Genomic DNA, 57,155 nt, shown 5'->3' on the forward strand with positions numbered 1-57,155 from the left:
AGAGAGGGCTAACACAGCTATGCATGCACCAGCTTTTTTCACCGGAAGCTAACAGCAACCCCGTCCACCTACAAGAACAATATGTGGGGAAGGGTCAGGGTCTGACCCCGGTTTTGGGAAATAGACATAAAAAAAAGCAGCCCGCAGGCTGCCTGGATGTGCGGCGGGGCGCTTATTTCGCTGCCGGCTCGGCCGGAGCGGCTGCGTCCGCTGCTGCGGCCTTCTTGGCCTTCTTGTGGTGTTTCTTCATTTTCTTTGCGGGAGCGGCGGGCTGCTCGGCCGTGGTCGATGCAGCCGGAGCGGCAGCTGCCGGTGCCGCGGCCTGGGTGGCGGCGAAAGCGGAAACGGCGAACAGGGAAGCAACCAGGCCAGCGATCAGTTTGGACATTTCGAGTTCCTTTAAAGAAGAAGGTGATCCACAACGGTGAATCTGTCCCCTTAACGGTGCCTCGGAATTGCCGGTTGACAGTTTTCTGCCCGTTCTACATTAACGTTTGGAAAGGTTGATCTGCCTCAAGCGTGTCAGCTTTTTGCCGCCCACGGCAGCGGCCGGCACTTCCATCCACTCGCCGGGCATCAGCGGATGCGTCGCCAGCGAAAACGGCCCAATGCTCGAGCGCACGAGGCGCAATGTGGGCAGGCCGACGGCGGCCGTCATCCGGCGCACCTGGCGATTTTTCCCCTCTTCGAGCGTGATTGCGATCCAGCTGGTCGGCTTGTCCTGGCGCACGCGGATGGGCGGGTTGCGCGGCCACAGCCATTCCGGCGCCGCGATCAGCGTGGCGCGGCACGGTTTCGTGACGAAGTCGCCCAGGTCGATCGGGGCCTGCAGGCGGTCGAGGGTGGCGCGGTCGGCGACTCCCTCCAGTTGCACTAGATAAGTCTTCGCTTCCTTGTGGTCCGGATGAGCGATCTGGTGCTGCAGGCGGCCGTCGTCCGTCAGCAGCATCAGGCCTTCGCTGTCGGCGTCGAGCCGGCCGGCGGGGTAGATGTTCGGGATGTCGAGGTAGTCGGCAAGGGTTGCGCGCTCGTCCTCGCGCGAGAACTGACACAGCACCTGGAAGGGTTTATTGAACAGGATGAGGGACATGAAGGATGGATTTTGGAGCAAAATAGCGAGCCTCTGGCCCGTCGCGATCAATACTGGTGCATAATGTTGTGTCAGTGTTGCGTCTTAGACAAGACGACGGCCAGCCCACTATTCTAATGGAGATCGCAGTCCTGGCGGTCCGCCGCCGCCGCGTGCCCACTTCGGAGAACATGATGTATCAACATATCAAAGTACCTACCGATGGTCAAAAGATTACCGTCAACGCGGACTTCTCGCTGAGCGTCCCCGATCAGCCGGTCATCCCCTATATCGAAGGCGATGGCACCGGCGTCGACATCACCCCGGTGATGCTGAAGGTCGTCGACGCGGCCGTCGCAAAGGCATACGGCGGCCAGCGCAAGATCGCGTGGATGGAAGTGTTTGCCGGCGAGAAGTCGACGCAGGTGTATGGCCCGGACGTCTGGCTGCCGACCGAAACGCTGGACTGCGTGCGCGAGTATGTCGTGTCGATCAAGGGCCCGCTGACGACGCCGGTCGGCGGTGGCATCCGCTCGCTGAACGTGGCGCTGCGCCAGGAACTCGACCTGTACGTCTGCCTGCGTCCCGTGCGCTACTTCAATGGCGTGCCGTCGCCGCTGCGCGAGCCGCACAAGACGGACATGGTGATCTTCCGCGAGAACTCGGAAGACATCTATGCGGGCATCGAATGGGCCGCCGAGTCGGCCGAGGCGAAGAAGGTCATCGAATTCCTGACCCGCGAGATGGGCGTGCGCAAGATCCGCTTCCCGGAAACCTCCGCGATCGGCATCAAGCCGGTGTCGCGCGAAGGTACGGAACGCCTCGTGCGCAAGGCGCTCCAGTACGCGATCGACAACGACAAGCCGTCCGTTACCATTGTCCACAAGGGCAATATCATGAAGTACACGGAAGGCGGCTTCCGCGACTGGGGCTATGCGCTGGCGCAACGCGAATTCGGGGCCGAGCTGGTCGACGGCGGCCCGTGGTGCAAGTTCAAGAACTCGCGCACGGGCAAGGACATCGTCGTCAAGGATTCGATCGCGGACGCCTTCCTGCAGCAGATCCTGCTGCGTCCGGCCGAGTACAGCGTCATCGCCACCCTGAACCTGAACGGCGACTACGTCTCGGACGCGCTGGCGGCCCAGGTCGGCGGCATCGGCATCGCGCCGGGCGCGAACATGTCCGATTCCGTCGCGATGTTCGAAGCAACGCACGGCACGGCGCCCAAGTACGCGGGCAAGGATTACGTGAACCCGGGTTCGCTGATCCTGTCGGCCGAGATGATGCTGCGCCACATGGGCTGGACGGAAGCGGCCGACCTCATCATTAGCTCGATGGAAAAGGCGATCGCGTCCAAGCGCGTCACCTACGACTTCGCGCGCCTGATGGAAGGGGCGACGCAGGTGTCGTGCTCGGGCTTCGGCGACGTAATGATCGAGAATATGTAAGCGCAGTCTTATTGACGCAGATCAAGCCCCGTATGCGTACGGGGCTTTTTTGTTTGCAGGAGAGGGATGATGCGTGGCGGCGGGCCAAAAAAAACCCCGCCGAAGCGGGGTTCTTTGCTTCCGGAGGGTGCTTACGCGCCGACGATGTTAGAAGCTTGCTTGCCTTTCGGGCCTTGCGTGACTTCGAATTGGACTTTTTGACCTTCTTTGAGGGTCTTAAAACCGTTCATATTGATCGCGGAGAAGTGCGCGAACAAATCTTCGCCGCCGTCATCAGGGGTGATGAAGCCAAAACCTTTGGAATCATTGAACCACTTAACAGTACCTGTTGCCATAAAATAACCTTCGATTAAAAACAAATCACACGAGCCATAAAAGCAAGAAGCTTCTTGCCCCCTCCTCAGCCTGCTCACTTCTTATCAACAAGTACATAAGTACATGTCAATAACTGCATTGTTGGCGCAAGAATCTCGTAAGTCAAGCGGTTTTGAACACGCGTTGTAAAAAATGACATAGTGGCTGAAAATCAAGCTCTTGATTTTCGCAATGGAACCGCCATCTGCGCTCCAACTGGAAAACGCGTAAGATGGAAAGCAAATGGGATTACCTTGAGCGTTAGTTTCCGCACACACGAAGATCGAAAGCAATTTAGAATACCCCTATGGCAACCAAGCACGATACCGAACAGCTGCTGGAGCGGCAGACAGTCAAGCCACCTCCCTTGTATCAGGTGGCGTTGCTCAATGACGACTACACGCCGATGGAGTTCGTGGTCGCCATCATCCAGGAGTACTTCAACAAGGATCGCGAGACGGCGACGCAGATCATGCTTTCTGTACACCGCCATGGTAAAGGGGTGTGCGGCGTGTTTTCCAAAGATATAGCGTGTACCAAAGTGGAGTTTGTATTAACGCATGCGCGCAAGGCAGGCCATCCCCTGCAGTGCGTGATGGAGGAAGTATGATTGCGCAGGAATTGGAAGTATCTCTACACATGGCCTTTGTCGAAGCGCGGCAGGCTCGGCACGAGTTCATCACGGTCGAACACCTGCTGCTGGCGTTGCTCGACAACCCGTCGGCCGCTGAAGTCCTGCGTGCGTGCGCGGTCAATATCGAAGACCTGCGTAAGACCTTGACGAATTTCATCGGCGATAACACTCCGACCGTGCCGGGTACCGGCGAAGTCGACACCCAACCGACGCTGGGCTTCCAGCGCGTGATCCAGCGCGCGATCATGCACGTCCAGTCGGCGTCGAACGGCAAGAAGGAAGTCACCGGCGCGAACGTGCTCGTGGCGATCTTCGGCGAGAAGGACTCGCATGCCGTTTACTACCTGCACCAGCAGGGCGTGACCCGTCTCGACGTGGTCAATTTCATCTCGCACGGCGTGCGCAAGGACCAGCAGATCGACAGCCAGAAGGCGTCGGAGGGCGTGGAAGAAGCGCAGGTCGAAGGCCAGGCCAAGGAAAGCCCGCTGGATCAGTTCACCACGAACCTGAACAAGGCTGCCGCCGACGGCCGCATCGATCCGCTGATCGGGCGCGAAGAAGAAGTGGATCGCGTGATCCAGATCCTGTGCCGCCGCCGCAAGAACAATCCGCTGCTCGTGGGCGAGGCCGGCGTCGGCAAGACCGCGATCGCCGAAGGCCTGGCATGGCGCATCGTCCAGGAAGACGTGCCCGAGATCCTGCAGAATGCCGTCGTGTATTCGCTGGACATGGGCGCGCTGCTGGCCGGCACCAAGTACCGCGGCGACTTCGAGCAACGCCTGAAGGCGGTGTTGAAGCAGCTCAAGGACACGCCGAACGGCATCCTGTTCATCGACGAGATCCACACGATCATCGGCGCCGGCTCGGCATCGGGCGGCACGCTCGACGCGTCGAACCTGCTCAAGCCGGCCCTCGCGAACGGCCAGCTGAAGTGCATCGGCGCGACCACGTTCACGGAATTCCGCGGCGTGTTCGAGAAGGATCACGCATTGAGCCGCCGCTTCCAGAAAGTGGACGTGAACGAGCCGTCGGTCGAGCAGACCGTGCAGATCCTGCGCGGCCTCAAGTCGCGCTTCGAAGAGCACCATGGCGTGAAGTATTCGGCGTCGGCGCTGTCGACCGCGGCCGAGCTCGCTGCTCGCTTCATCAATGACCGTCATCTGCCGGACAAGGCGATCGACGTGATCGACGAAGCGGGTGCGGCCCAGCGCGTGCTGCCGAAGTCGAAGCAGAAGAAGACCATCGGCAAGACCGAGATCGAGGACATCATCGCGAAGATCGCGCGGATTCCTCCGCAGACCGTCAACCAGGACGACCGCAGCAAGCTGCAGACCATCGACCGCGACCTGCGCAATGTCGTGTTCGGGCAAGACCCGGCCATCGAAGCGTTGTCGGCCGCGATCAAGATGGCCCGCGCCGGCCTCGGCAAGCAGGACAAGCCGATCGGTTCGTTCCTGTTCTCCGGTCCGACCGGCGTCGGCAAGACGGAAGTCGCGAAGCAGCTGGCGTTCATCCTCGGCATCGAGCTGGTGCGTTTCGACATGTCCGAGTACATGGAGCGCCACGCCGTGTCGCGCCTGATCGGTGCGCCGCCGGGCTACGTCGGTTTCGACCAGGGCGGCCTGCTGACCGAGGCCATCACCAAGAAGCCGCATGCGGTGCTGCTGCTGGACGAGATCGAGAAGGCCCATCCGGACATCTTCAACATCCTGCTGCAGGTGATGGACCATGGCACCTTGACCGACAACAACGGCCGCAAGGCGGACTTCCGCAACGTGATCATCATCATGACGACGAATGCAGGTGCGGAAAGCCTGACCAAGCGTTCGGTGGGCTTCGTGGATTCGAAGGCGCAGGGCGACGAGATGGCCGACATCAAGCGCATGTTCACGCCTGAGTTCCGCAACCGCCTGGATGCGATCATCAGCTTCCGCGCGCTGGACGAGGACATCATCCTGCGCGTCGTGGACAAGTTCCTGATGCAGCTGGAAGAGCAGCTGCACGAGAAGAAGGTGGAAGCCGTCTTCACCGAGAAACTGCGCAAGTTCCTCGCGAAGAAAGGTTTTGACCCGCTGATGGGTGCCCGTCCGATGTCGCGCCTGATCCAGGACATGATCCGCAAGGCGCTGGCCGACGAACTGCTGTTCGGCCGTCTCGTGAACGGTGGCCGTGTCACGGTCGACCTGAACGAGAAGGACGACGTGTTCCTCGAGTTCCCGGAAGGCGACGTCCCGCCGCCGCCGGAGCCCGTCGAGACCGTCGAGATCGAATAAGCGATCGCCATTATGAAAAGCCCGCCTCGCGCGGGCTTTTTTTCGTCATGCCCATGTCACAAAAGAATGCATGGGTGTCACACATAGTCATTTTGTTGTCATACGGCATTTGTATCATCGGTCGCATCCCTCCCTTCCGGACATAGCCCATGCGACTCGCACAGCTCTCCACCGGCACCAAGATCATCGGCGCCTTTGCCGTGGTGTCCCTTGCCATCGTCATCATTTCCCTCGTCGCGCTGTGGCGCATGCATGCCGCCGACGCGATCACAAACGATCTCGTCAATAACAAGCTTGCCCGCCAACAGCTGACGGCCGAGCTGCTGGGCGTCACGCGCCTGAACGGCGTGCGCGCCGTGGCCATCGCCCGCAGCGACAGCCTGGAGGCGGGCGACTACTTCCAGTCCATGCTCCAGCAGGGCGAAAAGAACGCGGCCACGCTCGAGGCGAAGCTGGGCGCGCTGCCGGCCGTGCCGGACGAGCGCGCCCTGATCGACGCCGTCGCACAGCGCAAGGCGGCCTACGTGTACGTCCGCAAGCAGGTGTTCCAGGCGAAGGACTTCGGCAAGACGCAGGAGGTCGAGCAACTGGCGTCCGGCGAGCTGGCCACGACCTTCGACGCTTACACGCAAGCCCTCGACGCGCTGCTCGCATGGCAGACCCGCGAGGCGCACGCGCTGGCGGCCACGTCCGCACAGGCGTTCGCCCTCAGCCGCGTCCTGCTGCCCGCGTTCGGCCTGGCCGCGCTGCTGGTCGGCTGCGCCGCCGGCTGGCTGCTCACGCGCAGCATCGTGACGCCGCTGCAGGATGCCGTCGTGCTGGCAGAGCGCGTCGCGACGGGCGACCTGTCCGCCACCATCGAGCATGCGCGCGGCGACGAGATCGGGCGCCTGTTCGATGCACTGAACCACATGACGGACGGCGTGTCGGCCACGGTCGTGAAAGTGCTGGACAGCGCCCGCATGATCGACGGCGCGTCGGCCGAGATCGCGGCCGGTAATAGCGACCTCTCGCACCGCACGGAAGCGCAGGCGCGCAGCCTGCATGCGACCGTGCAGGCGATGGCCGACCTGACCGAGGCCGTCGAACAGAACCACGTCAACGCCCACGACGCGAACGGGCTCGCGCTGGCCGCATCGGGTGTCGCCAAGGACGGTGCCGGCGCCGTCGGGCAGATGGTCGAGCGCATGGAAACGATCCGCCAGTCGGCTGCCCGCATCGGCGACATCACGGCGATGATCGACGGGATCGCGTTCCAGACGAACATCCTCGCGCTGAACGCGGCCGTCGAAGCGGCGCGCGCGGGCGAGCAGGGCCGCGGTTTTGCGGTCGTCGCGGGCGAAGTCCGTAACCTGGCCCAGCATTCCGCATCGGCGGCGAAAGAAATCAAGAACCTGATCGGCGAGTCGACGCTCGCCATCGCGTCCGGCGCCGGCATCGCCAGCGCGGCGGGCGACACGATGCGCGAGATCCTCGACCGCGTGCAGCAGGTGGCCGATCTGCTGCACGCGATCGACGGCGCCAGCTCCGAGCAGGCGGCCGGCATCGCCCGCGTGCGCGGCGTCATCGCCGAGATGGACGAGGCGACGCAGCAGAATGCGGCAATGGTGGAGCAGGCGGCGGCTGCCGCGGCCACGATGCGGGCGCAGGCGGAGGAGTTGACGGATGTCGTGTCCACGTTCCGGGTGCGCGGGGACGAGTGGGTGCGTCAGGTGTTCGTCGAGGAGAGCAAGGACGAGCGGGGTCTTGCGCTGCCAGTACCGGCGTACGCTTAAGTAACCCGCGACACTGATCGACGTCGTCCCTGCGAAGGCAGGGACCCAAGTCCTGCGTGCGCTGTCGAGTAGCGTGCAAATTGGGCCCCCGCCTGCGCGGGGGCGACGGTTTTTCAGATTGCGCTGTCGAGTCGCGTGCAAATCGGGTCCCCGCCTGCGCGGGGGCGACGGTTTTTCAGATAGCGGCCAGCGCCCGCGCCAGATCAGCCCGCTGATCCTCCACATGCTCGATCCCGACCGACAACCGGATCAACCCGTCGCCAATCCCCAGCCTCGCCCGCTGATCCGCCGGAATGGTCGCATGCGTCATGATGGCCGGATGCTCGATCAGGCTCTCGACGCCGCCCAGGCTCTCGGCCAGCGTGAAGATCTCGCACTGCTCCAGGAAGCGGCGCGCGCCGGCGATGTCGGTGTCGAGGTCGATGGAGATGATGCCGCCGTAGCCGTGCATCTGGCGCCGCGCCAGTTCATGCTGCGGGTGCGACGCCAGGCCCGGGTAGTAGACGTGGCGCACCCTGGCCTGGCCCTGCAGCCACTGCGCCAGGTCGAGCGCGTTGCTGTTGCTGCGTTCCACGCGCAAGGCCAGCGTCTTGATTCCGCGAAGTACGAGAAAACTGTCGAACGGGCCCTGGATCGCACCGACGGCATTCTGGATGAAGCCGAGGCGTTCGCGCCATGCCTGCTGGTGCGCATGGCCGCCTACGACGGCAATGCCGCCGATGACGTCCGAGTGGCCGTTCATGTACTTCGTCGTCGAGTGCACGACGATGTCGATGCCCAGTTCCAGCGGGCGCTGGTTGATGGGGCTCGCGAACGTGTTGTCGCACACCGTCATCACGCCGCGCTCGCGGCACAGCTGCGCGATCGCGTGCAGGTCGGCCAGCCTGAGCATCGGGTTCGTCGGCGTCTCGACCCATACCATCTTCGTTTCCGGGCGCAGCGCGTTCGCGAGTGCGAGCGGGTCCGTCAGGTCGACGTACGTGAACTCGTGGCCGCTGCTAACGCGGCGCACGCGCTCGAACAGCCGGTAGGTGCCGCCATACATGTCGTCGCCGGCCACGATGTGCGAGCCGGCCGGCAGCAGTTCGAGTACCGCCGCGATGGCCGCGAGGCCGGACGCGAACGCGTAGGCGGCGCCGCCGCTTTCGATGTCGGCCACGCAGCGCTCCAGCGCCCAGCGGGTCGGGTTGTGCGAGCGGCCGTAGTCCAGGCCCTTGTGCACGCCCGGGCTTTCCTGGGCAAAGGTCGACGTCGCGTAAATGGGCGGCATCACGGCGCCCGTCGTGGGATCGGGCGCCTGGCCGCCGTGGATGACGCGCGTGGCGATGTGGCGTTGGTGGTTGTCGTCTTGGTGGCTCACGTGAGTGTCCTGCGCAGATGGTTGAGAAGGTCGAAGCGGGTGATCAGCCCATAGAACCGGTCGCCGTCGACGATGACGGCGGTCAGGCCCCGGTCGAGGATATCGCGCAGCTGCTGCATGCCGGCGGACGGCGCCAGGGTCTGCAGGTCGGACGTCATCGTGCCGGAGACCGGTGCCTTGAAGTGTTCCCGGTCGCTCGTCACGTGCAGCAGCAGGTCGGACTCGTCGATCAGGCCGACGAGCTTGCCCTTGTCGACGACGGGCATCTGCGCGAGGTCGGCGCTGCGCATGCGGTTGAAGGCGGTGAGCAGGGTGTCGGTCGGGGACACGGTAATGACTTCGCCGTCGTCGAAGCGGCGGCCGATCAGGTCGCGCAGGTCGCCCATGCGGGGACGGTGCAGCAGGCCCTGGTCGACCATCCAGCCGTCGCTGTACACCTTGGTCAGGTAGCGCGTGCCCGTGTCGCAGACGAAGGTCACGACGCGCTTGGGCGTCGTTTGCGCGCGGCAGTAACGCAGCGCGGCCGCGAGCAGGGTGCCCGTCGACGAACCGGCCAGGATGCCTTCCTGGCGCAGCAGTTCGCGCGCCGTGTTGAAGCTTTCCTCGTCGCTGATGGAGTAGGCCGTCTTCACGCGCGACATGTCGGCGATGGACGGGATGAAGTCCTCGCCGATGCCCTCGACGGCCCAGGAGCCGGAGACGTCGCTGACCTTGCCGGTCTTGACGTAGTCGGCCAGGATCGAGCCCTGCGGATCGGCCAGCACGAATTCCAGGTCCGGCTGCACGCGCGCGAAAAAGCGCGACAGGCCCGTCAACGTGCCGGACGACCCGACGCCCACGACGATGGCGTCCAGCTCGTGGCGCATCTGGTCCCAGATCTCGGGCGCGGTGGTGGTTTCGTGCGCGGTCGGGTTGGCGGGATTGTTGAACTGGTCGGCGAACCAGGCGCCGGGGATCTCGCGCGCGAGCCGCGCCGCGTAGTCCTGGTAGTACTCGGGGTGACCCTTGCCGACGTCGGAGCGGGTCAGGTGGATCTCGGCGCCGAGGGCTTTCAGGTGCAGGATCTTTTCGGACGCCATCTTGTCGGGCACGACGAGCACGACGCGGTAGCCCTTGATCCGGGCGACGAGCGCGAGGCCGAGGCCCGTGTTGCCCGCCGTGGCCTCGACGACGGTGCCGCCGGGTTGCAGGCGGCCGTCGCGTTCCGCCGCCTCGATCATGGCGCGGCCGACGCGGTCCTTGATGGAGCCGCCGGGGTTCTGGGATTCCAGCTTGAGGAACAGGCGGCAGGGGCCCGTGTCCATGCGGGTGACCTCCACCATGGGGGTGTTGCCGATCAGCGAAAACAGTGCAGCTTGCGACAAGTCTTGCATATTGCCTCCGTGCGGACGGGCGGTGCGCCACCTCATGGGCGGCGCAGCCGGGAAGCTGGCACCGGTCGGGCGCCAGGCCGTAGTAAAAAAATGATAATACGGTTTTTCCCGCGCGTGTGGGTTGGGCCGCATTAAACCGACAACTAACCCGACGACCTAAGATCCCGCCTTCAGCCTGCGCCACAACGTCGTCCGGCTGATGCCCAGGTAGCGTGCGGCCGCGTCGCGCTGGCCGTCGAAGCGGGCCAGGACGTCGGCCAGGCTTTCCCTGGCCGGAGAAGGCGCCGCCACCGGAGCGATCGACGGCAGCGTCCCCAGCTCCGGCGCCACCGACAATAAGAACGCGGGCGTCAGCGCCTGCAGCGGCTCGGCGGCGAGGAACAGCGCCAGGCGTTCCATCAGGTTGCGCAATTCGCGCACGTTGCCCGGCCAGGCATAGGCCTGCAACAGCGGGGCGCACGCCGCGATCTCGGCCGCCAGGTTCGGATGCGGCCGGGCGCTCAGCGCGGCGAGGGCGTTCTTCAGTGCCCACTCGGCCAGTTGCGGGACGTCCTCCGGGCGGGCGCGCAGCGGGGGCAGGGACAGGCGCAACACGGCCAGGCGATAGAACAGGTCGGCGCGGAAGCGCCCCTCGCGGACTCTCGCTTCCAGGTCGCAGTGCGTCGCGCTGATCACGCGCACGTCGATGGGCACCGGGCGCGTGCCGCCCACGCGCATCACTTCGCGTTCCTCGAGCACGCGCAGCAGGCGGGTCTGCAGCGCGAGCGGCATTTCGCCGATCTCGTCGAGGAACAGCGTGCCGCCGTCCGCCGCCTCGAACAGGCCCGCGTGGCCGCCGCGGCGCGCGCCGGTGAACGCGCCTTCCTCGTGGCCGAACAGTTCCGATTCCAGCAGCGACTCGGCGATGGCGCCGCAGTTGACGGCGATGAACGGCCGGTTCGCGCCGCGCCGCGCACTTTCGCGGTGGATGGCCTGGGCGACGAGTTCCTTGCCGCTGCCCGTCTCGCCCTGGATCAGCACCGTCGCCGGCGAACGCGCGTACAGCACGACGGTCTGGCGCAGCCGCTCCATCGCGGCGGAGTCTCCGCGCAGGTCGGCCAGGCCGCGGCGCGCGCGCCGGCTGTCGGTGGCGGCCACGCGCCGTCCGCGTCCGCTTTCGAGACGGGTCAGGCGCGCCATCTCGAGGGCGTCGTCGAACGCGCGCCGGATGGACTCCAGCGAGTACACGAACACCGTCTTGAGGCCCGCTTCCTCGGCCAGGTCGGTGATCAGGCCGGCGCCCACGATCACCTCGACGCCCGCGGCTTTCAACTCGGCGATGCTGGCGCGCGCGTCGTCTTCCGTGACGTACGTGCGCTGTTCGACGGCGAGGCCGAACGTGGCCGCGAACTCGGCCAGCTCCGCCACGGGACGCTGGTAGTGCACGAGGCCGATGCGCGCCGACATGCGCCGCGCGCGCGCGAGGGCCTGCATGACGTCGAAACCGCTCGCCGTCGCGACGACGACCGGCACCGACACGCGTCCTTTCAGGTAGGCGGCATTGGAGCCGGCCGCGATCACGACGTCGCAGTGTTCCGTCGCCATGCGTTCCCGGATGTGGCGCGCGGCCTCGTCGAAGCCCAGGTGCAGCGGTTCGATCTGGGCCAGGTGGTCGTATTCCGGCGTGATGTGGCGGAACAGGTCGGACAGGCGCGACACGGAGACCGTCCAGATGACGGGCTTGCCGGGGCCCTGGTCCGGCGCGGGCGCGGGACGGGTCGGGTAACTCATGTTGCAAGTGTACATGAATGTGCAACGCATGTTTCAACGCGGTTTCACGCTGAAACGGTTGGGCGCAAACATTTCGGCGAGCCGTAAGAATCGGGTAAGGCGGCCCACTTAGGATCGATACCAGCCCGTCAACCTGAGCGGCGCATTACTAGAAGATTGGAGACAAAAGTGGAAGATGACATCGTCCAGCGGGTCAAAGCAGACCCGAATTACCAAAAGCTCGTCAAAGCGCGCTCCAGCTACGGCTGGTTGCTGACCTGGGCCGTGATGATCGTGTATTACGGCTTCACGCTGCTCAACGCCTTCGACAAGCAGTTCATGGCCTCGAAGATCGGTGCCGGCGTCATGTCGTGGGGCGTGCCGCTGGGTCTGTTCGTGATCCTGTTCACCGTCGCGGTCACCGGCATCTACGTGCGCCGCGCCAACAGCGAATTCGACGCGCTGACCGACGCCATCCAGCGTAACGCCGCTTCGGGCAAGGACAAGGTGCGCGCATGAAGAACACGTCCCTCATGAAGAGCGCCGCCGCCGCCGCGCTGCTGGCCGCCACCGGCGCCGTCATCGCCGCGCCCGACCTGGGCCAGGCACAGAAACAGCCCACCAACTGGACCGCGATCATCATGTTCGTCGGGTTCGTGATCTTCACCCTGTTCATCACGAAGTGGGCCGCCAAGCGCACCCGTTCCGCCTCCGACTTCTACACGGCCGGCGGTGGCATCACCGGCTTCCAGAACGGCCTGGCGATCGCCGGCGACTACATGTCGGCCGCATCGTTCCTGGGCATTTCCGCCGCCGTGTTCGCCAATGGCTTCGACGGCCTGATCTATGCGATCGGCTTCCTCGTCGGCTGGCCCGTCATCACGTTCCTGATGGCCGAGCGCCTGCGTAACCTGGGCCGCTTCACGTTCGCCGACGTGGCCGCCTACCGCTTCGCGCAGAAGCCGGTCCGCATGTTCGCGGCCTCCGGCACGCTCGTCACCGTGCTGTTCTACCTGATCGCGCAGATGGTCGGCGCCGGCCAGCTGATCAAGCTGCTGTTCGGCCTGGATTACTGGATCGCCGTCGTGATCGTGGGCGCGCTGATGATGGTCTACGTGCTGTTCGGCGGCATGACCGCCACGACCTGGGTGCAGATCATCAAGGCCGTGATGCTGCTGGGCGGCGCCACGTTCATGGCGTTCTCCGTGCTGGCCCTGTACAACTTCAGCCCGGAAGCGCTGTTCGCCAAGGCCGTCGAAGTGCACAGCAAGAAGGATGCGATCATGGGCCCGGGCGGCTTCATCAAGGATCCGATTTCCGGCATCTCGTTCGGCATGGCCCTGATGTTCGGTACCGCCGGCCTGCCGCACATCCTGATGCGTTTCTTCACGGTCCCGAGCGCCAAGGAAGCGCGCAAGTCGGTGCTGTGGGCAACCACCTGGATCGGCTACTTCTACATCCTGACCTTCATCATCGGCTTCGGCGCGATCGTGCTGGTCGGTACGAACCCGGCGTTCAAGGACGCTGCCGGCAAGCTGCTGGGCGGTAACAACATGGCGGCCGTGCACCTCGCCAACGCCGTCGGCGGCGACGTGTTCCTCGGCTTCATCTCGGCCGTCGCGTTCGCAACGATCCTGGCCGTCGTGGCGGGCCTGACCCTGTCCGGCGCCTCGGCCGTGTCGCACGACCTGTACGCCACCGTGGTCAAGAAGGGCCAGCCGGCCCCGGGCAGCGAACTGCGCGTGTCGCGGATCACGACGGTCTTCCTGGGCATTGCCGCCGTGCTGCTGGGTATCGTGTTCGAGAAGATCAACGTGGCCTTCATGGTCTCGCTGGCCTTCGCGATCGCGGCCTCGGCCAACTTCCCGGTGCTGTTCATGTCCGTCCTGTGGAGCAAGTGCACCACCCGCGGCGCGACCGTGGGCGGCTTCCTGGGCCTGGGAACCGCCGTCATCCTGACGCTGCTGTCGAAGTCCGTGTGGGTCGACGTCTTCCACAATGCGCACGAGATCTTCCCGTACACGTCGCCGGCGCTGTTCTCGATGACCGTCGGCTTTGTCGGCGTGTGGCTGTTCTCGGTCACCGACAAGAGCCCGCGCGCCGCCATCGACAAGGCCGGCTACGAAGCACAGGAAGTGCGTTCGGAAACCGGTATCGGCGCCGCAACGGCATCGGCACACTGATGTGAACGTGGGCACGTCTCATTTGGGGCCCCCGGCCCCAAATGCCCACCCTACGGCTGCTGTCTCACGAACCCGCACGCACCCGCGTGCGGGTTTTTTCGTTCATGGCGCCACGTCGCCGGCCTTCTCGGCGAACGGCCGCGCATACTTCACGAGCGAGACCAGCGTCTTGCCCGGCTCCTCGTTGAAGATCTCGTGCGCCGAGTCCTCGAACCACACGAGCTGCTTGGCCGGCGCCTTCACCTTGTCGAACCATTCCGCCGTGGCCGACGCCGACACATTGTAGTCGTGGCGGCCGTTGAAGATCACGATGGGACAGCGGAAGGTCGTGTAGACGCTGAAGTCCTGCGCGAGCACGTCCGTCAGCATGCGGCTGGACGAGAACTCCGTGCCGTCCCACATGGTCTTCAGGTCGGCATCCGTGTATTCCGGCGCCAGCTTCGCGGCCGCCGATTCGGCGTCGAACCCTGTCCGGCCGTACACGGCGCCGCCGTAGCGCGCGAGCCATTTGCGCTGCAGGTACAGATCCTTCAGCACGAGCGGCTTGCCCGGCGCGGCATACGGCGCGATCGAGGCCAGTTCGCGGATCGCGTCCTGGTTGTCTTCCTTGCGCGCCGCGTCCATTGTGTACCGCCAGCCGCGCCGTTCGGATTCCATCGCATCCGTGACCTGGCCGATGCCGATGTACGCGTGCAGCCAGTCCGGATGGCGTTGCGCGAGCTGGATGCCGAGCGACGACCCCCACGAGTGGCCCAGCACGAAGATGCGGTCCTTGCCGAATTCCTTGCGCAGGAACGCGACCATCTCTTCGGCGTCGGCCAGCATCCGGGCGCGCGTCATCGTGGGGGCGATCTGCGCCGGGTCGTTGGCGGCATACGTCTTGCCGGCGCCGCGCTGGTCCCATTGCACGACCGTGAAATATTCTTCCCAGCCGCGCTGGAAATACCAGCTCGTCGGCATCGCGACATAGCCCGGGCCGCCGTGCAGGAACAGCAGCACGGGATTGCGCCGGTCCGTGCCGCGCACGCTGATCCATTGGGCTATGCCGCCGATGCGTACTGCCCGCGTCTGTTCGATGCCTTGCGGCGTGACGATGCGGCGCATGCCGGCGATGATGTTTACCGCTTCCGCGCGGCTGTCCGGGCCGGCAGCGGCGGCGGACGTGGTGATGGACAGGCCGGCCAGCAGCGCGGCGCACAGCCTGGATGAGCGTTTTAACATGGTGGTCCTCGTGTTTGTCGATGTGGTGGTGGCGGGTCGCGCGCAGTGTGTTCAGTTTCGTTCGATGTGTCAACACTGTTTCATTTTGAAACGCGATGAAACGTGTCATGACCGGGCGAACCACCCAACCCCTTGAATATCCGGGCTGTCTGGGCTGCCGCGTGAGTGGCACGGTCCTTGCAAACCCATAGGCCACCATCACAGAACGCATCATGAAAGGGTAGGACATGAGCCAACAATCCGCCGGCGCCAAATTCCGCCAGGCCGTCCGGGAAGAACATCCGCTGCAGGTCATCGGCGCCATCAACGCCAACCACGCGCTGCTCGCCAAGCGGGCCGGCTACCGTGCGATCTACCTGTCGGGCGGCGGCGTCGCGGCCGGATCGCTGGGCCTGCCGGACCTCGGCATCTCCGGTCTCGAAGACGTGCTGATCGACGTGCGCCGCATCACCGACGTGTGCGACCTGCCGCTGCTCGTCGACATCGACACCGGTTTCGGTTCGTCGGCGTTCAACGTCGCGCGCACCGTGCGCTCGCTGATCAAGGCCGGCGCGGGTGCCTGCCACATCGAGGACCAGGTCGGCGCCAAGCGCTGTGGCCACCGTCCGGGCAAGGAAATCGTCACCCAGGGCGAGATGGTCGACCGCGTGAAGGCCGCCGTCGACGCGCGCACGGACGACAACTTCGTCATCATGGCGCGCACGGACGCGCTGGCCGTCGAGGGTCTGGACAAAGCCGTCGAGCGCGCGGTCGCGTGCGTGGAGGCGGGCGCCGACATGATCTTCCCGGAAGCGATCACGAGCCTGGAGATGTACGCGCAGTTCAAGAAGGCGGTCAAGGTGCCGATCCTCGCGAACATCACGGAATTCGGCGCGACGCCGCTGTTCACCGTGGACGAGCTGCGCGGTGCCGACGTCGACATCGTGCTGTACCCGCTGTCCGCGTTCCGCGCGATGAACAAGGCCGCGGAAAGCGTTTATGAAGCCATCCGCCGCGACGGCACGCAGAAGAACGTCGTCGACACGATGCAGACCCGCGCCGAACTGTACGAGCGCATCGATTACCACAGCTACGAACAGAAGCTCGACGCGCTGTTCGCCCAGAATAAATCCAAATAAAGGAGACGCAAATGACCGACGTGAAGACCGATACGCCCACCTTCAAACCGAAGAAATCCGTCGCGCTGTCCGGCGTCGCCGCCGGCAATACCGCCCTGTGCTCCGTGGGCCGCTCCGGCAACGACCTGCACTACCGCGGCTACGACATCCTGGACGTGGCGGGCAACAGCGAGTTCGAGGAAATCGCCTACCTGCTCGTGCACGGCAAGCTGCCGAACGAGGCGGAGCTGCGCGGCTACAAGGCCAAGCTGAAATCGCTGCGCGGCCTGCCGCACGCCGTGAAGGCCGCGCTGGAAGCGCTGCCGGCCGGCGCGCATCCGATGGACGTGATGCGCACGGGCGCGTCGGTGCTGGGCTGCGTGCTGCCGGAAAAGGACGACCACAACATCGCCGGCGCGCGCGACATCGCCGACCGCCTGATGGCGTCGTTCGGCTCGATGCTGCTGTACTGGTACCACTACAGCCATAATGGCAAGCGCATCGACGTGGAGACGGACGACGATTCGATCGGCGGCCACTTCCTGCACCTGCTGCACGGCTTCAAGCCGTCCGACGAGTGGGTCAAGGCGATGCACACGTCCCTGATCCTGTACGCGGAACACGAGTTCAACGCGTCGACGTTCACCGGCCGCGTCATCGCCGGCACCGGTTCCGACATCTATTCCGCGATCACGGGCGCGATCGGCGCGCTGCGCGGTCCGAAGCACGGCGGCGCCAACGAGGTGGCGCTCGACATCCAGAAGCGCTACGAGAACGCGGACGAGGCGGAAGCCGACATCCGCAACCGCGTGGCGAACAAGGAAGTCGTCATCGGCTTCGGGCACCCGGTCTACACGATCTCCGACCCGCGCAACAAGGTGATCAAGGAAGTGGCGCGCACGCTGTCGCAAAGTGCCGGCTCGATGAAGATGTTCGACATCGCCGAGCGCCTCGAATCCGTGATGTGGGAAGTGAAAAAGATGTTCCCGAACCTCGACTGGTTCTCGGCCGTCTCGTACCACATGATGGGCGTGCCGACGGCGATGTTCACGCCGCTGTTCGTCATCTCGCGCACGTCCGGCTGGTCCGCGCACATCATCGAGCAGCGGATCGACAACAAGATCATCCGCCCGAGCGCGAACTATGTCGGTCCGGAAGACCTGAAGTTCGTGCCGCTGGCCGAACGCAAGTGATACAACACGCTGCCCTTGAGGCGTCATTCCCGCGCAGGCGGGAATCCATACAGAGCTGGCCGACGACGTTCAGCATGGGTCCCCGCTTTCGCGGGGATGACGGGTCGGGGGCGCGGAAGATGAGATCGAAACCATGAACAGCCAATATCGCAAACCACTGCACGGCACGAACCTTCACTACTTCGATGCGCGCGCCGCCGTCGAGGAGATCCAGCCCGGCGCCTGGGACACGCTCCCGTACACCTCGCGCGTGCTGGCCGAAAACCTCGTGCGCCGCTGCGATCCCATCGCGCTGGTGCCGTCGCTGAAGCAGATCATCGAGCGCAAGCGCGACCTCGATTTCCCGTGGTTCCCCGCGCGCGTCGTCTGCCACGACATCCTCGGCCAGACGGCCCTCGTCGACCTGGCCGGCCTGCGCGACGCCATCGCACAGGAGGGCGGCAATCCGGCCCTCGTGAATCCGGTCGTGCCGACGCAGCTCGTCGTCGACCACTCGCTCGCCGTCGAATGCGGGGGCTTCGATCCGGACGCGTTCGCGAAGAACCGCGCCATCGAGGACCGCCGCAACGAAGACCGCTTCGACTTCATCGAATGGACCCGCAAGGCGTTCGAGAACGTCGACGTGATCCCGCCGGGGAACGGCATCCTCCACCAGATCAACCTGGAGCGCATGAGCCCCGTCGTGCAGGTGAAGGATGGCGTGGCATTCCCCGACACGCTCGTCGGCACCGACTCGCACACGCCGATGGTCGATGCGCTGGGCGTCATCGCGATCGGGGTCGGCGGCCTGGAAGCGGAAAGCGTCATGCTGGGCCGCGCGTCGTACATGCGCCTGCCGGACATCGTCGGCGTCAAGCTGACCGGCAAGCCGGGCCCCGGCATCACCGCGACCGACATCGTGCTGGCGCTGACGGAATTCCTGCGCAAGTCGAAAGTGGTGTCCGCCTACCTCGAGTTCTACGGTGAAGGCGCCGCGAATCTCACGCTGGGCGACCGCGCGACGATTTCCAACATGGCGCCGGAATACGGTGCGACCGCGGCGATGTTCGCCATCGACGAGCAGACCATCAAGTACCTGAAGCTGACGGGCCGCGACGACGACCTGGTCAAACTGGTCGAGCTGTATGCGAAGGAAACGGGCCTGTGGGCCGACACGCTCGCGCACGCGCAGTACGAGCGCGTGCTGAGTTTCGATTTGTCGACCGTCGTGCGCAATATCGCCGGCCCGTCGAACCCGCACAAGCGCGTGGCGACGTCGGAGCTGGCGCAGCACGGCATCACGGGTACGGTCGAGAACGAGCCGGGCAAGATGCCCGACGGCGCCGTCATCATCGCCGCCATCACGAGCTGCACGAACACGAACAACCCGCGCAACATGGTGGCCGCAGGTCTCATCGCACGCAACGCGAACGCGCGCGGGCTCGCGCGCAAGCCGTGGGTGAAGTCGTCGCTCGCGCCGGGCTCCAAGGCCGTGCCGCTGTACCTGGAGGAAGCGGGGCTGTTGCCGGAACTCGAAAAGCTGGGCTTCGGCGTGGTCGCCTTCGCGTGCACCACCTGCAACGGCATGTCCGGTGCGCTGGACCCGGCGATCCAGCAGGAGATCGTCGAGCGCGACCTGTACGCGACCGCGGTCCTGTCGGGCAACCGCAATTTCGACGGCCGCATCCACCCGTATGCGAAGCAGGCGTTCCTCGCGTCGCCGGCGCTCGTCGTCGCGTACGCCATCGCGGGCACGATCCGCTTCGACATCGAGAAGGACGTGCTGGGCATCGATGCCGACGGCAAACCGGTGCGCCTCGCGGACATCTGGCCGAGCGATGCGGAGATCGACGCCGTCGTCGAGCGCGCCGTGAAGCCGCAGCAGTTCCGCAAGGTGTACGACATCATGTTCGCGCGCCGCGAAGGCGGAGACGATGCCGTGGCGCCGCTGTACGACTGGCGCCCGATGAGCACCTACATCCGCCGTCCGCCGTACTGGGAAGGCGCGCTCGCCGGTGAGCGTACTTTGACCGGCATGCGTCCGCTGGCGGTCCTGGGCGACAACATCACGACGGACCACCTGTCGCCGTCGAACGCGATCATGCCGGACAGCGCCGCGGGCGAATACCTCGCGAAGATGGGCCTGCCGGAAGAGGATTTCAACTCGTACGCGACGCACCGCGGCGACCACCTGACGGCGCAGCGCGCCACGTTCGCGAATCCGACGCTGAAGAACGAGATGGTGCGCAACCCGGACGGCAGTGCGGCCGGCGATCCGGTGCGTGCCGGTTCGCTCGCGCGCATCGAGCCGGAAGGCACCGTGACCCGCATGTGGGAAGCGATCGAGACGTACATGGAGCGCAAGCAGCCGCTGATCGTGATTGCCGGTGCCGATTATGGCCAGGGCTCGTCGCGCGACTGGGCCGCGAAGGGCGTGCGGCTGGCCGGTGTGGAAGCCATCGCGGCCGAAGGCTTCGAACGCATCCACCGCACGAACCTCGTCGGCATGGGCGTGCTGCCGCTGGAATTCCAGCCGGGCACCACGCGCCTCACCCTCGGGATCGACGGCACGGAGACGTTCGACGTCGTGGGCGAGCGCACGCCGCGCGCGACCCTCACGCTGGTCATCCATCGCCGCAGCGGCGAAACGGTCGAGGTGCCGGTGATCTGCCGTCTCGACACGGCCGAAGAAGTGTCGATCTACGAGGCGGGTGGGGTGCTGCAGCGGTTTGCGCAGGACTTCCTCGCGTCTTCCAAAGTCGCGGCATAAAAACACCGTCGCTCCTGCGCAGGCAGGGCCCAAGTTTCACGCGCCGTCGAGACGCGTGCAAGTGGGTCCCCGCCTGCGCGGGGACGACGGGCTAGGGACAACACTCATGACTCACGTACCCCAAATCAAAATCCCCGCCGTCTACATGCGCGGCGGCACGAGCAAAGGCGTGTTCTTCCGCCTGCAAGACCTGCCGGAAGCCGCGCAAGTCCCGGGCGAGGCGCGCGACAACTTCCTGCTGCGCGTGATCGGCAGCCCCGACCCGTACGCGAAGCACATCGACGGCATGGGCGGCGCCACGTCCAGCACGAGCAAGACCGTGATCGTCGCGCCAGGCACCCGTCCCGGCCACGACGTGGACTACCTGTTCGGCCAGGTCGCCATCGACAAGCCGTTCGTCGACTGGAGCGGCAACTGCGGCAACCTGTCGGCCGCGATCGGCCCGTACGCCATCGCCAACGGCTTCATCGATCCCGCGCGCATCCCCGACAACGGGACCGTCGTCGTGCGCATCTGGCAGGTCAACATCGGCAAGACCATCGTCGCCCACGTGCCCATCGCGGACGGGCAGGTGCAGGAGACGGGTGACTTCGAGCTCGATGGCGTCACGTTCCCGGCGGCCGAGGTCCAACTGGAATTCATGGACCCGGCCGCCGAGGAAGGTGAGGGCGGCGGGGCGATGTTCCCGACCGGGAACCTGGTCGACGACCTGGAGGTGCCCGGCGTGGGCATGCTGAAGGCGACGCTGATCAACGCCGGCATCCCGACCGTCTTCGTGAACGCCGCCGACATCGGCTACACGGGCACGGAGCTGCAGGATGCGATCAACGGCGACCCGAAGGCGCTGGCGATGTTCGAGACGATCCGTGCCTACGGCGCCATGCGCATGGGCCTGATCGCGCACGTCGAGGAAGCCGCGCGCCGCCAGCACACCCCGAAGGTAGCCTTCGTCGCGCCGCCGGCGGCCTATACCGCGTCGAGCGGCAAACAGGTCGAGGCGGGCGACGTCGATCTGCTCGTGCGCGCCCTGTCGATGGGCAAGCTGCACCATGCGATGATGGGCACGGCGGCCGTCGCCATCGGCACGGCGGCCGCGATCCCGGGCACGCTGGTGAGCCTCGCCGCGGGCGGCAGGGCGCACGAGGCGGTGCGGTTCGGCCATCCGTCCGGCACCTTGCGCGTGGGCGCCGAGGCGCGCCAGGAGGACGGCGGCTGGGTCGTCACGAAGGCGGTGATGAGCCGCAGCGCGCGCGTGCTGATGGAAGGTTGGGTGCGCGTGCCGGGCGACGCCTTCTGAGACCGTTGCTGCGCCGCGTCACACGCGGAAATTCATCTTTCCCGAACGATAAATCAGGTGGGTTTTCGGCTATGATCCATCCAAAAATCGACATAGCGCCTTGTCAATAGGCGCGCTAGGGACAGAGGGATGGATCGGGGAACGAGCATAGCGGCCTTGGTGGCCGACGCATTGGCATTGATCGCCGCGCCGGCCTGCGCCTGCGACGGCGAGGGCACCATCTGGGCCGCGAACGCGGCGCTGGCCGAACTGGCCGGCGGCGACGTGGTGGGACGGCCGCTGGTGTCGCTGTTCTGCCCGCGTACGGCGGCGGCGATGGCGGTCGAGATCCGCCTGTCGCAGTCCGGCGAACGCCGCTGGGACGGTTTGATCGAACACGGCGCCACCGGCCGGCCCGTCGAGGTACGCGCGAAGCCACTGTCCCCGGAGGGCGCCACCTTCGTCTTCGGCGACGTGCTCACGTTCGGCGACGGCCAGGCCGCGCTGCGCGGGCGCCTGCTGGAACAGGCCGCGGTCGTCGAGCATGCGCCCGTCGGCATTGCCGTCACGTTGCCCGACCTGGTCAAGTCCTGCAATCCGCGCATGGCGGAGATGCTGGGCTATGCGCCGGCGGAACTCATCAACCACAGCCCGGCCCGGGTGTTCGCCTCGCGCGCCCAGTACGAGGCGTTCATCGGCGAGGCCGTCGTCGTGCTGACGGCCGGCAGCCTGTTCGAAAAGAGCGAGGTGCCGCTGCGGCGGCGCGACGGCAGCACGATCTGGTGCCGCATCCGCGCCAAGGCCGTCGACATGAGCGCACGCGAGGCGGGCACCGTGTGGATCGTGGAAGACGTCACGGAAGCGCGCCAGGCGTTCACCGAGATCCAGTCGATCATGACCAATGCCACGATCGGGATCTTCTTCACGCGCGCCCGCACCATCACGCGCTATAACCACTGTTTCGGCTCGATGTTCGGCTATTCCCCCGGCGAGGTGCTGGGCCGTTCGACGCGCGTGCTGTATGCCGACGACGCCGCGTTCGAGGCAATGGGCCGCACCGCGTACGGCGTGCTGGCGCTGGGCGGTTCGTTCAAGACCGAGACGACGATGGTGCGCCGCGACGGCACGCGGATGTGGGTGAACATGATCGGCTACGCCGTCAATCCCGAGGAACTGGGCACCGGCACGATGATCTGGATGATCGAGGACCGCACCGGCCAGAAGGCGGCCGAGGAATCGCTGCGCAACGCGCTGCTGGAAAACCAGGCGATCCTCGACAACGCCGTGCTGGGCATCGCGGTCGTCGAGAAGGGCCGGACCCTCCATTGCAACCGCAAGATGGAAGAATTGTTTGGCCACCAGGGCGGCAGCATCGAGGGACTGCCGGTGCGCGAGCTGTACCCCGACGACGCGGGCTGGATCGCCGCGCGCGAGCAGACGCGGCGCGATTTCGAGGCGGGCCGCGTGCACATGGCCGAGTACGAACTGGTGCGGCGCGACGGCAAGCGCTTCTGGGCGCGCCTGTCGGGCCGCCCGTTCGACATGGCGGACCGGGGCGGGCGCAGCGTCTGGCTGATCGACGACGTCACCGCCCAGCGCGAGGCGGCGGACGCGCTGCGCCGCGCGCGCGACGAGCTCGAAGTGCGCGTGCAGGAACGCACGGCGGAGCTGCAGGCCGAGATCGTCGAGCGGCGCCAGGCCGAGGCGCGCGTGCACCACATGGCGTACCACGACGCGCTCACGGGCCTGCCGAACCGCGCGCTGCTGTCCGACCGCCTGGACCGCGCGCTGCTGTCGGCCCGGCGCGACGGCATGAAGCTGGCCTTGCTGTTCATCGACCTGGACCGCTTCAAGACCATCAACGATTCCCTCGGCCACCTGGCGGGCGACCACCTGCTGAAGGAAGTGGCGCAGCGCCTGTGCCGCGTCGTGCGCGCCAGCGACACCGTCGCGCGCCTGGGCGGCGATGAATTCGTCGTGCTGGTGCCGGGCGTGCGCGCGGCCGAGGAGTGCGGCCTCGTGGGCGACAAGATCATCGCGGCGCTGGCGGCGCCCATCGAATTCGAAGGCCACAGCCTGCACATCTCGCCGTCGATCGGCATCTGCCTGTACCCGGACGACGGCGATGATGCGGCGGGCCTGATGCGCAAGGCCGACGCCGCGATGTATTACGCCAAGGCGGCGGGCCGCAACAATTACCAGTTCTACGCGGAGCCGATGAACGCGGCGGCCGCGCGCCATTTCGAGATGGAGACGCGCCTGCGCGGCGCGCTGCTGCGCGAGGAATTCGTGCTGTTCTACCAGCCGATCGTGGACGTGCGCGACGGCCGCGTGCACGGCCTGGAAGTGCTGCTGCGCTGGCGCCATCCGGAGCAGGGCCTCGTGGCGCCCGACGACTTCATCCCGATCCTGGAAGAGAACGGCCTGATCGTGCCGGTCGGCGAATGGGTGATCCGGCGCGCCTGCGAACAATCGATGGCCTGGCAGCGGGCCGGGCTGCCGGCGCTGCCGCTCGCGGTGAACCTGTCCGCGCGCCAGTTCATGCACCGGGGCCTGATCCAGTCGATCCGCGCCATCGTCGACGACACCGGCATCGAGCCGGGCCTGCTGGAATTCGAGATCACGGAAACGGCGCTGATGCAGCACGGCGGCCAGACGCCGGAGACGCTGGGCCAGATCTACCGCATGGGCATCCGCCTGTCGATCGACGATTTCGGCACCGGCTATTCCAGCCTGGCGTATCTGAAGCGCTTCCCGGTCCGCAAGATCAAGATCGACCGTGCCTTCGTGCGCGACCTCGAGACGAGCAGCGAGGACCAGGCCATCGTCGCGGCCATCATGGCGCTCGCGGGGAGCCTCGGCATGGCCGTCGTGGCGGAGGGTGTCGAGAACGAGGCGCAGCTGGCGCTGTTGCGCCGGCACGGGTGCCAGTATGCCCAGGGCTACCTGTTCGCGCGGCCGCTGGATGCCGCTGCCGTGCCGGCCCTGCTGGATTAAAGGAGCGTCGCGATCACCGGCGTGTGATCGGACGGCTGCTCCCACTTGCGCGGTTCGCGGTCGATGACGCACGCCTCGCAGCGCTTGGCGAGCGCCTGCGACAGCAGGATGTGGTCGATGCGCAGGCCGCGGTTGCGGCGGAACGCCATCTGGCGGTAGTCCCACCAGCTGTACTGCTTCTCGGGCTGCTCGAATAACCGGAACGCGTCGACGAGACCGAGGCCGCACAGTTCGCGCAGCTGCTCGCGTTCCAGGTCGGAGCAGTGGATCTGGCCGGCCCACAGTTCCGGATCGTGCACGTCGCGGTCTTCGGGCGCGATGTTGTAGTCGCCCAGGATCGCGAACTGTTCGTGGATCTCGAGCTCTGCGCCGACCCAGGTGCGCAGCGCGGCCAGCCAGCCCATCTTGTAGGCGTATTTGTCGGAGCCGACGGCCTGGCCGTTCGGCACGTAGGCGCAGATGAAACGCACGCCGCCGATGGTGGCGGCGATCAGGCGCTGCTGCTCGTCCTGGTAATGCGGGTTGTTGCGCACGACGTCGGCGATGGGGAGGCGCGACAGGATCGCCACGCCGTTGTACGTTTTCTGGCCGCTGAACACGACTTCGTAGCCGGCCTCGTTGATCGCGGCCACGGGGAATTTGTCGTCGGTGAGCTTGGTCTCCTGGATGCAGAGGACGTCGATGGGATTGGCGGCGAGCCACTGGAGCAGGTGCGGCAGCCGCACTTTCAGCGAGTTCACGTTCCAGGTTGCGATTTTCATGGGCTATCTTGGTACGGAGGCCGGACCGTCCGGCGCAATCCGGGCAGTATCGTGTCTTTGAATCATTCTTGCAACATAAGTTGGCCTCTGAAGCGATGACACGATTGTCATTATTTGTTTCGATTGCAACAAAGATGTCGTAAAATTATTGTCCGTGGAGTAAAAAATCGTAACGACGCTGGAAAGTTGCGCCGAACTGTGACAAGATGTAACAATCACAGCAAGAGACGGGACATTTACGTATTGTCTCCTTCTCGAAAGAAAAAAATTGCAGTAGGCCAACTTTGGTTGTACTATTGGCATATTGCTCTGGAACCAATTATTCAACAGCAATTCGTTGCATTGATCAGATGGTTGCCGTGGTCGGTCGAGCGGCCGGCTTAGGCAGGTGTGTACGATCGCGGATCCGAGAGCAGGATTTGCACACAGCTTTGTAAAGGACAACAATGCGCCAAGCATTTGAAGCATGGGCCCAACGCGATGGCCACATTGTCCGGCGTCGTGAAGACAAGCCGGAAGAGTACCTCGTGTACGAAACCCAACGCCGCTGGCTGATCTGGCAGGCCGCGCTGGCACACGGACAAAAGACTGCGGCCGAAGCGCCGCAGAAATTCGCGCCGTCCGAGAACCAGCCGCAGAAGATGCAGGCCGACGAGGCGAGCGTGCGCAATCGCGTCCTCAACGAGGTGCTGGACGCGTTCAGCGAACTGGATGACAACGCCGGCATCGAAGGCATCGTCAAGGTCATCCAGAACCTCAAGAAGAGGAATCGCGCCACGGCCGAAGAAAAGGCCTGATGCGCTACCGCCACTACAAGGGCGGTCTGTACGACGTGGTCTGCGAGGCTGTCCTCGAGGCGGACCACACGGCCGTGATCGTGTATCGCGGGCAGGACGGCAAGACCTGGGTCCGCCCGCGGGATGCATTTTTCGGACTGGTCGACGTGGACGGGAAGCGCATGCCGCGCTTCGCGCCCATCGACCCGGTGCCGGCCGCGGTTTAGCAACGCCATCCCGGCGACCCTGGGATGCGCTTCGCCTCATGTCTTTCCGATTGCCGCCGTAAACGGGTGGTAAGCATTCCCGGTGAAGACATGTCCCTGATTTTTTTTCGTACCGCCTGCATCGGCGCGCTGAGCACCGCCATGGCCGGCTGCGTGACGGCGCCTGCCGAAACCCCCACGCAACAGCTGGAAGTTCACACCATCCTCGACCACCGCGAGGTGAAGGGTGTCGGCTGCCTGTTGTCCAACGCGGCGGGGCGCTGGTTCGTCGTGACGCCCGCACGGGTCACGGTCGAGCGCAGCAGGAGTCCCCTGACGATCGACTGCGCGCGCGACGGCACGGGCAGCGCGCGCGAAGTCGCCGACGCGCATGCCACCTCGTTCTTCGACACCGACCGGCTGATCGGCAACATCATCGTCAGCGCCGGGGGCGACGGCTACGTCAATCCGTACGACGGCAACGGCGTCGCCTACCAGTCCACCCTCACCGTGCTGATGCGGCCCGCGGTGCCGCGCGCGGGGGCGGCGGAGTCGGCGGCGCCCGGCAACGTCGTGTTCTGATGCCCGGATAAAAAACGGGCGCCCGCGGGCGCCCGTCGTGCGCGGGGCGAAAAGCGCTTACACGCGGTTCAGCAGGAACGTGGTGAGCAGCGGCACCGGACGGCCCGTCGCACCCTTGGCCGCGCCCGATTTCCACGCCGTGCCGGCGATGTCCAGGTGCGCCCACGTGTAGTTGCGCGTGAAGTTCTCCAGGAAGCAGGCCGCCGTGATCGATGCGCCGCCCGGCGTGCCGATGTTGGCCAGGTCGGCGAAGTTCGACTTCAGCTGCTCGTTGTACTGTTCGCCGATCGGCAGGCGCCAGGCCGGGTCGCCCGCCTGCCTGCCGGCGTCCAGCAGTTCCTGGGCGAGGGCGTCGTGGGCGTCGTCGTGGCGCGTGAACACCCCCGACGTGTGGTGGCCCAGCGAGACGATCACGGCGCCCGTCAGGGTCGCGATGTCGACGACGGCGGCCGGCTTGAAGCGCTCGGCGTAGGTCAGGGCGTCGCACAGGATCAGGCGGCCCTCGGCGTCCGTATTCAGGATCTCGATGGTGGTGCCGTTCATCGCGGTGACGATGTCGCCCGGCTTGGTGGCGCGGCCCGACGGCATGTTCTCGCACGCGGCCACGATGCCGACGACGTTCAGCTTCAGGCCCATCTCGCCGATGGCGCGGAAGGTGCCCAGCACCGAACCGGCGCCGCACATGTCGTACTTCATCTCGTCCATGTTCGGACCCGGCTTCAGCGAGATGCCGCCCGTGTCGAACGTGATGCCCTTGCCGACGAGGACCACCGGCGCATCGTTCTTCTTGCCGCCGTTGTGCTTCAGGACGATGAACTTCGGCGGCTCTTCGCTGCCGCGCGTGACGGACAGGAAGCTGCCCATCTTGAGGGCTTCGAGCTGCTTGCGGTCCAGGACTTCGATGTCGAAGCCGTAGTCGCCCGCCAGCTTCTTCGCCGTGTTCGCGAGGTAGGTCGGGGTGCAGACGTTCGGCGACAGGTTGCCCAGTTCCTTCGTCAGGTTCATGCCGTTCGCGACGGCCTGCGCCTGCGCCAGCACGGCCTTGATCTGCGGCGTCGCGGCCGGGACGGCGATGGCCAGCTTGCGCACGCCGGTGGGTGCCGGATCCTTCTTGCTCTTTTGCGCGTCGGTGCGGAATTCCGCTTCGTTCGCGGCGATGACGATGTTCTTCAGCGCCCAGTTCAGGTCGCGGGCTTTCACATTCTCCAGCGGGAATGCGATAATGGCATCCTGCGCGCCCAGCGAAGCGAAGGTTTTCAGGGCAGCGGTCACGGCACCGGCAAAGCTTTTCTCGCTCACGGCTTCGTCGGCGCCCATGCCGACCAGCAGCACGCGGGCGGCGCTCACGCCGGCCACGCCGCGCAGCAGCAGGGTGGAGCCGGGCTTGCCGGAGATGTCACCCGACTTGACGGCGGCGCCGATCGCGCCGTTCAGATCGAGGGCTTTCGCCGCCTCCGACAGTTTCTTGTTTTCGAACACCGCGACTGCCACACAGCCCGATTTGGCTGCGGCCAGCGTGTTTTTTGTGTCGAATGCTTTTATGCTAAAGTCCATTTGATTCTCCGTTTCGAGTTTTTGACGCGCGTGCTGTCCGAGGAACCATTCCAAATGGCACCCGCTTGTGACGGTTCCCGGGGTTCCTTCCAACCAGCAATTATAACTATCGAATGATTTTCCAACGCGCCCTACAGCGTGAATTGGCCAGCGTGGCCGGCGCCACCTTCACGGTCCTGTTTACGATCTTCGTCACCTGGACCCTGATCTCCATCCTCGGCAAGGCCGCCGGCGGCAAGGTCGCCTCGGGCGACGTGCTGGCGCTGATCGGCTTTTCGGTGCTGAATTATCTGCCAACAATCATCATTCTTACCAGCTTTATCGCGGTCATCGCCACCGTGACGCGCAGCTATCGCGACTCGGAAATGGTCGTGTGGTTCGCGTCCGGCCAGTCGCTGATGCGGTGGGTGCCGCCGGTGCTCGTGTTCGGCCTGCCCATGGTGGCGATCGTCGCGGCGCTGTCGTTCGTCGCGACGCCGTGGGCCAAGATGAAGAGTGCCGAATTCGTCGAGCGTTTCGAAAAGCGCGAAGACCTCAAGCGCGTGTCGCCCGGCCAGTTCCGCGAATCGCCGTCGACCAACCGCGTGTTCTTCGTGGAAGGCAGCACGAGCGGCGCGACCGTCGTGCAGAACGTGTTCGTGAATTCCGTCGACGCCGACGGCAATTCCATCGTCGTCGCCAAGGAAGGCGTGATCGAACCGGACGGCAAGGGCGGGCAATACCTCGTGCTGAAGAACGGCCGCCGCTACCTGGGCAAGCCGGGACGCGCCGATTTCCAGTCGATGGAGTTCGAGCGCTACCGCATGCGCGTCTCCAGCCAGGCGCCCGTGATCGGCACCGAGACGCCGGCCGACGCCTTGTCCACGCCGGCGCTGCTGGCGCTGCCGGACAATCGCTACACGAACGCCGAACTGCTGTACCGGGTGTCGGCGCCGATCTCCTGCCTCGTGCTGATGCTGCTGGCGATCCCCCTCGGCTTCGTCAATCCGCGCGCCGGCAGCTCCGCCAACCTGATCCTCGCGCTGCTGATCTTTTTCACCTACAGCAACCTGTCGAAACTGTTCGAAGCCAGCGTCAAGCAGGGCAAGATGGCCTTCGGCGTGGCGTGGTGGCCGCTGCACGTGTTCGCGCTCGTGGTCGTGGCCGGGCTGTTCGCCTGGCGCCTGAACGTCAACCACCCGTGGCATCCGCTCGCCCTGCTGGGCGCCCTCAAGCGGCGCCGGCTGCTGCGCGGCGGTGCGGTGACGCAGGAGAGCGCGCAATGAAGATCCTGCAGCGCTACTTCTTCGTCAACATCGCGCAGGCCGTCGCCTTCGTGCTCGTGGCGTTCCTGGGCCTCATCGCCTTCATGGACCTGACCCAGGAACTGCCGTCGGTGGGCAAGGGCGGCTACATGATGCAGCACGCGATCCTGTACGTGCTGCTCCTGCTGCCCGGCCACGTGTACGAGGTGATGCCGGTCGCCGCGCTGATCGGCACCATCTACACGATGGCGCAGTTCGCGCAGAGTTCGGAATTCACGATCATGCGGGCGTCGTCGATGTCGACGCAGCAGGCCGGCATCATCCTGGCGAAGATCGGCGTGCTGTTCGTCGCCGTCACGTTCCTGTTCGGCGAATTGATCACGCCGCGCACGGCGCCGATCGCGGAACGCGTGCGCCTGTCCGCGAAGGGTGCGACGGTGTCGGCCGAATTCCGCTCGGGCATGTGGACCAAGGACACGATCCATGCGGGCGGCGTGAAGGGGCCCGTGACGGGGTCGCGTTTCTTCAACGCGCGCCAGATCCGCCCGGACGGCCAGCTGATCGACCTGCGCCTGTACGAGTTCGACAACAGCATGCGCATGCGCTCCCTGATCACGGCCGCCAGTGCCACGTTCAGCGGCAACGGCACCTGGCGCCTGAACGACGTCACCGAGACCCTGTTTGCGAATAGCCGCGAACTGCCCGCGCCGGGCACGCCCATTCCGGCCGGCCAGACGATCCAGAGCACGTACGGCCAGGACACGGCGTCCGTTTCCACGCGCAAGGTGGCGAACCTCGACCTCGTCTCCGAGATCACGCCGAAGATCCTGTCGGTGTCGCGCTCCGATCCGGAGCGGATGTCCGCGAACGAGCTGGCCGTGTACACGCGCCACCTCGCGGAAAACCGCCAGGAGACGGAGCGCTTCAAGATCGCATTCTGGAAGAAGCTGTTCGACCCGCTGTCGATCTTCGTGCTGATGGCGCTCGCGCTGCCGTTCGGCTACCTGCACACGCGCAGCGGCGGCGTGAGCCTGAAGATCTTCATCGGCATCATGATCGGCGTGAGCTTCCTGTTGATTAACTCGTTGTTTTCGCACGTGGGCATGTTGTCGACCTGGCCGGCCTTCGTGACGGCGGCCGCGCCCAGCCTGCTGTTCCTGCTGCTGGCGATCGGCGCCCTGCGCTGGGTGGAGAGACACTGATGGAAAAAGCACTCGTATTGTTCGCCCACGGCGCCCGTGCCGCCACCTGGGCCGCGCCGTTCCAGCGCCTGCGCGACCTGACCGCGGCGCAGCGTCCGGATTGCGCGGTGTCGCTGGCGTTCCTCGAACTGATGACGCCGAGCCTGCCGGACGAAGTGGGCGCCCAGGTGGCGCTCGGCGCGCGCGACATCACCATTGTCCCCGTGTTCCTGGGGCAGGGCGGCCACCTGCTGCGCGACCTGCCGCTGCTGCTGGAGCAGCTGCGCGCCACCCATCCGCAGGTGACGTTCCGCACCGTCCCCGCCGTCGGCGAGGACCCCGGCGTACTGGCGGCGATGGCCGCCTACTGTGCCGGGGCGGACGCCGCCTGAGTCTTACTTGTTGACCGTCACCGGGCACATCTGGACCGGTGACGGGCTCTTGCCGATCGCCGCCGGATAGCGCTTGCAGCCGGCCGGGTCGAGCGTCAAGCCATAGCGGGCCAGGTTCTGCGTGGCCGCCTTGACCACGGCCTCGTCCTTCTCGACCTGGTCGCGGGGATCGGCGGCGAGCATCGCGTAATGCGGACCGGGCCGGCTCGCGATCACGGACTGGATCCGCTCGAGGTAGGCGGGCGACTCGGGGAAGCCTGCGCCGAGCGAAATGACGCGCACCTCGCGCGGGACGAAGGTCGAGACCCAGCCCATCGGCGGATCGCCGTGCGCGGTGAAAACGAGCGTCGACTCCGGATGTTCCATCGGCGGCAGTTGCGCGCTGAAACTCTTCTCGGCCCAGCCGGCATGCCCCCACGTGATGAACGGGTAGACGTAGAGCGACGTGAACAGCAACATGCCGCCGGCCAGATACGGGCCGACGCGCGGCCCGGTCAGGCGCGGGACCAGCACCCACACCATCAGCGGTCCCAGCAGTTCGATGGGCACCAGGTAGCGGTAGATGCTGAACAGCTTCAGCCACACGAGATAGCCGACGATCCCGAAGATCAGCAGGAAGCGCGCGCGCGGCGCCAGGCGTTCCGCCGGCGCGCCGCCGCGCACCGTGTCGTACAGCCAGCGCGCGAGGAACGCGAGGGCCAGCGCGTATAGCAGCGGCACGATCGCCTGCTTGAACGGCAGTTCCGATACGCGGAAAAATTCCCGGCTGAACACGAACGGCCAGAACAGGGCTTCCAGCGCGCCGTGCGGCAAGTGGTCGGTGTCCATGACGGCGACCTGCTGCGCCAGGGGGCTCTTGAAGATGCTGTTAAATTGCGGGAACAGCGGATTGCCGAACGTCTTCCACATCCGCCACCACCACGGCCCCGCCGCGATCGCGACCCCGGCGAGCGTGCCGCAGCCGTACGTGAACGCCGCCGCGATCCCGCGTCCGAACGTGGCGGGCACCGCCAGCAGCGCGATGCACAGCGCGAGCGCATACGACGCATTGGTGAGCTTCAGCCCTGCGCCCAGTCCCATCACGACGCCCGCCAGCAGCAGCGTGGCGACGGCGCCGTCCGACAGGGCCTGCAACCGGTCCCAGCCGCGCATGACGATGCACAGCGACGCCAGGATGAACAGGGCGCTCAGGTTGTCGCCCATCGTATTGCCAACCTGCGACAGGAAGCTGGGGCCGCACATGCCCGCGAGGGCCAGCAGGATGCACAGGCGGTTGTCGGCCTTGTCCCGGGGCAGCATGAGTCGTGCGAGCGTCAGCAGCAGGATGAAGTTGAGTCCATGGACGAACCCCATCACGAACCCGACGGCCCGGCCCGGCAGCCACTGGTTCAGCAGGTAATAGGGGACGTCGATCGCCGGATTGAAATAGCTTTGCCAGTTCCCGGCCGCCATGTCGACGTGCAACCGGTCGTTGAACAAGGCATAGGGGTTGTACCAGTGGTAATTGCGCAGGTCCCAGTTTTCGTCCTGGCCCAGCCACACGGAGAGCAGGCCGAACAGGACAGGGACGAGCATCGACATGAGCACGGGCGCGCGCTCGTGCCGCAGGAATGCGGTACAGCGATTCAAAAAACGCATGTTGATCCTTCAGGTGTATCGGTAAATCGTGTGAAGTCGTGAACAGGACGGCCCGCAAAGGGCGCTGGGAAGCAGGTACGCGGGAATGCCAGACTGTTGCTCCAAAGATTATAACTGCTTGCGGGCATGGCCGATTCGGCAAGCTGGCAGGTTCGATTTCTCTGTTGTCGTCGTTGCATCCATCCCTGCCAATTCGGTTGCAGCGGTAGAAACGTTCCGTTGGTTTACGGGCGTCTTTACTCTCGAAAGGAAATTTCTTCATTGAATTTAAGTTTTCCATAGGGAATTATATGCGGATGGGGTAGCCACGCTCCTGCCACCCGCCATCGATACCCACGCCATGACCACTCCCACGACCTCCCACTACGTCCGTCCGGGCCAGGCCACCTCGGCCTGGAGCTATGCCGGCGCCACGCTGCCAGCCGGCGCCTCGACTTCTGCCGTCACCGCCGTCGCCTTCGACGCGGCCGGCAGCCTGGGCCAGGCATTCGCCCGCGGCGACATGCAGTACAGCCAGGACAACGGCCGGACTTGGCTCGCCTACACGATGCCGCTCGACGGCCAGGGCGCGTACGTCGCGACGGCCGGTACGCTGTGGCGGTTCCAGGACCGCCAGGCCGGCGACGGGACGACGCCGGACACGTTCGGCATCCACTACAAGCTGGCGGACGGCAGCGTCGTCACGGCCGAGGACACCGTGTTCCCGGACAGCCAGCCCGTGGGCATCGTCGGCGGCGACGGCATCGTGTTCACGACCGCGCACGCGGGCGACGTCGTCGACGTCGTGGCCGGGATCGACACGGGCGACCTGACGGGCGGCCGCTGGGTGATCGAGAGCCAGTCGCAACCGGGCCTGTTCGGCATCAGTTACAACCCCGCCGTCGACACGGCTGCCCGGCTGGTGGTCGCCGACGCGAGCCAGCTGCCGGCCGGCGGCCTGTCGGCCGCGGTGACCGTGCACTACTACGACCGCTACCAGGTCGACGGCAACGGCAACCCGCTCCCGAACACGGGCGTCACGCAGGTCCTCACCTATGCGGTGGAAGACGGCGCGACGGACGGCCTGCCCGGCTTCGCCAACGAATCGAAAGCCGGCGCCGCGCTGGACGCATGGACGTCCGCCCCGGCGCTGGCCACCCTGTCGGGCGGCGGCGTCGCCGCCGTCTGGCAGGGCCAGGGCGCGGGCCTGTGGGCGCAGCTGCGCGACGCGGCCGGCAATCCGCTGGGCGCCGCGTTCGCGCTCACGCCGAATGGCGATGCCAGCGTCGAAGGCCAGCCGGCCGTCACCGCGCTGGTCGGCGGCCGCTTCGTCGTCGCGTACACGCTGAACGACGGCGGCGCGAACAAGATCGCATACCGCGTCGTGGACGCCGGCGGCAGCGCGGGCGCCGAGCACGTGCTCGACGCCGGAATGTCCGGCGACGCCGCCATGCCGGCCGTGGCGACGCTCGCCGACGGCTCGTTCGCCGTCGGCTGGCGCAGCGGCGCGGCCGTGCACGTGCAGCAGGCCGCCGCGGACGGCACCCCCGCCGGCGCGCAGCAGGTGTACGACGCCCTCGGTTCGGCCTACAGCCCCGCGCTGGCCGCGCTCGCGGATGGCGGGTACGTCGTGTCGTGGGGCGAGATCAACGACGGCAACGTCTACGCCGCGTTGAGCCGCGCACCGGGATCCGTGTTCGTCGCGAGCGGCGACGGCTACGCGGCCAGCACGACGACGGCCGCGCCGCTGCCGCACGTGGCGGCGCTCGCGGGCGGCGGCTTCGTCGTCGCGTGGGACAGCTATGTCAACGACCCGTGGGGCTTCGCGAACAGCGACATCTTCTTCCAGCGCTTCGACACCGCCGGCCATGCCGTGGGCGCCGTCGCGCAGGCCAACGTGGCATCGGGCGGCGGGCATGATGATGCCGCCGTCACGGCGCTGTCCGACGGTTCCTTCCTCGTCGCGTGGCAGGGCGCGGACGGCGACGGCAACGGTATTTTCGGCCGCCGGTTCGACGGGGACGGCAACGCCATCGACAGCCAGGAATTCGGCATCAGCCAGCTGCGCAGCGGCGACCAGGCCTGCCCGGACGTGACGGCGCTGGCCGGCGGCGGCTTCGCCGGCGCGTGGATCGATACGAGTGCGTCCGGCACGGCCAGTGTCGAGATGCGCGTGCTGGTGGGCGTCGTCCCGGCCGCGGCGCCCGCGGGCATGCCTACGGCCAGCGTCCAGGACGTGCCGGCACCCGCACCTGCACCCGCGCCCGTGGCGAGTCCCCCGGCCACCGGCACGTCGGCCGCGCTGTCGAAAGTGGCGAGCATCGCCATGACCAACAGCATGCACGTGCTGGCGGCCGTGGCGGGCGAGAGCAAGGTGACGGGGACGTCCGGCGTCGACACGCTCGTGTACACGACTGCGCGCGCCGGGGCGACCGTCGCCGCGGCCGACGGCGCCGTGTCCGTGACGGATGCCGTCGGCAACCACGCGACGCTGGCGGGCGTCGAGCGCATCCAGTTCAGCGACGGCGTGGTGGCGCTGGACGTGAACGGCAACGCGGGCGCGGCGTACCGCCTGTACCAGGCCGCGTTTGCGCGCACGCCGGACAAGACCGGCCTCGGCTTCTGGATCGATGCGCTGGACAAGGGCACGCCGCTGGCGCAGGCCGCCTCCGGCTTCATCGGCAGCGCCGAGTTCGCCAAGCTGTACGGCAGCAACGTGAGCGACGCGCAATTCGTGGATGCCCTGTACCAGAACGTGCTGCACCGCGCACCGGACGCCGCCGGCTACGCGTTCTGGACGGATGCCCTGCATTCGACGTCGCGCGCCGACGTCCTCACCGGCTTCAGCGAGAGCGCCGAGAACAAGGCCCAGGTCGCCAACAGCATCCGGAACGGCATCGATTTCGTGGCGCCGGCCGGCGGCACCCTGTCGGGCTCGGGCGCGCTGAAGATGGCCAACGTCGCGTTCAGCGGCAATGCCCACGTGCTGCAGGCCGTGGCGGGCGACAGCAAGATGACGGGGACCGCCGGCGTCGACACGCTCGCGTACACGACCGCGCGCGCCGGGGCGACCATCGTCGCGGACAACGGTGTCGTGTCCGTGAAGGATGCCGTCGGCAACCACGCGACGCTGACGGGCGTCGAGCGCCTCCAGTTCAGCGACGGCATGGTGGCGCTGGACGTGAACGGCAATGCGGGCGAAGCGTACCGCCTGTACCAGGCCGCGTTTGCGCGCACGCCGGACAAGACCGGCCTCGGCTTCTGGATCGATGCGCTGGACAAGGGCGCGTCGCTGGCGCAGGCCGCCGCCGGCTTCATCGGCAGCGCCGAGTTCGGCAAGCTGTACGGCACCAACGTGAGCGACGCGCAATTCGTTGAGGCCCTGTACCAGAACGTGCTGCACCGCGCGCCGGACGCCGCCGGCTACGCGTTCTGGACGGATGCGCTGCATTCGACGTCGCGCGCCGATGTCCTCGTCGGGTTCAGCGAGAGCACGGAAAACCAGGTGCAGGTCATCGGCAGCATCCAGAACGGCATCGACTACCTGCACTGGGGTTGAGTCGCACGAAGTTTGTTGCGCATCATGGCCGCCGGCGAAGGGAAGGCCGAGACTGCTGCGATGTCCAGCAAGCTCGCCACCCTGTTCGCCCGCCTGCGCGCGGTCCTGCCTCAGTTGCCGCCGATGCCGCGCGCGTGGGTGGAGCTGCGCTGCGCCCGCCGCCTCGACCGCCTCGCGGGCCGCCTGCAGCGCATGCACGCGCGCATCGCCCGCATGCAGGACCATCTGACGGCCGCCGGAGCACCAGGCGGTCCCGCGTCCGATGCGGATGGCGCGTTGCGGCGCATGCTGGCCGGCCTGCGCGCGGAACTGGCGCGCATGCGCTGCGATCTCGCGCTGTGGCATGTGCGCGAATGCGGGGGAGAGTGCGGGACGCGGCTGGCGGCGGCGCTGGCGCGCGTGAACCGCATCGCGGTGGATACGCATGCGGCCGCGCAGCGGCTCGAGGCCGAGTTGGAAGCGCGGGCGGAATAAGCCACCAAAGCGTCGTTCCCGCGAAGGCGGGAACCCATGCTGAATCGCAGAATTCGTCAGCTCGGAAGCATTTCAGCGCGGCACGTAGACTGACTTCGGAAGCTCAGCATGGATTCCCGCGTGCGCGGGAATGACGTGCTTATGCTGACGGGTCTAGTGACTGGTGCGGCCGGTGCCCCATCGCCTCGCCGATCATGACGAGCACCGGCCCATGCGCCACGTCGAGCCCATGCGCCAGGTCGGCCAGCGTCAGGCGGCGCACGCGCTGGTCCGCGCGGCTGCAGTTTTCCACGACGACGACGGGCAGGTCCGGCCGGCGGCCTTCGGCCAGCAGGCGTTCCGCCGTGGCCGCGGCTTCGCGGCCGCCCATGTACTGGACAAGGGTGTCGGTTTCGGGCAGGGCAGGGTGGTCGGGTTCGCCCGGCGCGGTGCTGGACGTGAAGAAGGCGACGCTGCGCGCCACGCCGCGCTTGGTCAGCGGCTGCAGCGTCGCGGCGGCGGCGGCGACGGCCGTCGTGATGCCGGGGACGACTTCGACTTCGATGCCCGCTTCCTCGAGGGCACGGAGTTCCTCGTCGGCGCGCCCGAACAGCATCGGATCGCCGCCTTTCAGGCGCACGACGCGCTGGTAGCGCTGTGCGGCATCGACGAGTTTTTCATTGATGACGGTTTGCGCCGTCGAGCGCTGGCCGGAGCGCTTGCCGACCGGGATCAACTCGGCCTGCGCGCACAGCGCCAGCATCTCCGGGGTGACGAGGGCGTCGTACAGCACGACCTCCGCCTCCCCGAGCAGGCGCGCTCCGCGAACGGTGATGAGATCTGCAGCGCCGGGACCGGCTCCAACCAGATAAACTTTTCCCAGCCCAGCCATACGATCCCTTGGTACTAAAGGTGTTATTAAGACTTTTACATCGCATCAGGGCCTCGAGAAACCGACGCGCAGTAGGTTTATCGAGGCCCCACTGCTTAAATACGGATCATACCTGCTGCGACCGTCTGATGGGTAACTTCATCGATCAGGATGAAGGCACCCGTTGCTCGGATCGCATCGTAGGCGTCGGCGGCCAGCGGCTGCTGCACGGTCAGTTCGATCTGCGCGATGTCGTTCAGCTTCAGGCCTTCGGCCGGGTTGTCGACGGCGCGACGCGTCTGCGTGTTGACGTCCAGGACGGAATCGATCGCCTTCACCTTGGCCATCGTCTGGCGCGTGCCGTGCTTGATCCAGTACTTGCGGCGCACGTCCAGGGGCTCGTCCGACATCCAGCACACATCCGCTTTCACCTGCTTCAGCAGGGTGGCCGGTTGCTCGGCCGGGGCCAGCACGTCGCCGCGCGAGATGTCCACGTGCTCGTTCAGGGTGATGGTGACCGACTGGCCGGCGACCGCCTGCTGCAGCGGGCCGTCGAACGTCACGATTTCCTTCACGGTGGCGCTGTGGCCGGACGGTTGCACGACGAGCTTGTCGCCCACGGCGACCTTGCCCGACTCGATGCGCCCCATGTAGCCGCGGAAGTCGTTGGCTTCGTGGCCGTTGTGGCGCGCGACCAGCTGCACCGGGAAGCGGAACGGGGCGGCGTGGGTCTCGTCGTAGACCGACAGGCCTTCCAGCAGTTCGATCAGCGTCGGGCCTTCGTACCAGGTCATGTTGTCGCCGCGCTCGACGACGTTGTCGCCGGCCAGCGCCGACAGCGGGATCGCCGTGATGTCCTTCAGGCCCAGCGTGTCCGCGAACTTCGTGTATTCGGCGACGATGCGGTCGTACACGGTGCGGTCGTAGTTCACGAGGTCCATCTTGTTGACGGCGACGATCACGTGCTCGATCTGCAGCAGCTTGGCGATGGTCGAATGGCGCTTCGTCTGCACCAGCAGTTCCACCGAACCGTCGTCACCAAGCTTCACTTTCGACACGTCAACGAGGATGATGACGGCGTCCGCGGTCGACGCGCCCGTCACCATGTTGCGGGTGTACTGCTCGTGGCCCGGCGTGTCGGCGATGATGAACTTGCGCTTCGGCGTCGCGAAATAGCGGTACGCGACGTCGATCGTGATGCCTTGCTCGCGCTCGGCTTCCAGGCCGTCGGTCAGCAGCGACAGGTCGATCGTGTCGCCCACGGTGCGCTTGTGCTTGGAGCGCGACACGGCGGCCAGCTGGTCGGCGAAGATACCCTTGCTGTCGAACAGCAGGCGGCCGATCAGCGTGCTCTTGCCGTCGTCGACGGAGCCGGCGGTGATGAAGCGCAGCAGACCGGCCTGGCCGCTCTGGTCGGCATCGTGATTCAGTTGTTCGCGGAGAGAGGTAATGAGGGCGTTCATCAGAAATATCCTTGTTTCTTGCGCTTTTCCATCGAGGCTTCCGACGTCTGGTCGTCCATGCGGGTCGCGCCGCGCTCGGTGATCTGGGTGATCGCCGTCTCGGCGATGATGGCGTCGACGGTAGCCGCATCCGATGCGACCGGGCACGTGCACGAGATGTCGCCCACGGTGCGGAAACGGACGACGCGGGTCTCGACTTCCTCGCCGTCGCGGGCCGGGGTCAGCGGCGTCAACGGCACCAGCAGGCCGTTACGCGGGATCACCTGGCGCTCGTGCGCGAAATAGATCGGCGGCAGGGCCAGCTTTTCGCGGGCGATGTATTGCCAGACGTCGAGCTCGGTCCAGTTCGAGATCGGGAACACGCGCATGTTCTCGCCCGGGTGGACGCGGGTGTTATACAGGTCCCACAGTTCCGGACGCTGGGCCTTCGGGTCCCACTGGCCGAATTCGTCGCGGAACGAGAAGATGCGCTCTTTCGCGCGCGCTTTTTCTTCGTCGCGGCGGGCGCCGCCGATGCAGGCGTCGAAGCCGTATTCGGCGATCGTTTCCAGCAGCGTGACGGCTTGCGCGGCATTGCGCGAATCCGTCTGGGGGTTGCGCAGGCGGACGGTGCCCTTCTTGATCGAGTCCTCGACGGAACCGACGATCAGGCGCTCGCCCAGTTCGGCCACGCGTGCATCGCGGAAGGCGATCACTTCGTCGAAGTTGTGGCCCGTGTCGATGTGGACGAGTGGGAACGGGAATTTACCCGGACGGAACGCCTTCTCGGCCAGGCGCAGCAGCACGACGGAGTCCTTGCCGCCCGAGAACAGCAGCGCGGGGTTCGAGCATTCCGCCGCGACTTCGCGCAGGATGTGGATGGCTTCGGATTCGAGCGCGTCCAGGTGGCGCGCATTCACGTCGCTGAGCGCGAGCGGGGTGTCACTAAAAGTCGTCATTTTGCTGAGCCTGTCGATGTCTTCAATGGCCATGAATTAGGCCGGGGCTACGGATTTGATTCGAATGAGCTTGCCGTCCACGAGGTGCAGGCCGCATTCCTTGGAGTCGGCGTTTTCCCACCACCAGCGGCCGGCGCGCACGTCCTCGCCCGGCTGGATCGCGCGGGTGCAGGGTTCGCAGCCGATCGACGGGTAGCCGCGGTCGTGCAGGTCGTTGTACGGCACGTTATTGGCGCGGATGTATTCCCACACGTCCTCTTCGCTCCAGTCGGCCAGCGGATTGAACTTGGCCAGGCCGTGCGCCGTATCGTCTTCCTGCACGGGCAGATCCAGGCGCGTCGTCGATTGCGAACGGCGCTGGCCGGTGATCCACGCCTTGTTGCCGGCGAGGGCGCGGCCCAGCGGTTCGACCTTGCGTACGTAGCAGCAGCCCTTGCGCAGCTCGACGCTGTCGTAGAACGCGTTCAGGCCGTTTTTGCTCACGTACTCGTCGACCAGTTCCTGCTTCGGACGCATCACGACGATGTCGTAGCCGTAATGGGCCTTGACCTTGTCGATCATGGCCAGGGTTTCCTTGTGCAGGCGGCCGGTCTCCAGCGAGAAGATGGTGATCGGCAGGCCGGCCTTCAAGATCAGGTCGGTGAGGACCATGTCCTCGGCCGCCAGGCTGGAAGCGAACACGGCGGGCGAAAAATCGCGCGCAATGCGCTCCAGGATGCCGCGGGTTTCATTCACCCGCGCGTTCAGGTCGCTCATGGGTTTCCTTGTTTGCTCGTCAGATGCCGGCGCCGACGTCGCTGTGCTCGGGCAGTGCGCCGCGCTCGTGGCGGCGGAACAGCGGCAGCGGCGTGTCGACCGCCGCCTGATAGGTTGCCGAGAATACCGTCAGGCCTTTCAGTGCGTCATGGATGTTGCGGTCCTGGCGCGTTGCGTAGGCGTTGAAGCCGCAGCGGTACATCTGGAACAGCTGGTCGCGCAGCACGTCGCCGATCGCGCGCAGCTCGCCCTGGTAGCCCAGGCGCTTGCGCAGATTGTAGGCGATCGAATAGCCGCGGCCATCGGTGAATTTCGGGAAGTCGACGGCGACGACGGCGAACTTGTCGAGGTCGTCCTTGACCGCGTTCGCCAGCTCGTCCGACGCGAACCAGATGCCCAGTTCACGACGCTCCGCGCGGCCCAGCAGCTGCTCGCGCTGCGCCAGCCAGACTTTCAACGGGACGATGATCTTGCCGGCCGGGACTTCAACCGTTTCCGGGGTGCCGTCTTCGACGAGTTTCAGGACGCTCCAGTCGTCATCCACCACCTCGCGGTGCTTGATGATCTGCTTGTGCGAGTGCAATTCGAAATTAGGCATATTCGTCTTCCCCAACCAATGCGCCGGCCGGGATCGGCGTGGCATACACATGTTCCTTGAACGGCGCGACACCGAGGCGCTGCGCCACGTCGACGAAGCGTTCGCCGTCGACGCGGTTCTTCACGTAGACCTCGAGCAGGCGGCCGATGACTTCCGGCATCTGCGGTGCGGAGAACGACGGGCCGATGATCTTGCCGATGGCCGACTCGTTGCCCTGGGCGCCGCCGATCGACACCTGGTACCACTCGGAACCGTCCTTGTCCACGCCCAGCACGCCGATATGGCCCACGTGGTGGTGGCCGCAGGCGTTGATGCAGCCCGAGATGTTCAGTTCGATGTCGCCGATGTCGTGCTGGAAATCCAGGTTGTCGAAACGCTCGGCGATGGCGGCCGCGATCGGGATCGACTTCGCGTTCGCCAGCGAGCAGTAGTCGCCGCCCGGGCACGAGATCATGTCGGTCAGCAGGCCGATGTTCGGCGTCGCGAGGCCGCGCGCCTTCGCCTGCTGCCAGATCTCGAACAGTTTCGACTGCTCGACGTCGGCCAGCACGAGGTTCTGCTCGTGCGTCACGCGCAGTTCGCCGAAGCTGTACTTGTCGGCCAGGTCGGCCACGAAATCCATCTGCTCGGCGGTCGCGTCGCCCGGCGGCACGCCGGTTTTCTTCAGCGACAGCACGACGGACGCATAGCCCGGCACCTTGTGCGGCTTGACGTTGCGCTGCAGCCAGTTGGCGAACGCCTTGTTGTCGGCATGCTCCGCACGGGGATCGATGCTGGGCAGGGTCAGGTAGGGCTTCGGATTGAACCATTGCGCCACGCGTTCGACTTCCTCGCGGGTCAGCGTTTCCGGACCATCCTTCAGGTCGGCGAATTCCGCCTCGACCATGCGCGTGAATTCCTCGGCGCCCACGGCTTTCACCAGGATCTTGATGCGGGCCTTGTACTTGTTGTCGCGGCGGCCGAACTGGTTGTACACGCGCATGATCGCTTCCGTGTACGTCAGCAGGTGCTGCCAGGGCACGAACTCGTTGATCACGCTGCCGATGATCGGCGTACGGCCCAGGCCGCCGCCAGCCATGAACTTGAAGCCGACTTCACCCGCCTCGTTGCGTACGGCGGTGAGGCCGATGTCGTGGACGGCGATCGCGGCGCGGTCTTCCACGGCGCCATTGATCGCGATCTTGAACTTGCGGGGCAGGGCGATGAATTCCGGGTGGAACGTGCTCCACTGGCGGATGAGTTCGGCGTACGGGCGCGGATCGACGATCTCGTCGGCGGCGACACCGGCGAATTCGTCCGTCGTCGTATTACGGATGCAATTGCCCGACGTCTGGATCGCGTGCATTTCGACCGAGGCCAGGTCGGTCAGGATGTCCGGGGTCTGTTCCAGCTCGATCCAGTTGAACTGGATGTTCTGGCGCGTCGTGAAGTGGCCATAGCCGCGGTCGTACTTGCGGGCGATGTGGGCGAACATGCGCATCTGCGCCGTCGACAGCAGGCCGTACGGCACGGCGATGCGCAGCATGTAGGCATGACGCTGCATGTACAGGCCGTTCTGCAAGCGCAGCGGCAGGAATTCTTCTTCGGTCAGCTCGTCGGCGAGACGGCGCCGTACCTGGTCGCGGTACTGGGCGATGCGTTCACGTACGATGAGATGGTCGTATTGGTCGTAACGGTACATGGGCAAGATTCCTAAGGGGGCGGGCCAATCCTGACCCAAACTATCCCGAATATTAATAAAATCCAGCTATATTCCAAACGACGGAGAATTTATTTGCTTATATGAGCCTGCGGTATAAGCATCCTTGTAAAATGCGGCATCAGATTGACAAGATAAGGGCAATGAACCTACACCAACTACGTTTCGTGCGCGAAGCGGTCCGCCAGAACTACAACCTGACCGACGCCGCCAAGGCGTTGTTCACGTCCCAACCCGGGGTGTCGAAAGCCATCATCGAGCTGGAAGAGGAGCTCGGGGTCGACATCTTCACCCGCCACGGCAAGCGCATCCGCGGCCTGACGGAACCGGGCCGCCTCGTCCTGCAATCTGTCGAGCTGATCATGCAGGAGATCGACAGCCTCAAGCGCATCGGCAAGGAATACGCCGCCCAGGACAGCGGCAGCTTCACCATCGCCACCACGCACACGCAGGCGCGCTACATGCTGCCGAAGGTCGTGCAGGCGTTCATGCAGCGTTTCCCGAAAGTCAGGTTGTCTTTATTGCAAGGTAATCCGCGCCAGATCGCCGACATGGTCAAGAACGACCAGGCCGACCTCGCCATCGCGACGGAATCGATCGCGGCGGTCGACGGCCTGATCACATTGCCGTGTTATCAATGGGAACACGTCCTCGTCGTGCCGCACGAGCACCCGCTGACGAAATCGAAGGCGATCTCGCTGGAAGAGATCGCAGGCTACCCGCTGATCACGTATGACGCCGCGTTCGCGGGCCGCAGCAAGATCGACCATGCGTTCGAGTTGCGCAACCTCAAGCCGGACGTCCTGCTGGAAGCGATCGACGCCGACGTCATCAAGACGTACGTGGAGCTGGGCATGGGCATCGGCATCATCGCCGGCATGGCCTTCGACCAGGAACGCGACCGCAACCTGCGCGCTATTCCCGTCGGGCATTTGTTCGGCATGAACGTGTCGCGCGTGGCCGTCAAGCAGGGCGCCTATCTGCGCAGCTATATTTATACGTTCATCGAGCTGCTGGCCCCCACGCTCAACCGCAAGATGGTCGAGTCCGCCATGCGCGGCACCAGTGACAATTACGAGCTTTAATACCATGAATCGACAGAATGACCCCGTCGCGCGTTACTACGCGAGCAGCACGCAGGCGGCCGACGCCGCGCTGTCGCGGGCGGAACGCGCCAACGACTTATCGCAGGTACGCGACCGCATCGCGCAACTGGTGCGCGGGCAGACCGTGCTGGAACTGGCTTGCGGCACCGGCTACTGGACGGAAGTGATCGCCGCCAACGCCGACAAGGTGCTGGCGACCGATATCCTCGACGAGATGATCGCCCGCGCCGCAACCCGCCGTTTTCCGGAGGGTAAGGTCGCGTTCCGCAAGGTGGACGGGCTCGACCTGCCCGAGGACCTGGGCACGTTCTCCTGCGTGTTCATCGGCTTCTGGTGGTCGCACCTGAAGCGCGACGAGCAGGACGCGCTGCTGGCCCAGTTGCGCGTCCGGCTCGGCCGCGACGTTGCTCTGATCCTGCTGGACGACGCCTACGTCGAGGGCAGCAGCACGACCATCGCGCGCACCGATGCGCAAGGCAATACCTATGAAATCGTCGCGGCGCCGGATGGCGAGCGGTTCGAGTTGCCGAAGAATTATCCGGCCGACAGCGCGCTGCGCAAGCGGCTGGGCGGCGAGGTGAGGGAGATCCGGATCGAGCGCTTGACCTATTACTGGATGCTCACCTGCCGCCTGAAATAAGAAAGGTGGGCACTTTGTGCCCACGCACAGCGCTTAGAACGCGTGGCGCATGCCGACGGTGAACACCGACGGATCGCCGCCCAGCGACGTCGCGGCCGGGGTCAGGTTGTTCGAACCCGAGTTCAGGCCGAAGGTGGCCAGGCCGTTGTTGTTCATGTTGGCGTACGACGCGTACAGGTTCGTGCGCTTCGACAGCGAGTAGCTGTAGGCCAGTGCCCAGGCATTGCCCTTGGCGCCGTTTTCCAGCTTGTTCTGCTGCAGGTTCACGTAGACCTTGCTCGGGCCGAACGGGTAGCCGGCGCCCAGGTTGTACTGCTTGAACTTGTTGTTCGCGCCGTCCGGATCGGCCGACAGGTAGTTGGCCTTGATCTCCAGGCCGCCGACGTCGGCGAACGTGTAGGCGGCGCCCGCACCGTATTCCTTGTCGTTGCCCGACGAGACGCGCTTCAGCGTGTGGTAGGCGGCGCCCAGGTACAGGCCGCCCATCTTGTATTCGGCGCCGATGCCTTTCAGGTCGCCCGACGGACCCGTGGTCTTTTCGCCGGCGGAATACGTGGCCAGCAGGTCGAAGCCGTTGAACGAGGCGCTCTTGTAGTTGACCGAGTTGGCCAGGCGGCGGGTCACCTTGCCCGAACCGAAGGCCGACAGGTTGGTGCCGTAGAAGCCCTGGCCGAATTCGTCGGAGGCGCCGGCCACGACGGCGATCGGCGAGTACTCTCGGCCCAGCGTCAGGGTACCGAAGGCGCCTTCCAGGCCGACGACGGCGCGGCGCTGGAACAGGCCGGAGGAATCCTGCGCGCCGGTGTCGACGGCGACGCCCGCTTCCAGGTTGAAGATGGCCTTCAGGCCGTTGCCCAGGTCTTCCGAACCGCGGAAGCCGAAGCGGCTGCCCGACTGGTTGCCCGACTGGACGTTGGTGTGGCGGCCATCCGGATTGCCGGCGTCGCCGGACTCGATGGCGGCGTCGACGACACCGTACAGGGTCACGTTGGTCTGGGCGGCGGCGAACAGGGGGGTGAGGGCGACCACGGCTGCGGCCAGGCGTTTGACTTGCATTCAGGATTCTCCAATAAGATGTCGGACGACTCAAACAATGTGGTCTATTGCTTGATTGGCAGGCATCTTATCGAAGCGATATGTCGATTTGATGACACAGCGAAATGTTGTGAAATTGCCACATTCGCGTTGTCATCAATGTGTGACAACAGGATTACACGAGGTGATCGTGCAGCGGCAGCACGATGTCGATGCGGGTACCTTGCGGCTCGTCAGTGCCGATCGAGATCTCGCCCTTCATCGCCCAGACCCGTTCGCGCATGCCGATCAGGCCCAGGGATTCCGCCTTTTCCATGTCTTCGGGACGGATTCCGCGGCCATCGTCGCGGATCGTGATGAGCAGGTCGCTGTTCAGCCGGAACAGATTCATCATGACGCGGGTGGCTTGCGCATGGCGGGCGATGTTCGTCAGCGCTTCCTGCACGATGCGGAAGATGGCCGTGCTGGCCGTGTCGTCAAGGCGCAGTTCGGCCTCGTCGGCCAGCAGGGTGGTGGGGATGGCGTAGCGTTCGATGAAATCGTCGCGCAGGCCCTGCAGCGCGAAATACAGACCGCCTTCGTCGAGCGCGCGCGGACGCAGGTTGGTGGCGATGCGGCGCAGCGACGTGATCGCGGTCAGCAGATTGTCTTCCATGCCGCGCATCAGCCGCAGGCTTTCGCTGGGCGTGCCGTCGGCGTGTTGCAGCAGGGTGAGGTCCATGCGTAGCGATGCGAGCAGCTGGCCGAGGTCGTCGTGCAGTTCGCGCGCGATGTGGGTGCGCTCTTCCTCGCGGATGGTCTGCAGCGCGGCGGACAGCTGGCGCAGCTGGTCGTGCGAGCGCGTGAGTTTTTCCTGCACGCGGCTGCGGTCGCTGACGTCGCGCATGACGACCGTGTAGAACGGCGCGTTGCCGTTGGTGCGTGAAATGGAACCCTCGATGGGGAAGCGTTCGCCATCGCCGCGCAGGCCCATGACCGTGTAGTCGGTGGCGCGGCGGCCCGCGCGGCCGCTGCCGGGGCGGAAATAGTCCACGGGTTCGTCGACGTCCGCGTTCGGCGGCTCGATGTAGCGTCCCAGCGGACTCCCCACCATCTGCTCGACGCTCGTGGCGAACAGGGCTGCCGCGGCCGGATTGGCCATGACGATGGTGTTCGATTGGTCGGCGGAAATGATGGCTTCGCTGACGTGGTTGACGATCTGGCGGCTGGCCGGCACGGTGTCGGGCTCCTGTCGGAAGCGCCGGCCCAGCCAATAGCCGGCCGCGAATCCGGCGAGAAGCCAGGCTGCGGTCCTGCCGGAAGCGCGGGGGCGGCGCGGGCGTTTCATTCAACTTGCTTGATAGAAAACAACCCGCTGTGCGGGTCCGGCATCTACCTTACCCGCCGTGCAAACTGCTGGCTTGACTTACATCTGCTTGAAGAGGTGCAGGAAGCTGCGGCTGACTTCGAGCTTTTCCGAGCGGCCCTTGATCAGCACCAAGTGCCGGCCACGGATGTCGCGCGTCACGCCTTCGATGGCGTTGACGTTCACGAGCGTGGCGCGGTGGATCTGCCAGAACAGCGCCGGATCGAGCTCCTCGGACAGGTCGCGCACCGGCTTGCGGATCAGTGCCTCGAATTTCTCGGTCTGAACACAGGTATATTTTTCGTCGGAACGGAAAAACAGGATTTCCTCGACCGGGATCATGCGCAGGTCCTGGCCGATGCTGGCCTGGATCCATTGCAGGTATTTCGGCTTCGGCGCCGCGATCTTTTCGGCGAGCTGGGACAGCATCGCGGTCACCGTGTCACTGACGTTGACGGACGCGGTGGCCGCCTGGGCGGGCGTCGCCAGGCGTTCCTTCAGGCGCTCGACGGTGATCTTGAGGCGCTCGGGCTCGGGCGGTTTCAGCACGTAGTCGATGGCGCCCCGCTCGAACGCTTCCACGGCGTACTGGTCGTATGCGGTGACGAACACGACCTGGCTGGCGTCGCCGATGTCGCGCGCCGCTTCCATGCCCGTCTTGCCCGGCATGCGGATGTCGAGAAAGGTCAGGTCGGGCTTCAGGTCGTCGACGAGCTGCACGGCCTCGTCGCCGTTCTTCGCTTCGCCGATGATCTCGAGGTCCGGCCACACCTGGGACAATCGGGTGCGCAGCAGGTCGCGCATCAGTCTTTCGTCGTCGGCAATGATAGCGGTAGGCATGGTCGGGGGCAGGCAGTGAAAGGAGTGTCGATTATTCAACGAATTGTCGTTACTAGCAATACCCGAAATGCTTACTTCGGTGCAAGCTGATAAGGGACCTCGATGGTGGCGATCACCCCGCTCGGACTGTTGGCGGCGATGTGCAGCTGGCCGGCCTCGCCGTGCAGCAATGTGAGGCGCTCACGGATGTTCGACAGGCCCAGCCCGGTGCCCTTGCTGGGCATGACGCCGAATCCGGCGCCGTCGTCCGCGACCGTCACGCGCAGCTTGCTGTCGACCACTTCGGCCCTGACGGCCAGGTACCCGCCCTCGGGCTTGCATTCGAGGCCGTGCTTGATCGCGTTCTCGACCATCGATTGCAGCATCATCGGGGGAAACGCCGCGCTGCGCAGGCCGTCCGGCACGCTCAGTTCGACCGTCAGGCGTTCTTCCATGCGCATCTTGAGCAGGTCGAGGTAGGACTTGACCATGTCGACTTCGCGGCCCAGGTTCGTGACGAGGTTGTTGTCGCGCATCTGCGGCAGCACGGCGCGCAGGTACTGGATGAGTGTCCGCTGCATGGCGGATGCGCGCGGCGGATTGGTCTCGATCAAGTGTTCGACGGAAGCGAGCGTATTGAACAGGAAGTGCGGCTCGACCTGGGCCTGCATGGCCTGCATCTTCGCTTCGGACAGCTGGCGCTGCATCGACTCGCGCTCGGCGGCGGCCGTGGCCGACTGCATTTCGGCCTCCGCGCGCTTCTTGCCGCCCACGAGGGCCTTGGTGCCGAACAGGGCGAGGATCAACAGCCAGACAAAGCTCGTGAACCACGTCGACGCCTGCTTGTGATAGCTGCGCGCCTTCGCTTCGGCCGCGTCGTCGACGGCCGCTTCGATGGCGTTGGACAATTCTTCGCCGATTTGCGGCGGCAGGTCGATGTGGACCTCTTCGCCGTTGGCGCCGCGCAGGGTCTTGGTGACCGGCGCCTTGGGCGGGGCGGGCGGTGCCGGCGGCGCGGGCGGGGCGGGCTCGGCGGCGTCGGCCACGTGTTGCGCCTCGTCCGCCATCTGTTCCGCGGCATCCGCCTTCGCCTGCGCCGCTTCGGCCTTGCCCGCTGCCTCCGCATGTGCCGCTTCCGCGGCCTTGGCCGCCGCTTCCGCCTTGGCCGCCTCGATTTCCGGATTGATCGTGATCGTGCCGCGCCGGCTGTTCTTGCCCGGATTGATGTGGATGCCGCTGTCGTCGATCGTGACGGTCGGTTCGGGCCGGCGTGCGCTGTGTTCCGTGCGCGTGATCTCTTCCTCGCTGCTGGAGAACAATTCATCCTGCAGAATCTTGCCGGCGACCAGCATCAGCGCGGCGAACAGGAAGAACTTCCACCACGACAGCTGCGTCACCCACGTCGCGACCGCGTCGAAGGCCCGGTACAGCGCCGACAGGGTATTCGAGAAAGTTTGCTGGGTAGAACGCCGTGTTTGCATGAAACTTATCTTTTTCAAAAGGTGCGGCGAGTGTAACCGCTGGCATGAACGCCGGCCATCCCTTTGCGACAGCCTGCACGATTCGAGCCCTGGAATGCACAGGTTGATGACGCCGTGATGACGTATAGAAAAACTGTTAATTAGCAATATTGCGGGGTATGATGAACGACGTCCTGGCTGCGCCAGCCCATGCTTCATTCTCGACATGAAAGGGGTTTGCCGATGTCTGCCGTTCCCAAGCGTTACCGCCTCGTTACCCGCAGCGATTTCGACGGCCTCGTCTGCGCCGTCCTCCTCAAGCATCTGGACCTGATCGACGAGATCCTGTTCGTCCACCCGAAGGACATGCAGGATGGCAAGATCGCGATCAGTGCGCGCGACATCACGACGAATTTGCCGTACGTTGCCGGCGCGCACCTGGCATTCGACCATCACTTATCGGAAACGATCCGCAACACGGGCCGGCGCGACAACCACGTCATCGACCCGAAGGCGCCCTCGGCCGCCCGTGTCGTCTACGACCACTACGGCGCCACGCGCGCGTTCCCGGCCGGCTGGCGCGACATGATGGATGCCGTCGACAAGGCCGACGCCGCGCGCTTCACGCGCGAGGAAGTGCTAGATCCGCAGGGCTGGAACCTGCTGAATTTCCTGATGGACGCGCGTACGGGGCTGGGCCGCTTCCACGACTTCCGCATCTCGAACTACCAGCTGATGATGGACTTGATCGACTCCTGCCGCAATCACACGATCGCCCAGATCATGCAGTTGCCGGACGTGCAGGAGCGTACCCGCCTGTACTTCGAGCACAGCGAGCTGTGCAAGGAGCAGATCCGGCGCTGCGCGCAAGTCCATGGCAACCTCGTCGTGCTCGACCTGCGCGAGGAACCCGTGATCTATGCGGGCAACCGGTTCATCATCTATGCGCTGTTCCCCGAAGCGAATATTTCGATCCACGTGCTGTGGGGCCTGAAGAACCAGAACACGGTGTTCGCGACGGGCAAATCGATTCTCAACCGAACGTCGAAGACGAATATCGGCGCGCTGATGCTCGAATACGGCGGCGGCGGGCACGAGAATGCGGGGACGTGCCAGGTGTCGAACGACATGGCGGAAGACGTGCTCGGCGCACTCGTCAAGCGGATCACGAGCGAGGGTTGATCACGCCGGTTGTTGTTCCTCCAGCATGCGCTGCGCCGCCTCCGCCGCGAGGGGCTCGCTGACCCAGATGCCCTGGATGTGGTCACAGCCATGCGAAGTGAGGAAATCCAGCTGGGGCCGCGTTTCCACGGCCTCGGCCACCACTTCCATGTTCAGGTTGTGCCCGATGTCGATCAGGCTCTTGGCCACGGCCCGGCCGCCGTCGTCCAGTGCCTGGACCGTCGAGTGCGCCAGCTTGACGTGGGTGGCCGCCAGCTGCTGCAGAAAGCCGAGGTCGCACAGGCCCGCGCCGAAGCCGTCGACGGACAGGTCGACCCCCAACGTATGGAGTTGTTCCGCCAGTTCCTGGCCCAGTGCCGGATTGCGGATCAGCGCATCGATGCGCAGGTCGAGCTGCAGGCTGCGCGGCGGCAGGCGGTGACGCGTCAGGCGGTCGGACAGGCCGGCGAGAAACCCTGGCTGGCTGTATTCGCGGTGCGAGACGTTGACGGTCACGGGCACGTCCACGTACCCGGCCGCACGCAGCCGGGCCGCGAAGGCGCAGGCCTGGTCGAGCACGCGCTGGCCGATGGGGACGATCACGCCGGTTTCCTCGGCCTCGGCAAGGAAGCGGGCAGGGGACAGCACGCCCTGGTCCGGGTGGCGCCAGCGCAGCAACGCCTCGAAGCCCGCGACGCGCTGGGTCGCGACCGCCACGCGGGGCTGGTACAGCAGGAACAGTTCGTCGTGGTCGAGCGCGTCGCGCAGCGCCAGTTCGATGCGGTGCCTGGCTTCCGTGGTCGACTTCATGTCGGCCGAAAAGAAGTGGACATCGTTGCGGCCGCTGCCCTTGCCGTGGTACATCGCGAGGTCGGCCGCGCGCACGAGCTCCGCCGCCGTGGCGCCGTCGTGCGGGTACAGCGACACGCCCACGCTCGCGCCGACGGGGATCTCGCGGTTGTTGAAGGCGACGGGAATCGCGAAGCTCTGGCGCAGCCGCTCGACCATGCGCAGGGTGAAGCGCAGCGAGGGCTGGTTGGCGAGGATCAGCACGAACTCGTCGCCGGACATGCGCGCCACCGTGTCGCTGTCGCGCACGGACGCCTGCAGGCGGCGGGCGACGACCTTCAGCACGACGTCGCCCGCCTCGTGGCCGAACGTATCGTTGATGGTCTTGAAGTTGTCGAGGTCGATCAGTACGGTCGCCACGAGCGACTTGTGGCGCTGCGCGAGATGCAGCGCCTGCTCCAGCCGGTCCCACAGCAGGTTGCGGTTGGCGAGGCCCGTCAGCGGATCGTGATTGACCTCGTGCTCCAGGTGCGCGGTGCGCAGCATGGTGGCGGTGACGTCGGTGAGCACCCCGATGTAGTGCGTGACGTCGCCGTGCTCGTCCTGCACGGGCGTGATGGAGAGGTCGTTCCAGAACAGTTCGCCGTTCTTGCGCAGGTTGCGCAGCACGACCTTGGCGCCCATGCGCGCGGCGATCGCGCCGCGCAGCTGGGCCCGCTCCGCCAGGTCCATGCCGGGCGCGGCCATGAAGCGCGGGTCCGTGCCGATGACCTCGTCCGCGGAATAACCGGTGATGCGCTCGAAGGCCGGGTTCACGTATTCGATGTCGCTCTGGCCGTGGTCCAGCCGGGTGATCAGGATGCCGTTGCTGGCCGCGTGCAGCGCGCGTTCGCGCAGGCGCAGCTGCTGTTCGTGCGCGCGCCGCTCGGCCACGTCGATGCCCGTGCCGACCAGGTATTCGCCGCCGTTGCAGCGGATCTTCGTCCCGTTCAGCAGTACGGGCGTCTCGCGGCCGCTGCGCGACACGAAGTCGATCTCCAGCTTCAGTTCGCCGTTTTCGTCGAACACGTCGCGGATGCCGTTCGCCAGCGGCGCGCGCTGCGGCAGTTCGATGAGGTCGAGGGCGCGCGTCGCGCCCAGTTCATCCGGCGTCATCCCCGTGACTTTTTCGAGGTTCCGGTTCCAGAGGACGAAGCGGCCGTCGCGATTGAGCACGTAAAAGGTGCCGGGGAAGGTATCGACGATGGCGGACAGCGGCGTGCGCGCGACCCGCTCGGCTTCCGTGCCGCCCCGTGCGCAGCCGGTGGCGACGGCGACGGCGCAGTCGTGTGCGCGGCCCTCGGCATCGACCAGCGGCGCCAGGGTCAACGTGCTTTCGAGCACGCGCCCGCGCGCGCACATGAGTTCGACGTGGACTTCGGCCCCTTCGGGATGGCCGGTGAGGGCGCGCCAGCCGGCGCTCCAGGCATCGCGTCCCGGTGGCGTGAACAGCGTGGTGATGGGGTGGCCGAGAACCTGCCCGGCGCCGACTCCGAACACGGCGGCGCAGCCGTCGTTCCAGGCCTGGATGGTCCCGGTCTCGTCGGTGAGAAAGACGCACCGGCTGGGCGGTTCGGATTCGTGCATGCCGGCTCCCGGTGTCGATGGAACCCGTTGGACCGCGTGGCCGCGCTTCCGTTCCGCCAAAAGAAAAGGCGTGCCGCAGCACGCCTTTCGATCGGTCTGGTAGCCGTCAGGCGGCCGCTTCCTGGCGCGGCGGCAGCGCGACCTGGTTGTCCACGCTGAACTGGTAATCCTTGAACACGTGTTCGGCGGACAGGATCTGGTAGGTACCGTCCGACAGCTTGTGCGTCGTGTCCTTCAGGCGGTACGTCGTCGAGCCGCAGGTCCAGCAATTGAAGTTGCGCATGTGGGTGCACAAACAGGTCTTGTCGAACACCTGGATATTCTTCTGGCCCGGATTCGCCTGCACCTCGCGGTTGTACGAATTGATGTAGGCGCAGTTGCCCGTCGCGTCCAGCAGGTAGCCGTACGATTCGCAGCCGGGACGGATGCCCGAGCCGATCGCCGGCGTCTGCTTCAGCATGCGCATCGGATAGCCCGTCGGCGAGACGCCGTTGACGATGATGTCTTCTTCGCTGGCGCGGAAATACTCCTGCTTGACGGAATCCGGCAGGCCGCATTCGTGGGTCACGGTGAAGCGGGTCGCCACCTGCACGCCGCCCGCGCCCTTTTCCAGGAACGACACGGCGTCGCTGCCCGTGAAGATGCCGCCGGCGGCGATCAGCGGGATGTCGAGTTTTTCGGCGGCCAGGTACGCATGGATCTCGTCCATGATCGTGTGCAGGTCGTAGTCCTTCCAGTCTTCCATGCCGAAGCCCAGGTGGCCGCCGGCCAGCGGGCCTTCCACGATCACGTAGTCGGGCAGGCGGTTCAGGCGCGACACCTTGCGCAGGAAGAGCTGGAGCGCGCGGACGGACGAGACGATGATGCCCAGCTTGGCGTCGCGGAAGCGCGGATGGTCCTTGATGAGTTCGAACGAGCCCAGGTGCAGGCCGGCCGACATCGTGATGCCGTCGATGCCCGCGTCCAGCGCCGCCGACAGGCGGGTGCGCAGGGTTTCCTTCGGCGCGTTCATCGTCAGCTTTTCCATGCAGTTCACGAAGATCAGGCCATCGCCTTTCTTCGCCGCCATGGTCGCGCCCACGTGCAGGCGCGTCGCCTCGGCCAGGCGGTCGAGGTCGAACTGGACGACGGACTTGTCCATGTTGTTGATGTTGAACTTGTACAGCTTGGTCTTTTCCTTGACGAAGCTGGTGTCGAACTTGCGGTCCGACACGTCCGGTACCATCGCATCGGAAATGTGGCCGATACCGCCCAGACGGGCCGCTTCCAGGGCCAGCTCCGACGTAGAGATATCCACGCCCATTCCGCCGATCATGATGGGCACATATTCCTTGTTGCCCAAACGCAGGCGGAAATCATCAACACGTTTCATTGCTATTCAACTCGTTGTTATAGGTAACGCCGCTGACCGGCGTGTTCGCACGCCCCGCATTTTACCCCACGCGGGGACGGGTCGAGAGCTCCATTTGCCGCACGGTCGTGCGGAGCGGGCAGGAAACGTTCAGTCGCGGAAGTTGTTGAATTCCAGCGGCAGATCCTTCACGTCCTTGCGCAGCAGCGCGATCGCTTCCTGCAGCGTATCGCGATCCTTGCCGGTGACGCGCACGGTTTCGCCCTGGATCGAGGCTTGCACCTTCATCTTGCTTTCCTTGATGAGCTTGGTGATCTTCTTCGCGTCTTCGGTCTCGATGCCGTTGCGTACCTTGAGCACCTGCTTGACCTTGTCGCCGCCGATCTTCTCGACCTTGCCTTCGTCGAGGAAGCGCACGTCGACCTTACGCTTGGTCATCTTGTTCAACAGCACGTCGCGCACCTGGCCGAGCTGGAAGTCGGAATCGCCGAACACGGTGATCTCGCGTTCCTTCTGCTCGACCTTGGCCGAGCTGCCCTTGAAGTCGAAGCGGGTGCCGATTTCCTTGTTGGATTGCTCGACGGCGTTCTTGACTTCGACCATGTCTGCTTCGCAGACCACATCAAACGATGGCATTGTGTTCTTTCCTTGCACAAATTGAGAGTGAATGGCGATATTGTAACCACTATAATGCGCCAAACACTACCCGCCCCAGCCATGCCAGCCGACCTGCCCCTGTCCACCGACGTTTCCCTCGCCGCTTTCAACACGTTCCGCATCCCCGCGCGCGCCCGGCGCTACCTGCGCGTGACCGACCCGGCCCAGTTGCAGGCCGTCGCCGCCGATGCGCAATTGGCCGCGCTGCCGCGCCTCGTGCTCGGCGGCGGCAGCAACCTCTTGATCGCGCGCGACGAGGTCGATGCCCTCGTGCTGCACATGGGGCTGGAAGGCAGGGAGATCGTCGGCGCGACGGCCGACGCCATCCTCGTGCGCGCGCAAGCCGGCGAGAACTGGCATGCGTTCGTGGAATGGACGCTGGCGCAGGGCCTGGGCGGCCTGGAGAACATGGCGTTGATCCCGGGCACGGTCGGCGCGTCGCCGATCCAGAACATCGGCGCGTACGGGGCCGAGGTCAAGGACAGTTTTCACTCGCTGACCGTGTTCGACTTCGCGGACGGGTCGATCCGCACCATGGACGCGGCGGCCTGCCGCTTCGGCTACCGCGACAGCGTGTTCAAGCATGCGGAAGGCAGCACGCTCGTCGTGCTGGACGTGACGTTCGCACTGCCGCGCGCGTGGACGCCGAACCTGCGCTATGCGGAACTGGCGCAGGCGGTGCAGGACATCGCCGCGCCGACCGCGCGCGCGGTGGCGGACGCCGTCATCGCGATCCGGCGCCGCAAGCTGCCCGATCCGGCCGAGATCGGCAACGCGGGCAGCTTCTTCAAGAATCCGGTCGTGCCGCGCGAGCACTGCGCGCGTCTGCTGGCCACGTGGCCGGACCTCGTGCACCATGCCCAGCCGGACGGCAGCGAAAAGCTGGCCGCGGGCTGGCTGATCGACCGTTGCGGCTGGAAGGGAAAAAACCTCGGACGCGCGGGCGTCTATCCGAAGCAGGCGCTCGTGCTGGTCAACAATGGCGGCGCGACGGGGGGCGAGATCATGGCGCTGGCACGCGCCATCCAGGCCGACGTCGAGGCGCGCTTCGGCGTGCGGCTCGAGCCGGAACCCGTGCTGGTGTAAGGCTCACCCGGCCGCGGACACCCGGTTGCGGCCACTGCGCTTGGCGTCGTACAGCGCGGCATCGGCCCGCGCGATGAAGTCGTCCGGGCCGTCGTCCTCGCCCGGCACGATGCAGGCCACACCCATCGACATCGTGACATACCCGCACGGCGCCCCCGGATGCGGCAGCGCCAGCTGTTGGAGTCCCGCGCGGCACGCTTCGCCCACGCGCAGGGCGCCGGCGAGGTCGGTGTCCGGCAGCAGCAGCGCGAATTCCTCGCCGCCGTAGCGCGCCGCCAGGTCGGCCGGGCGCTTCAACTGGCCGGTCAGCACGGCGGCCACCTTCTTGAGGCACAGGTCGCCGGCCGGATGGCCCAGGTGGTCGTTGTACAGCTTGAAATGATCGACGTCGCACAGCAGCAGCGCCAGCGGCGATTGCTGGCGTCGTCCGCGCTGCCATTCGACGTGGACGGCCTCGTCGAAACGGCGGCGGTTGGCGATGCCCGTGAGGCCGTCCAGCGCGGCCAGGCGGCGCAGTTCCTCGTTGACGCGTGCCAGCTTCTCCTGGCTCGCGCTCAGGGACCGGTAGGCGGCGTCGCGCTGCAGGCCGCTGATGTAGCCGGCGGAATGGTGGCGGATGCGGGCCACCAGTTCCAGCTCGTCGGGCAGCTTGACGAGGTAGTCGTGCGCGCCGATGGCA

The 57,155-nt window shown here is 65.7% G+C and carries 47 protein-coding genes (1 of these 47 running past the window's edge); 23 read left to right on the forward strand and 24 right to left on the reverse strand.

Annotated features, from left to right (window positions below):
• Window positions 1-172 precede the first annotated feature (172 nt).
• Both QPK29_RS27955 and QPK29_RS27960 read right to left on the reverse strand, forming a co-directional pair.
• Window positions 173-388, reverse strand: coding sequence for a hypothetical protein (locus QPK29_RS27955; RefSeq protein ID WP_056127104.1), 216 nt, complete (start codon window positions 386-388; stop codon window positions 173-175).
• A 99-nt stretch (window positions 389-487) separates the two neighbouring features.
• The gene (locus tag QPK29_RS27960) at window positions 488-1,090 is read right to left on the reverse strand and encodes a pseudouridine synthase (RefSeq protein ID WP_371771590.1); all 603 of its coding nucleotides are present in this window, start codon (window positions 1,088-1,090) and stop codon (window positions 488-490) included.
• A gap of 173 nt (window positions 1,091-1,263) precedes the next feature.
• Here QPK29_RS27960 and icd point away from each other — a divergent pair, with 173 nt between their 5' ends.
• Window positions 1,264-2,517, forward strand: coding sequence for an NADP-dependent isocitrate dehydrogenase (gene icd, locus QPK29_RS27965; RefSeq protein WP_371771589.1), 1,254 nt, complete (start codon window positions 1,264-1,266; stop codon window positions 2,515-2,517).
• Between the two features lie 131 nt (window positions 2,518-2,648).
• Here icd and cspE read toward each other — a convergent pair whose 3' ends face one another.
• Window positions 2,649-2,852 carry a transcription antiterminator/RNA stability regulator CspE gene (gene cspE / locus QPK29_RS27970; protein WP_036165387.1) on the reverse strand — a complete coding sequence of 68 codons (204 nt, stop codon included), beginning with the start codon at window positions 2,850-2,852 and terminating at the stop codon, window positions 2,649-2,651.
• A 326-nt stretch (window positions 2,853-3,178) separates the two neighbouring features.
• Between cspE and clpS the strand changes: the two genes are divergently transcribed.
• From clpS to QPK29_RS27985, 3 genes are all read left to right on the forward strand, one after another.
• Window positions 3,179-3,481 carry an ATP-dependent Clp protease adapter ClpS gene (gene clpS / locus QPK29_RS27975; protein ID WP_027864722.1) on the forward strand — a complete coding sequence of 101 codons (303 nt, stop codon included), beginning with the start codon at window positions 3,179-3,181 and terminating at the stop codon, window positions 3,479-3,481.
• Window positions 3,478-5,778 (forward strand): ATP-dependent Clp protease ATP-binding subunit ClpA, encoded by a 2,301-nt coding sequence (gene clpA / locus QPK29_RS27980; RefSeq protein ID WP_056127106.1) that lies wholly within the window; start codon window positions 3,478-3,480, stop codon window positions 5,776-5,778. The genes clpS and clpA overlap by 4 nt, the downstream gene beginning before the upstream one ends.
• A gap of 149 nt (window positions 5,779-5,927) precedes the next feature.
• Window positions 5,928-7,553: a methyl-accepting chemotaxis protein gene (locus QPK29_RS27985; protein ID WP_371771588.1), complete on the forward strand. Its 1,626-nt coding sequence runs from the start codon at window positions 5,928-5,930 to the stop codon at window positions 7,551-7,553.
• Window positions 7,554-7,728: 175 nt separating this feature from the next.
• On the opposite strand, the gene QPK29_RS27990 is transcribed toward QPK29_RS27985, so the two are convergent.
• The 3 genes from QPK29_RS27990 to prpR all read right to left on the reverse strand — a co-directional run bounded on the left by QPK29_RS27990 (window position 7,729) and on the right by prpR (window position 12,056).
• Window positions 7,729-8,913: a trans-sulfuration enzyme family protein gene (locus QPK29_RS27990; RefSeq protein WP_371771587.1), complete on the reverse strand. Its 1,185-nt coding sequence runs from the start codon at window positions 8,911-8,913 to the stop codon at window positions 7,729-7,731.
• Window positions 8,910-10,286, reverse strand: a complete 1,377-nt coding sequence (locus QPK29_RS27995; RefSeq protein WP_371771586.1) for a pyridoxal-phosphate dependent enzyme — start codon at window positions 10,284-10,286, stop codon at window positions 8,910-8,912. Before QPK29_RS27995 ends, QPK29_RS27990 begins: the two co-directional genes overlap by 4 nt.
• A gap of 156 nt (window positions 10,287-10,442) precedes the next feature.
• Window positions 10,443-12,056 carry a propionate catabolism operon regulatory protein PrpR gene (prpR, locus tag QPK29_RS28000; protein ID WP_371771585.1) on the reverse strand — a complete coding sequence of 538 codons (1,614 nt, stop codon included), beginning with the start codon at window positions 12,054-12,056 and terminating at the stop codon, window positions 10,443-10,445.
• Between the two features lie 168 nt (window positions 12,057-12,224).
• Between prpR and QPK29_RS28005 the strand changes: the two genes are divergently transcribed.
• Together QPK29_RS28005 and QPK29_RS28010 are read left to right on the forward strand one after the other, a co-directional pair.
• The gene (locus QPK29_RS28005; protein ID WP_371771584.1) at window positions 12,225-12,554 is read left to right on the forward strand and encodes a DUF485 domain-containing protein; all 330 of its coding nucleotides are present in this window, start codon (window positions 12,225-12,227) and stop codon (window positions 12,552-12,554) included.
• The gene (locus QPK29_RS28010) at window positions 12,551-14,218 is read left to right on the forward strand and encodes a cation acetate symporter (RefSeq protein ID WP_229412192.1); all 1,668 of its coding nucleotides are present in this window, start codon (window positions 12,551-12,553) and stop codon (window positions 14,216-14,218) included. The genes QPK29_RS28005 and QPK29_RS28010 overlap by 4 nt, the downstream gene beginning before the upstream one ends.
• 102 nt (window positions 14,219-14,320) lie before the next feature.
• Here the strand turns inward: QPK29_RS28010 and QPK29_RS28015 are convergent, their stop codons facing one another.
• Window positions 14,321-15,439, reverse strand: coding sequence for an alpha/beta hydrolase (locus tag QPK29_RS28015; RefSeq protein WP_371771583.1), 1,119 nt, complete (start codon window positions 15,437-15,439; stop codon window positions 14,321-14,323).
• A gap of 227 nt (window positions 15,440-15,666) precedes the next feature.
• On the opposite strand from QPK29_RS28015, the gene prpB reads away from it, so the two are divergent.
• The 5 genes from prpB (at window position 15,667) to QPK29_RS28040 (ending at window position 24,751) form a co-directional block, all read left to right on the forward strand.
• Window positions 15,667-16,557 (forward strand): methylisocitrate lyase, encoded by an 891-nt coding sequence (gene prpB / locus QPK29_RS28020; protein WP_371771582.1) that lies wholly within the window; start codon window positions 15,667-15,669, stop codon window positions 16,555-16,557.
• An 11-nt stretch (window positions 16,558-16,568) separates the two neighbouring features.
• Window positions 16,569-17,729, forward strand: coding sequence for a bifunctional 2-methylcitrate synthase/citrate synthase (gene prpC, locus QPK29_RS28025; protein WP_371771581.1), 1,161 nt, complete (start codon window positions 16,569-16,571; stop codon window positions 17,727-17,729).
• A gap of 133 nt (window positions 17,730-17,862) precedes the next feature.
• Window positions 17,863-20,478: a Fe/S-dependent 2-methylisocitrate dehydratase AcnD gene (gene acnD, locus QPK29_RS28030; RefSeq protein WP_371771580.1), complete on the forward strand. Its 2,616-nt coding sequence runs from the start codon at window positions 17,863-17,865 to the stop codon at window positions 20,476-20,478.
• Window positions 20,479-20,584: 106 nt separating this feature from the next.
• Entirely contained in the window at window positions 20,585-21,775 is a 1,191-nt protein-coding gene (prpF, locus tag QPK29_RS28035; RefSeq protein ID WP_371771579.1) for a 2-methylaconitate cis-trans isomerase PrpF, read from the forward strand.
• A gap of 129 nt (window positions 21,776-21,904) precedes the next feature.
• The gene (locus QPK29_RS28040; RefSeq protein WP_371771578.1) at window positions 21,905-24,751 is read left to right on the forward strand and encodes a sensor domain-containing protein; all 2,847 of its coding nucleotides are present in this window, start codon (window positions 21,905-21,907) and stop codon (window positions 24,749-24,751) included.
• Here QPK29_RS28040 and xth read toward each other — a convergent pair.
• Entirely contained in the window at window positions 24,748-25,512 is a 765-nt protein-coding gene (xth, locus tag QPK29_RS28045; protein WP_371771577.1) for an exodeoxyribonuclease III, read from the reverse strand. The genes QPK29_RS28040 and xth overlap by 4 nt on opposite strands.
• Window positions 25,513-25,958: 446 nt before the next feature.
• On the opposite strand from xth, the gene QPK29_RS28050 reads away from it, so the two are divergent.
• The 3 genes from QPK29_RS28050 (at window position 25,959) to QPK29_RS28060 (ending at window position 27,076) form a co-directional block, all read left to right on the forward strand.
• Complete coding sequence (locus QPK29_RS28050; RefSeq protein WP_056127129.1) at window positions 25,959-26,309, forward strand: hypothetical protein; 351 nt, start codon at window positions 25,959-25,961, stop codon at window positions 26,307-26,309.
• Window positions 26,309-26,515, forward strand: coding sequence for a DUF1653 domain-containing protein (locus tag QPK29_RS28055; RefSeq protein ID WP_056127131.1), 207 nt, complete (start codon window positions 26,309-26,311; stop codon window positions 26,513-26,515). The genes QPK29_RS28050 and QPK29_RS28055 overlap by 1 nt, the downstream gene beginning before the upstream one ends.
• Window positions 26,516-26,605: 90 nt before the next feature.
• Complete coding sequence (locus QPK29_RS28060; protein WP_371771576.1) at window positions 26,606-27,076, forward strand: hypothetical protein; 471 nt, start codon at window positions 26,606-26,608, stop codon at window positions 27,074-27,076.
• A 57-nt stretch (window positions 27,077-27,133) separates the two neighbouring features.
• Here QPK29_RS28060 and QPK29_RS28065 read toward each other — a convergent pair whose 3' ends face one another.
• Window positions 27,134-28,630 carry a leucyl aminopeptidase gene (locus tag QPK29_RS28065; protein ID WP_056127132.1) on the reverse strand — a complete coding sequence of 499 codons (1,497 nt, stop codon included), beginning with the start codon at window positions 28,628-28,630 and terminating at the stop codon, window positions 27,134-27,136.
• Between the two features lie 113 nt (window positions 28,631-28,743).
• Between QPK29_RS28065 and lptF the strand changes: the two genes are divergently transcribed.
• The 3 genes from lptF to QPK29_RS28080 are packed head-to-tail and all read left to right on the forward strand — an operon-like array spanning window position 28,744 to window position 31,447.
• Entirely contained in the window at window positions 28,744-29,895 is a 1,152-nt protein-coding gene (lptF, locus tag QPK29_RS28070; RefSeq protein ID WP_371771575.1) for an LPS export ABC transporter permease LptF, read from the forward strand.
• Entirely contained in the window at window positions 29,892-31,076 is a 1,185-nt protein-coding gene (lptG, locus tag QPK29_RS28075; protein ID WP_056127136.1) for an LPS export ABC transporter permease LptG, read from the forward strand. The genes lptF and lptG overlap by 4 nt, the downstream gene beginning before the upstream one ends.
• Complete coding sequence (locus QPK29_RS28080) at window positions 31,076-31,447, forward strand: sirohydrochlorin chelatase (protein WP_056127138.1); 372 nt, start codon at window positions 31,076-31,078, stop codon at window positions 31,445-31,447. Before lptG ends, QPK29_RS28080 begins: the two co-directional genes overlap by 1 nt.
• A gap of 3 nt (window positions 31,448-31,450) precedes the next feature.
• On the opposite strand, the gene QPK29_RS28085 is transcribed toward QPK29_RS28080, so the two are convergent.
• Window positions 31,451-33,085: a hypothetical protein gene (locus QPK29_RS28085; RefSeq protein ID WP_371771574.1), complete on the reverse strand. Its 1,635-nt coding sequence runs from the start codon at window positions 33,083-33,085 to the stop codon at window positions 31,451-31,453.
• A gap of 340 nt (window positions 33,086-33,425) precedes the next feature.
• Between QPK29_RS28085 and QPK29_RS28090 the strand changes: the two genes are divergently transcribed.
• Together QPK29_RS28090 and QPK29_RS28095 are read left to right on the forward strand one after the other, a co-directional pair.
• Complete coding sequence (locus tag QPK29_RS28090) at window positions 33,426-36,623, forward strand: DUF4214 domain-containing protein (RefSeq protein ID WP_371771573.1); 3,198 nt, start codon at window positions 33,426-33,428, stop codon at window positions 36,621-36,623.
• A gap of 12 nt (window positions 36,624-36,635) precedes the next feature.
• Window positions 36,636-37,097 (forward strand): hypothetical protein, encoded by a 462-nt coding sequence (locus QPK29_RS28095; protein WP_400189875.1) that lies wholly within the window; start codon window positions 36,636-36,638, stop codon window positions 37,095-37,097.
• 139 nt (window positions 37,098-37,236) lie between these two features.
• On the opposite strand, the gene cobA is transcribed toward QPK29_RS28095, so the two are convergent.
• The 6 genes from cobA to QPK29_RS28125 all read right to left on the reverse strand — a co-directional run bounded on the left by cobA (window position 37,237) and on the right by QPK29_RS28125 (window position 43,383).
• A complete protein-coding gene (gene cobA, locus QPK29_RS28100) occupies window positions 37,237-37,968 on the reverse strand; it encodes a uroporphyrinogen-III C-methyltransferase (protein ID WP_371771572.1) in 732 nt (243 codons plus the stop codon).
• 95 nt (window positions 37,969-38,063) lie between these two features.
• Window positions 38,064-39,410 carry a sulfate adenylyltransferase subunit 1 gene (locus QPK29_RS28105; protein WP_371771571.1) on the reverse strand — a complete coding sequence of 449 codons (1,347 nt, stop codon included), beginning with the start codon at window positions 39,408-39,410 and terminating at the stop codon, window positions 38,064-38,066.
• Entirely contained in the window at window positions 39,410-40,348 is a 939-nt protein-coding gene (gene cysD / locus QPK29_RS28110) for a sulfate adenylyltransferase subunit CysD (RefSeq protein ID WP_105381050.1), read from the reverse strand. Before cysD ends, QPK29_RS28105 begins: the two co-directional genes overlap by 1 nt.
• A 36-nt stretch (window positions 40,349-40,384) precedes the next feature.
• Window positions 40,385-41,104, reverse strand: a complete 720-nt coding sequence (locus QPK29_RS28115; RefSeq protein ID WP_160408392.1) for a phosphoadenylyl-sulfate reductase — start codon at window positions 41,102-41,104, stop codon at window positions 40,385-40,387.
• A gap of 19 nt (window positions 41,105-41,123) precedes the next feature.
• The gene (locus tag QPK29_RS28120) at window positions 41,124-41,702 is read right to left on the reverse strand and encodes a DUF934 domain-containing protein (RefSeq protein ID WP_056127153.1); all 579 of its coding nucleotides are present in this window, start codon (window positions 41,700-41,702) and stop codon (window positions 41,124-41,126) included.
• Window positions 41,695-43,383 carry a nitrite/sulfite reductase gene (locus QPK29_RS28125; protein WP_160408394.1) on the reverse strand — a complete coding sequence of 563 codons (1,689 nt, stop codon included), beginning with the start codon at window positions 43,381-43,383 and terminating at the stop codon, window positions 41,695-41,697. The genes QPK29_RS28120 and QPK29_RS28125 overlap by 8 nt, the downstream gene beginning before the upstream one ends.
• A 161-nt stretch (window positions 43,384-43,544) precedes the next feature.
• Here QPK29_RS28125 and QPK29_RS28130 point away from each other — a divergent pair, with 161 nt between their 5' ends.
• Together QPK29_RS28130 and QPK29_RS28135 are read left to right on the forward strand one after the other, a co-directional pair.
• Window positions 43,545-44,486, forward strand: coding sequence for a CysB family HTH-type transcriptional regulator (locus QPK29_RS28130; protein WP_056127158.1), 942 nt, complete (start codon window positions 43,545-43,547; stop codon window positions 44,484-44,486).
• A 4-nt stretch (window positions 44,487-44,490) separates the two neighbouring features.
• Entirely contained in the window at window positions 44,491-45,147 is a 657-nt protein-coding gene (locus QPK29_RS28135) for a class I SAM-dependent methyltransferase (protein ID WP_371771570.1), read from the forward strand.
• A gap of 33 nt (window positions 45,148-45,180) precedes the next feature.
• Here QPK29_RS28135 and QPK29_RS28140 read toward each other — a convergent pair whose 3' ends face one another.
• The 4 genes from QPK29_RS28140 to QPK29_RS28155 all read right to left on the reverse strand — a co-directional run bounded on the left by QPK29_RS28140 (window position 45,181) and on the right by QPK29_RS28155 (window position 49,827).
• Entirely contained in the window at window positions 45,181-46,203 is a 1,023-nt protein-coding gene (locus QPK29_RS28140) for a porin (RefSeq protein WP_160408398.1), read from the reverse strand.
• A 154-nt stretch (window positions 46,204-46,357) separates the two neighbouring features.
• A complete protein-coding gene (locus QPK29_RS28145) occupies window positions 46,358-47,509 on the reverse strand; it encodes a PAS domain-containing sensor histidine kinase (RefSeq protein WP_056127164.1) in 1,152 nt (383 codons plus the stop codon).
• 78 nt (window positions 47,510-47,587) lie between these two features.
• Window positions 47,588-48,367 (reverse strand): LytR/AlgR family response regulator transcription factor, encoded by a 780-nt coding sequence (locus QPK29_RS28150; protein WP_160408400.1) that lies wholly within the window; start codon window positions 48,365-48,367, stop codon window positions 47,588-47,590.
• Window positions 48,368-48,438: 71 nt separating this feature from the next.
• Entirely contained in the window at window positions 48,439-49,827 is a 1,389-nt protein-coding gene (locus QPK29_RS28155) for a sensor histidine kinase (RefSeq protein ID WP_371771569.1), read from the reverse strand.
• A 222-nt stretch (window positions 49,828-50,049) separates the two neighbouring features.
• Here QPK29_RS28155 and QPK29_RS28160 point away from each other — a divergent pair, with 222 nt between their 5' ends.
• Window positions 50,050-50,988 (forward strand): exopolyphosphatase, encoded by a 939-nt coding sequence (locus QPK29_RS28160; protein WP_160408404.1) that lies wholly within the window; start codon window positions 50,050-50,052, stop codon window positions 50,986-50,988.
• Here QPK29_RS28160 and QPK29_RS28165 read toward each other — a convergent pair whose 3' ends face one another.
• The 3 genes from QPK29_RS28165 to QPK29_RS28175 form a co-directional block, all read right to left on the reverse strand.
• Window positions 50,989-53,382 carry a sensor domain-containing protein gene (locus tag QPK29_RS28165; protein ID WP_371771568.1) on the reverse strand — a complete coding sequence of 798 codons (2,394 nt, stop codon included), beginning with the start codon at window positions 53,380-53,382 and terminating at the stop codon, window positions 50,989-50,991. It abuts the gene before it with no gap.
• A gap of 106 nt (window positions 53,383-53,488) precedes the next feature.
• Complete coding sequence (locus QPK29_RS28170) at window positions 53,489-54,754, reverse strand: nitronate monooxygenase (protein ID WP_371762841.1); 1,266 nt, start codon at window positions 54,752-54,754, stop codon at window positions 53,489-53,491.
• Window positions 54,755-54,883: 129 nt separating this feature from the next.
• A complete protein-coding gene (locus QPK29_RS28175; protein WP_056127174.1) occupies window positions 54,884-55,369 on the reverse strand; it encodes a YajQ family cyclic di-GMP-binding protein in 486 nt (161 codons plus the stop codon).
• An 81-nt stretch (window positions 55,370-55,450) separates the two neighbouring features.
• On the opposite strand from QPK29_RS28175, the gene murB reads away from it, so the two are divergent.
• Window positions 55,451-56,476 (forward strand): UDP-N-acetylmuramate dehydrogenase, encoded by a 1,026-nt coding sequence (gene murB / locus QPK29_RS28180; protein ID WP_371771567.1) that lies wholly within the window; start codon window positions 55,451-55,453, stop codon window positions 56,474-56,476.
• Between the two features lie 3 nt (window positions 56,477-56,479).
• On the opposite strand, the gene QPK29_RS28185 is transcribed toward murB, so the two are convergent.
• Window positions 56,480-57,155 carry the 3' portion of a diguanylate cyclase domain-containing protein gene (locus QPK29_RS28185; protein WP_056127182.1) on the reverse strand. The gene runs 335 nt beyond the window's last position, so only the last 676 of its 1,011 coding nucleotides appear in the window; the start codon falls outside the window, past its right edge — the gene reads right to left on this strand; it ends in the stop codon at window positions 56,480-56,482.

Origin of the sequence: Massilia orientalis (genome assembly GCF_030411975.2) — a bacterium.
Taxonomy (GTDB): domain Bacteria; phylum Pseudomonadota; class Gammaproteobacteria; order Burkholderiales; family Burkholderiaceae_D; genus Telluria; species Telluria orientalis.

What these genes read in the sequence shown, in the direction of transcription:
- QPK29_RS27955 (WP_056127104.1), bottom strand. Translation starts at nt 388, where the DNA reads ATGTCCAAACTGATCGCTGGCCTGGTTGCTTCCCTGTTCGCCGTTTCC.
- QPK29_RS28130 (WP_056127158.1), top strand. Translation starts at nt 43,545, where the DNA reads ATGAACCTACACCAACTACGTTTCGTGCGCGAAGCGGTCCGCCAGAAC.
- QPK29_RS28125 (WP_160408394.1), bottom strand. Translation starts at nt 43,383, where the DNA reads ATGTACCGTTACGACCAATACGACCATCTCATCGTACGTGAACGCATC.
- QPK29_RS28115 (WP_160408392.1), bottom strand. Translation starts at nt 41,104, where the DNA reads ATGAGCGACCTGAACGCGCGGGTGAATGAAACCCGCGGCATCCTGGAG.
- QPK29_RS28060 (WP_371771576.1), top strand. Translation starts at nt 26,606, where the DNA reads ATGTCCCTGATTTTTTTTCGTACCGCCTGCATCGGCGCGCTGAGCACC.
- xth (WP_371771577.1), bottom strand. Translation starts at nt 25,512, where the DNA reads ATGAAAATCGCAACCTGGAACGTGAACTCGCTGAAAGTGCGGCTGCCG.
- QPK29_RS28150 (WP_160408400.1), bottom strand. Translation starts at nt 48,367, where the DNA reads ATGCCTACCGCTATCATTGCCGACGACGAAAGACTGATGCGCGACCTG.
- QPK29_RS28165 (WP_371771568.1), bottom strand. Translation starts at nt 53,382, where the DNA reads ATGCACGAATCCGAACCGCCCAGCCGGTGCGTCTTTCTCACCGACGAG.
- QPK29_RS28040 (WP_371771578.1), top strand. Translation starts at nt 21,905, where the DNA reads ATGGATCGGGGAACGAGCATAGCGGCCTTGGTGGCCGACGCATTGGCA.
- QPK29_RS28135 (WP_371771570.1), top strand. Translation starts at nt 44,491, where the DNA reads ATGAATCGACAGAATGACCCCGTCGCGCGTTACTACGCGAGCAGCACG.
- QPK29_RS28085 (WP_371771574.1), bottom strand. Translation starts at nt 33,085, where the DNA reads ATGCGTTTTTTGAATCGCTGTACCGCATTCCTGCGGCACGAGCGCGCG.
- prpB (WP_371771582.1), top strand. Translation starts at nt 15,667, where the DNA reads ATGAGCCAACAATCCGCCGGCGCCAAATTCCGCCAGGCCGTCCGGGAA.
- QPK29_RS28170 (WP_371762841.1), bottom strand. Translation starts at nt 54,754, where the DNA reads ATGAAACGTGTTGATGATTTCCGCCTGCGTTTGGGCAACAAGGAATAT.
- QPK29_RS28050 (WP_056127129.1), top strand. Translation starts at nt 25,959, where the DNA reads ATGCGCCAAGCATTTGAAGCATGGGCCCAACGCGATGGCCACATTGTC.
- QPK29_RS27995 (WP_371771586.1), bottom strand. Translation starts at nt 10,286, where the DNA reads ATGCAAGACTTGTCGCAAGCTGCACTGTTTTCGCTGATCGGCAACACC.
- QPK29_RS28160 (WP_160408404.1), top strand. Translation starts at nt 50,050, where the DNA reads ATGTCTGCCGTTCCCAAGCGTTACCGCCTCGTTACCCGCAGCGATTTC.
- QPK29_RS27960 (WP_371771590.1), bottom strand. Translation starts at nt 1,090, where the DNA reads ATGTCCCTCATCCTGTTCAATAAACCCTTCCAGGTGCTGTGTCAGTTC.
- QPK29_RS28010 (WP_229412192.1), top strand. Translation starts at nt 12,551, where the DNA reads ATGAAGAACACGTCCCTCATGAAGAGCGCCGCCGCCGCCGCGCTGCTG.
- lptG (WP_056127136.1), top strand. Translation starts at nt 29,892, where the DNA reads ATGAAGATCCTGCAGCGCTACTTCTTCGTCAACATCGCGCAGGCCGTC.
- clpA (WP_056127106.1), top strand. Translation starts at nt 3,478, where the DNA reads ATGATTGCGCAGGAATTGGAAGTATCTCTACACATGGCCTTTGTCGAA.
- lptF (WP_371771575.1), top strand. Translation starts at nt 28,744, where the DNA reads ATGATTTTCCAACGCGCCCTACAGCGTGAATTGGCCAGCGTGGCCGGC.
- QPK29_RS28175 (WP_056127174.1), bottom strand. Translation starts at nt 55,369, where the DNA reads ATGCCATCGTTTGATGTGGTCTGCGAAGCAGACATGGTCGAAGTCAAG.
- QPK29_RS28055 (WP_056127131.1), top strand. Translation starts at nt 26,309, where the DNA reads ATGCGCTACCGCCACTACAAGGGCGGTCTGTACGACGTGGTCTGCGAG.
- QPK29_RS28155 (WP_371771569.1), bottom strand. Translation starts at nt 49,827, where the DNA reads ATGCAAACACGGCGTTCTACCCAGCAAACTTTCTCGAATACCCTGTCG.
- clpS (WP_027864722.1), top strand. Translation starts at nt 3,179, where the DNA reads ATGGCAACCAAGCACGATACCGAACAGCTGCTGGAGCGGCAGACAGTC.
- QPK29_RS27985 (WP_371771588.1), top strand. Translation starts at nt 5,928, where the DNA reads ATGCGACTCGCACAGCTCTCCACCGGCACCAAGATCATCGGCGCCTTT.
- QPK29_RS28090 (WP_371771573.1), top strand. Translation starts at nt 33,426, where the DNA reads ATGACCACTCCCACGACCTCCCACTACGTCCGTCCGGGCCAGGCCACC.
- icd (WP_371771589.1), top strand. Translation starts at nt 1,264, where the DNA reads ATGTATCAACATATCAAAGTACCTACCGATGGTCAAAAGATTACCGTC.
- cspE (WP_036165387.1), bottom strand. Translation starts at nt 2,852, where the DNA reads ATGGCAACAGGTACTGTTAAGTGGTTCAATGATTCCAAAGGTTTTGGC.
- QPK29_RS28080 (WP_056127138.1), top strand. Translation starts at nt 31,076, where the DNA reads ATGGAAAAAGCACTCGTATTGTTCGCCCACGGCGCCCGTGCCGCCACC.
- prpC (WP_371771581.1), top strand. Translation starts at nt 16,569, where the DNA reads ATGACCGACGTGAAGACCGATACGCCCACCTTCAAACCGAAGAAATCC.
- prpR (WP_371771585.1), bottom strand. Translation starts at nt 12,056, where the DNA reads ATGAGTTACCCGACCCGTCCCGCGCCCGCGCCGGACCAGGGCCCCGGC.
- QPK29_RS28120 (WP_056127153.1), bottom strand. Translation starts at nt 41,702, where the DNA reads ATGCCTAATTTCGAATTGCACTCGCACAAGCAGATCATCAAGCACCGC.
- QPK29_RS28145 (WP_056127164.1), bottom strand. Translation starts at nt 47,509, where the DNA reads ATGAAACGCCCGCGCCGCCCCCGCGCTTCCGGCAGGACCGCAGCCTGG.
- murB (WP_371771567.1), top strand. Translation starts at nt 55,451, where the DNA reads ATGCCAGCCGACCTGCCCCTGTCCACCGACGTTTCCCTCGCCGCTTTC.
- cysD (WP_105381050.1), bottom strand. Translation starts at nt 40,348, where the DNA reads ATGACGACTTTTAGTGACACCCCGCTCGCGCTCAGCGACGTGAATGCG.
- QPK29_RS28140 (WP_160408398.1), bottom strand. Translation starts at nt 46,203, where the DNA reads ATGCAAGTCAAACGCCTGGCCGCAGCCGTGGTCGCCCTCACCCCCCTG.
- prpF (WP_371771579.1), top strand. Translation starts at nt 20,585, where the DNA reads ATGACTCACGTACCCCAAATCAAAATCCCCGCCGTCTACATGCGCGGC.
- QPK29_RS28105 (WP_371771571.1), bottom strand. Translation starts at nt 39,410, where the DNA reads ATGAACGCCCTCATTACCTCTCTCCGCGAACAACTGAATCACGATGCC.
- cobA (WP_371771572.1), bottom strand. Translation starts at nt 37,968, where the DNA reads ATGGCTGGGCTGGGAAAAGTTTATCTGGTTGGAGCCGGTCCCGGCGCT.
- acnD (WP_371771580.1), top strand. Translation starts at nt 17,863, where the DNA reads ATGAACAGCCAATATCGCAAACCACTGCACGGCACGAACCTTCACTAC.
- QPK29_RS28015 (WP_371771583.1), bottom strand. Translation starts at nt 15,439, where the DNA reads ATGTTAAAACGCTCATCCAGGCTGTGCGCCGCGCTGCTGGCCGGCCTG.
- QPK29_RS28065 (WP_056127132.1), bottom strand. Translation starts at nt 28,630, where the DNA reads ATGGACTTTAGCATAAAAGCATTCGACACAAAAAACACGCTGGCCGCA.